This window comes from Methylocella sp. (assembly GCF_041905455.1).
Lineage (GTDB): Bacteria > Pseudomonadota > Alphaproteobacteria > Rhizobiales > Beijerinckiaceae > Methylocapsa.
The window spans coordinates 1-55,640 of sequence record NZ_JAYRLA010000017.1 but is presented as its reverse complement, the minus strand read 5'-3'; the positions used below and the strand labels follow the sequence as shown (position 1 = coordinate 55,640).

Here is a 55,640-nt window from a genome sequence, read left to right as displayed (position 1 = left end):
GCGCAGGCCGGCGAGGCCGAGCAGCGCCGCCCGTCCGGCCGCGCTGGAGCCGGTCCCGGCGGCCGCGTCGAGCGCGTCGTCGATCGCCTCGAGCAGGTCCGCCGGCGGCGGCGTCGACGCGTCGGCGCGGAAGAAGCGGGCGACGCCGGCGAGCGCGGCGTTGACCGCTTCGCGCGCGCCCTCCGGAAGCTGGCGGCGGACGCGGCGCAGCTCGACGACGTTGACGCCGACGCGCACCTCCTCCAGCAGCTCGGTCGTCCGCTCGGCGTCCTCCTTCGGCAGGACGGCGAGGCGCGAGGCCATCAGCCCGAGCCGGTCGAGCATCAGCGCGGCGAGTTCGAGCCCGCTCTCGCCGCCGCGCCCCTGCGCCGCCGCGACGAGGCTCGCGCGGTTGATCCGCCGCAGGCGCCGCACGGCGTAGCCCGCGCCGACCGAGCGCATGAGGCGCGTCGTGAAGGCGGCGATCCAGGCGCCGGCGAGGAGCGCCGCGTTGGAATGGACGAAGCTGACGAAATCCCCGCCGTAGGCGTTCTGGATGGCGAGCGAGCTCGCGCCCGTCACGCCGGCGCCGGCGCCGAAGGCGGCGGTCTGCGGCGAGGCCATGAGCAGCCCGACGAGGATCAGCCCCGGCGCGAGCGCCATCGCGACCATCTCGAAGCTCGTCGCGTAGGGCAGCAGGCCGAACACGGTGACGCCCGCGCCGAGGACGCCGAAGAAGGAGGCGAGCGCGAAGTTGCGGATGCCGGGCGCCGGATCGTCCTGCGTCGCGAAAAGGCACGAGCCGACGGCGGCGAACATCGGCGCGGCGGAGCCGGCCGGCCAGGCGAGCGCGATCCACAGCGCGCAGGCGATCAGGATGGCGACGAGCGCGCTGAAGGCGGAAAGCGCCGCCATGCCGTAGTCGCGGTGGCGCACGGCGTGCGCCTTCGCCGTGTAGGAGAAGGCGAGCGGCGGCGCCTCGCCCGGGGCGCGCCCGGCGATATGGCGCAGGAGCAGCCGCGAATCCTCGCGCAGGTCGATGAACTCGCGCAGCCGCTCGACGAGGCCGGCCCGCATGAGGTCGCGCCAGCCCGTCTCCGGCGACAGCGCGCCGAGGTCGAGCTCGAGAGCGGCGAGTTTTTGGCGCAAGGCCTCGGCTTGCGCCGGATCGGTCGTCTGCGAGGCGAGCCAGTCGGACATCTCGACCATGGCGGGTCCGCCCCGGCCGAGTTCGCCCATGCGCTCGAGCTCGCCGGCGCGCGCCGAGATCGAGGCGGCGATCGGCAGGAACATCAGCATGTGCTGGCGCAAGAGCGACAGCGCGCGGGCGAGGCCGCGTCCGCCGGACGGCTCGTAGCGCAGGGTCGCGGCGAAGGCGTCGAGCGCGAGCGCGTCGCCGGCGAGGCGCAGACGCTCGGCGCGCGCGTCGAGCGGCGTCGGAACCCCGCGCAGGGCGTCGAGCGCCCAGCGGCGCGCCCGTCCGATCCAGTCCTCGACGCGCGCGGCGACGACCGGCGCCGCCGACAGCGGCAGCACCGCCATCGAGATCACCGACGCGCAAAGCACGCCGACGCCGATCTCCTGCGCGCGCGCCAGAGCGACGTCGAAGATCGCCGCGGGCTCGTCGACCGCCGGAAAGCCGATGAGGGCGACCGTGTAGCCGGCGAGCATCGGCGCATAGGCCCGCGCCGAGCGGTCGAGCATCGACAGATAGAGGCAGGCGGCGACCCACAGGCCGACGGCGAGCGAGAGAAGCTCGGGAGAATTGACGAGGTTCGGGACGAGCGCCACGGCGGCCGCCGCGCCGACGAGCGTGCCGAGAAAGCGGTAGACCGCCTTCGAGCGCGTCGCCCCGGCGAGCGCGCCGCTTGATATATAGACCGTGGCGAGCGCCCAGTAGGGCCGCTCGAGCCCCGCCCACATCGACACATAGACAGCGAGGAGGCCGGCGGCGAAGGTCTTCAGCGCGAAGATCCACTCGCGCGCGCCGGGAAGCGTCATCGCCGGCCGGCCCCGGCCGCCGGGACGCGCGGGGTCGGGACGACGGCCAAGCACCGGATCATGACGGCCTTCCCTCGGATCGAGCGCGCCGCGACTTTAGGCTCCGCCGCGGCCGTCGCCAAGTCCGGCGTGATATTCGCATTTGCGAAGGACTTGTTTTGCGTCGCAAGCGCGCGCACCTTACGCCCGACGCGGCGGCCGAGGCGGATCATGAGCCAGAGAGAAGTCGACTACCTGCTCCTTGGCGGCGGCCCGGCGGCGGCGGCGGCGGCCGAAACGCTGCGCCTCGAAGGCGCGTCAGGCTCGATCCTGCTGGTCTCGTCGGACGACTCGCCGCCCTACTTCCGCCCGCCCCTCTCCAAGCAGCTGCTCGCCGGCGAGATCGCGCCCGCCCAGACGCTCATTCATCCTGAAAGCTTCTACGCCGAGCAGAAGATCGAGCTCGCCCTCAGGACCAGGGTCGTCGCCCTCGATCCGGCGAGGCGGGCGGCGCGCACCGCGGCCGGCGACGAGATCGTCTACAAGTCCGCGCTCATCGCCACCGGCGCGAGTCCCGCGCGGCTCGACCTGCCGGGGGCCGGGCTTGCCAACGCGCACCGCCTGCGCGACCTCGCCGACTGCGAGGCGGCGCGGCGGGACATCGCGGCCGGCGCGAAGGCCGCGGTCGTCGTCGGCGGAAGCTTCCTCGGCGCCGAGATCGCGGCGACGCTCGCCGGCCTCGGCCTTTCCGTCACGCTCGTCGAGCGTCACGAGCGCATCCTGCGGCAGCTCGCGGCGCCGTCGGCGTCGGACTTCATCGAACGCCGCATGGCCTCGCGCGGCGTCACGATCCTGCGCGACGAAAAGCTGACGAAGATCATCGGAGGGGAGCGCGTGGAGGCGGTCGAGACGCGGGGCGGGCTCCATCTGCCCTGCGACCTCCTGATGATCGCCATCGGCGTCGTTCCGGCGACGGACTTCCTCGCCGGCTCCGGCGTCGAGCTCGAGGACGGCCGCGTGGTCGTCGACGACCAGCTTCGCGCAAGCGTCCCTGCGATCTACGCCGCGGGCGACGTGACGAGCTTCTACGACCCGGTGTTCGCGCGCCGGCGCCATATCGAGCATTGGGACAACGCCGTGCGCCAGGGCCGGCTCGCCGCCCGCAATATGCTGGGGCGCAAGCTGCGCTACGACGAGGTCTCCTATTTCTTCTGCGACGTCGGCGACGTCAGCTTCAACGTGCTCGGAGCGCCGGAGGAGGCGAGCGAGCGCGTGGCGCGCGGCTCGCTCGAAGACAAGTCGATGGCTCTCTTCTACTTGCGGGACGACGTGCCGCGCGCGCTGTTCACCTCCGGGCGCCCGCCCGAGGAGACGCGCGAGGTCGAAGGGCTGATCCGCTATCGCGCGAACCTCTCCGGCGTGAAGGAGAAGCTCGCGGATCCTTCCTTCAGCCTCGGCGCCATCCCGAGCCAGACGGTGCTCGTGCTGCAGGGCGGCGGCGCGCTCGGGGCGTTCGAGTGCGGCGTCGTCAAGGGCCTCGAGGAAGCGAAGATCTTTCCCGACATCGTCGCCGGCGTCTCGATCGGCGCCCTCAACGGGGCGATCGTCGCCGGCAATCCGCGCGACGCGACGCAGGCGCTCGAATCCTTCTGGCGCGAGCTCGCCGTGAAGGCGCCGCCAGGGCTGCCGGAGCAGACGGCGCGGGCCCTCGCCTCGGCGCAGACGGTCGCCTTCGGCCTGCCGAACTTCTTCAGGCCGCGCTGGCTTCCCTCGCCCTTCGAGGCGCCGAGCCTGCCGACGAGCTGGACGAGCTTCTACGACGTCGCGCCGATGCGCGCGCTCATCGCCAAATACGTGGACTTCCCCAGGCTGAAGCAGAGCCCGGCGCGCCTCCTCGTCGGCGCGGTCAACGTGCGGACGGCGAAGCTCGAAATCTTCGACAGCTACGTCGACGACCTGACGCCCGACCATGTGCTGGCGAGCGGCAGCCTGCCGCCGGGCTTTCCGTGGACGATGATCGACGGCGAAGCCTACTGGGACGGCGGCGTCGTCAGCAATTCGCCGCTCGACCTCGTGGTCGACCGCTGCGGGCCGGACGGCAAGCGGGTGTTCATCGTCGACCTCTTCGCCGAGGAGCGTCCGCTCCCCGCCAACATGACGGAGGTGATGGCGCGGCGCGACGAGATCGTCTACTCGGAGCGCGTGCGCAGCGATTTGCGCATGCGCGAGCTCGTCGGCGCCTATCGCAGCCTCGTCAACGGCGTCCTGCGCCATGTCGACGCGGCGACCCGCGAGAAGATCATGCAACGCCCGCCGTTCATCCAGCTGATGGGCGATGGGGCGGCGACGACCATCACCCGCTTCGTGCGCAAGGGGCGGCCGGGCGAGCCGTCCGCGCGCGACTATGATTTCTCGGAAGGCTCCGTGCGCTTCAACATCGCGCAGGGCCACGCGCTCGTCCGGGAGACGCTGGCGAAGCCGGACGCGGCGGCGAACGGGGCCGGGACGGAGCCCGCGACGCGCGACCTGTCGCAATTCAGCGAAGGCGAGCTCGGCGGGCCGTTCGACGCCGCCCCCGACGAGCCTGCGCGGCGCTGACGCGCCGCGCTCCGCTCAGGCGAGCGTCAGGCCGACGTCGACGTTGCCGCGCGTCGCGTTGGAATAGGGGCAGATCTGATGCGCGGCGTCGACGAGCTTTTGCGCGTCGGCGCGATCGAGGCCCGGCAGGTCGACGACGAGGTCGGCGGTGATGCCGAAGCCGCCTTCCGAACGCGGTCCGATGCCGACGGTCGCGGTGACTTTCGTTTCGGCCGGAACCTTCAGCTTGAGCTGTTGGCCGGCGACGCCGAGCGCGCCGATGAAGCAGGCCGAGTAGCCGGCCGCGAACAGCTCCTCGGGATTGGTCCCCGGACCGCCGGCGCCGCCAAGCTCCTTCGGCCGCGACAGCTTGACGTCGAGCGCGCCGTCCGCGCTGCGGGCGGAGCCTTCCCTGCCGCCGACGGCGGTCGCGGAAGTGCGGTATTTGACGTCGACGGACATGGCGGTCTCCCTGAAAATCGTCGCGACAATAATTATCGCGATATCTATTTCTATCCGGCCCGGGCCGCCTTGTCCAGCGCCTTTGTTATCGCGATATCCATTTTTGTGATACGCTGCGCGCGCATTCAGGAGCTCCCCTTGCCCGCCGCCTCGCCTCTCGACAGCCAGCTGTGCTTCTCGCTCTATTCGGCCAGCATGGCGGTCACCCGCCTGTTCAAGCCGACGCTCGACCGGCTCGGGATCACCTATCCGCAATATCTCGTGCTGCACGCGCTTTGGGAGCAGGACGGACGCAGCGTCCGCGCGATCGCCGAACGCCTCGCGCTTGAATCAAGCACGGTGACCCCGCTCCTGAAGCGGCTCGAAGCCGCAGGCCTCGTCACCCGCGCGCGCAATCCCGACGACGAGCGCGAGGTCGAGGCGCGGCTCACCGCCGCCGGCCGCGCGCTGCGCGGGCGGTGCGGACGCCTCGCGCAGGAGCTGACGGAGCGTTCGGGCCTGTCCATGGACGAGCTCGGCGCGCTCAACCGACATGTGCAGGTTCTGCGCGACGCGCTGGCGCGCGAGCGGCCCTGACGCGCGAGGCAGGTGACGCCTCCGCCCGCCCCGCCTATCCTGCCGCGCCCGCCCACGACCACCCGGACGCCGCATGCCGCCAGCCGAAAGCTTCGAACTCGTCCTCGTCCTGATCGCCGTCGTCATCCCGCTCGAGCTGATAGCCCGGCGGCTGCGCTTCCCGCCCTCGGCGGCGCTCACGCTCGGCGGCGTCGCGCTCGCTCTCCTTCCGGGCATGCCGGAGATCAGCGTCGATCCCGACCTGATGCTGGTTCTGTTCCTGCCGCCGCTCTTGTTCTCGAGCGCCTATTTCACCGTCTGGCGCGATTTTCGCGCCAATCTGCGCGTCATCCTGCAACTCGCCGTCGGCGCCGTCGCCTTCACGACGCTGATCGTCGGCGTCGTCGCCCGCCTCCTCGTCCCCGACCTGCCCTGGGCCGCCTGCTTCGCCCTCGGGGCGGTCGTTTCGCCGCCCGACGCCGTCGCGGCGAAGGCGGCCCTCGCCGGGCTCCCGCTGCCGGCGCGCCTCGTCACGCTGCTTGAAGGGGAAAGCCTCATCAACGACGCCGCGGGGCTCGTGCTCTACCGGCTCGCCGTGACGGCCGGCCTCACCGGCGTCTTCAGCCTCGCCGGCGGCGCCGGCGAATTCGTCCTCCTCGCCGCCGGCGGCGTCGCCGTCGGCCTCGCCGCCGGCTTCCTCGTCTCGAGCGCGCTCGCGCGGCTCAAGGACGCCCATCTCGTCATCGCCGCCAGCTTTCTCGTCGCCTGGGCCTCCTACATCCTCGGCGAGCGCCTGCACGTCTCGGGCGTGCTGTCGACGGTCGTCTGCGGCCTCGTCCTCGGTCAGCGTCAGCATTCGCTGTTCTCGGCCGTGACGCGCGTGCAGGCCACGGCCGTGTGGGCCGTCGCCGTGTTCATCATGGAGTCGCTGATCTTCATCCTGATCGGCCTGTCGCTGCGCGGCGTCCTGCACAGGCTCTCCGAGTCGGGCTTCGAGATGTCCCGCTTCGCCCCGGCGATCGGCGCCATCCTGCTCGCGATGACGGCGGCGCGCTTCGTCTGGATCCTGACGACGGCCTATGTCGCGCGCTTCCTGTTTCCGAAGCTGCGCGCGAGCGACCCCTACCCGCCGCTCGCCGTGCCGATCGTCATGAGCTGGGCCGGCATGCGCGGCGTCGTCAGCCTCGCCGTCGCGCTCGCCGTGCCGGAGGAGTTTCCGGGCCGCGACTTCATCATGGCCGCGACCATGGCGGCGATCTTCGCCTCGATCCTCATCCAGGGAACGACGCTGCGGCCGCTCATCAAGGCGATGCCGCTCGGCGCTTTCGAGCTCGCGCAGGCGCAAACGCTCTCCCTCGCGCAGGCGCGCGCCCGCATGATCCGCGCCGAGGAGCGCGCGATCGCCGGGCTCTCGCGCCAGCCGGACGGCGGCGAACGCCATCCGCGTCTTTCCGAGCAATATGGCCGCAGAGCCGAGATCGCCCAGCGCTACGCGGAGTCGAACGGCGAGTTCGACGCCGCCCGCCGCGAACATTACGACGCGATCCTGGCGGCGAACCGCGCTGGCCGGGCCGAGCTTTTGCGGCTGCATCGCGCGGGAGAAGTTCACGACGCCGTCGTGCAGGCGCTCGAGTCGGAGCTCGACCTCGAAGAAATCGGCGCGCGACGCGTCGCGGACTACTCCGAAGGCGCGGCGCACGGCGCCAATCCCGGCCACGCGTGAGCGGCGCCTACGCCCTCACGCGCGACTTGTCGGGATCGTACTGGCACACGGGAGCGACGAGCGCGCCGATGCGCTTCTGGCGCCCGTCGAGCTTGCCGATCTCGAGCGCCGTCCCGAGCTGGCCGCAGGCGACGTCGACGCGCGCCAGCGCGATCGTGCGGCGCAGGACCGGCGAGCGGGTCGCGCTCGTGACGACGCCGACTTTCGCGCGGCCGGAGAACACCGGATCGCCATGGCCGACCGGCTCGTTCCCCTCGACCGCAAGGCCGACGAGCTGGCGCAGCGGATGCGCGCGCCGGCGCGCCAGCGCCTCCGATCCAATATAAGCGTCCTCCTTCTTCGCCGGAACGGCGAAGCCGACGCCGGCCTCGAACGGGTCCGTCTCGTCGCAGAATTCATGGTTGGCGAAGATGAGCCCGGCCTCGATGCGCACCATGTCGAGCGCGCCGAAGCCGAACGGCGCGAGCCCGTGCGGGCGCCCCGCCTCCATCAGCGCGTCCCACACGGCGGGCGCGGCGTCCGGATGCGTCCAGATCTCGTAGCCGAGCTCGCCGGTGTAGCCGGTGCGCGAGACGAGCACGGGCCGCCCGCCGATCTTGCCGACGGTGAAGCGGAACCATTTCAGCTCGTCGGCCGTGGCGCGGAGCGGCGGCGTGACGAGCGCCTCGCGCAGGATGTCGCGCGACTTCGGGCCCTGCAGCGCGACGTTGTGGAGCTGGTCCGTCGAGGAGCGCACGAAGGCCCGCAGGCCCTGGCGCTGGGCGAGCTCGCGCAGATGGACGCCGCAATAGTCGTCGCCGCACACGAGGCGGAAATTGGCCTCGCCAAGGCGGAACACCGTGCCGTCGTCCATCATGCCGCCGTGCTCGTGGCAGATCGCCGTGTAGACGATCTGGCCGACGGCGAGCTTGCGGATGTCGCGCGTCACCGCGCCCTGCAGCAGCGCCTCGGCGTCCGGGCCGGTGACCTCGAACTTGCGCAGCGCCGACAGGTCCATGATCGCGGCGCGCTCGCGGCACGCCCAATATTCGGCGATCGGGCCTTCCGAGGCGTAGCATTGCGGCGTCCAGAAGCCGCGATAGTCGGCGAAGGAGCGCGTCAGCGCGCAGGTGCGCGGATGGAAGCCCGATTCGCGCGTGAGCGTTGCAGGTGAGTCGACGGTCATGCGGTGGGCTCCGCCCTTCGAGAAGTTTTCCCTGGCGTCGTAGACGCGCACATGGATGTCGGTCGGCCGCCAGCCGTTCGCCGGATCGATGTCGTCGGCGCAGGAGGACGAGGCGCACACGAGGTCGGTCAGCGCGCGCAGGAGCACATAGTCGCCGGGCCGCGACCACGGCTCGTCGAAGCCGATCATGTCGTCTTCGCCGACGAAGGTGTTGTAGAAGAAGTTGACCGCCGGCCAGCCGCGCCGCGGCGCGACGCCGTAAGGGGCGAGGGCTGCGTTGAAATTGTCGGTGCAGTTCCCGTGTCCGGGGTAGCCCATGTCGTCGTAATATTTCGCGCTGCAGGCGAGCATGAAGGTGTCGTGCCGCCCGACGGTGTCGCGCACGATCTCGAACAGCGGGTTCTGGTCCTGGTCGAAATATTTCGAGTGGAGGCCGGGCTCCGGCGTCGCCGCGCCCATCAGCGTGCGCGTCGTCGTCGGATCGACGCCGAGCTCGCGCCCCTGCTCCAGAGCCCTCGCGTCGAAGGCGAGCAGGTCGGAGCACTGGCGCCCGTCGACGTCGATGATCTGGAAATAGTCCCCGGCCGCGACGCGATAGGCGCGCGCGCTCGCGGCGTCGATGCGCAGGTCGAGCTTGACGGGGGCGAGCGGAGGCGGCGCGACGCCCGCCGCCCGCGCCGAGAAGATCTCGACGCGCAGGTCCGTCGGCGGATTCTGCGCGTCGGGCTCCATCGCCTCGCCCGGAACGACGAGCAGGCAGCGCATGTCGGCGGGAGCCGGGAAAAAGAAAGTCTCGCCCGCCGCGCCGTCGTCGCTGAAAAGCGTGATCGCCTCGGCGGCTTCGCCTTCGCGAAGCGCCGCGAGGAAGGCGCGCGCGGGGTCGCCCGCGCCCGCCCCAAGGTCGGAAAGACCGCCGAGCCGCCGCGACGCCGGGCCGAGCGCCGCGGGGGCGTTCGCCCCGGAAGCCGTCGAGGCGACGAGGAGGTCGCCTCTCTGTCCGCCCTCGGGGCTGAAGACCGCCGCTTCGTCGCCCGCGGCGAGCTCGAACAGGATCGAGCCGCCGCCCGGCGCGCGCAGGATGCGCGAGGGAGCGCGCGCGGCAAGGCCCGCGCCGCCTTTGAGGCCTGTCGCCGTCACGTTCATGTGCGTTGCTCCTTGCGTTACGCGGGCGCGGGGCCTGCGGCCGCTATTCGGCCGCCTCCGGCTGCGCGATGAAGGCCTCGAAGGAGTCGTCGAGCGCCTCCATCCATTTCGTGTGGTGCGCCGGCGCCTTGTTGCCGGTCATGATCGAAACATAGGAATTGTTGCGATAGCCCATGATGCTCTTGACCTTGTCCTCCTCCCATTCCTTGAACAGGGCCGCGACCCGGTCGAGGTCGAACATCGGGTAGTCCGTGGCGGGGATGAGGTCGCGCACATATTCCGTCTGGAAGTCGATGCCGTCATAGGCGGTCTCGATCTTCTCCTCAAGCGCGCGCCAGTGCTCGATGTCGGCCTGGCGCTCCTCTTTGCTCGGCAGCTTGATGCGCCCCAGGATGACGTCGCGCGCGTACCAGGCCTGCGCGTCGAACATGTTGAAGGTGAAGTACTGGTCCTGCATGCCGAGGTAGATCAACTTCGGGTTCTCCTGCCAGAAGATTCCCTTGTAGAGATTGGCCGGATAGAGCCTGTTGCTGGTCTTGAGGCGCAGGTCGTCGGCGATAAACGGGAAGTGATGCAGATAGCCCGTGCACAGGATCACAGCGTCGACCTCGGTCGTGCTGCCGTCCTTGAAATGGGCGGTCTTGCCGGTGAGCTTGGTCAGCAGCGGCTTCACGGTGAAGCAGTCTGGCCAGGCGAAGTTCAGCGGCTTTGAGCGATAGCTGAAGGTGATCGACTTCGCGCCGTACTTGTAGCACTGGCTGGCGATGTCCTCGGCGGAGTAGCTGCTGCCGACGACGAGCAGGTTCTTGCCGACGAACTCGTTCGCGTCGCGGAAGTCGTGGGCGTGCAGCACGCGGCCGGGGAAGACTTCGATGCCGGGGAAATGCGGCACGTTCGGCGTCGAGAAGTGGCCGCTGGCGACGACGACGTAGTCGAAGGCCTCGGTGTAGAGCTCGTCCTTCTTGAGGTCCTTGACGGTCACGGAGAATTTCTGGGTCTTCTCGTCGTAGTCGACCCAGCGGGCGACGGTGTTGAAGCGCACGAACTTGCGCACGTCGCTCTTGGCCACGCGGCCCATGATGTAGTCATGCAGCACGGCGCGCGGCGGATAGGACGGGATCGGGCGCCCGAAATGCTCCTCGAAGGAGTAGTCTGCGAATTCGAGGCACTCCTTCGGGCCGTTCGACCACAGGTAGCGGTACATGCTGCCATGGACCGGCTCGCCGTATTCGTCGACGCCGGTGCGCCAGGTGTAGTTCCACAGCCCGCCCCAGTCCGACTGCTTCTCGAAGCAGACGAGCTCGGGAATTTCAGCGCCCTTCCTGGCGGCGGACTGGAAGGCGCGAAGCTGCGCGAGGCCGCTCGGGCCGGCGCCGATGATGGCGATGCGAGTCATGTCGAAAACCTCGTTTAGCTTAACAGACGCATGTCGGAGGCGCCGGGCGCGGCCACCGCCGCTCTCGCATTTCTTCCCCCGGCGCGTCCTCGAACGCAGGCGAGCCGGACGGATTTGGGCGTCGGTCTTACATGCCGACGAGAAAATAGCGACCCTGCCGCCTCTGTGAAATATCTTTCACTTGAGGAAAGCTAAACGGGGTCGACGTTCCACGGCAATAATGACAGGTGTCACTATGTCGCGCGCCAAGGCGTGGGGCGGGCTGGACAAAGGCGGCTTTTTCGCTCCGCGGCAAAGCCCGGAGGTCGGCGCGCGCCCTCACCAGGGTCATTGCATACCGCTCATACTCATGATTTCGCTAGGTTTTCATGGAAGGCCGCTTACGCCTCCCAATCGCCGCGGCGGCGCGCTATCCTCCTGTTGGGATCGACGTCAGGGGGGCGGCGGCGGACGGCATGAACGAAGAGGTTAAGCGCCGCGCGGCGCTGCGTTTCGGCAATGCGGAGTGGTTTCGGCGCTTCGGCGACATAGCCAAATCCATCGGCACCGACCGCTTCCATGAGGCGCTGGTGGATCTCTTCGGCGCGAGCGTTCCCCATAACGCCGGCTGGATCATCCGCTACTCGCGCGCCGCGCCGCCAGACGTCATCTACAGCTGGAACGTGCCGGCCGAAACGCTGCGAATCTATAATTCGAAGTGCCTGGAGATCGATCCCTTCTCGCGTCACTGGAAACGGAGCCAGAGCTCGGGCGTTTTGACCCTCGCGCAGCTCGAGACGTCAGATCTCGACTTCCTTTTGTACAAAAGCCTCTATCTCGGCCCCGCCGGCGTCTCCGATGAAATGGGGATGTTCTTTTCGACGATCGGCCACTGCTGCCTCGGGCTTTTCCTCGACCGCCGCGCCGGCCGGTTCGAAGCGTCCGACGTGCGGCGCGCGAGCCGGATGTTTCCCGCCCTTGAGGGCTTCCATCGCGCTCATCTGGAGCGGCTTTTCGACAATTTGCGGCGCAAGGACGTTTTCGGCGCGCAGGATTTCATCAATCGTCCGGTGTTCATTCAGGACCGCTTCGGAATCGAGGTCTATTCCAACGCGTCCTGGAGCTGCGCCGCGCGCTCCGAGCCGGCGATCATGGAGGCGGTCGCCGAGCTGTTTCCCGAGACGAGCCCGCAGACGCGCCTCGCCGGAAATTTCGTCGTGCGGTCCGAGACCTTCGACAAGGACTTTTCGCTGGCGCCGCGCGGACGAATGTTCGTGCTCGAGCCGAGGCCGCTCATCGGCGAGGGCGGCGCCGAGCGGCGCCAGGACGTGCTTCAGCTCTTTACGCCGCGCGAAGGCGAAGTGCTTCTGATGATCATGCAGGGCTGGAGCACCGGCCAGATCGCTCAGCGTCTGGAGATGAGCAAAGGCACGATCAGAAATCTGCGGCTTCGCATCCACCGCAAGGCGGAGGTCGCGTCCGAGCGCGAGCTCATCAAGAAATTCATGCCGATCTTCGATCTGGCGTAAACGGGCGGCGGCAGCCGCCCGTTCGTCGCCCTGGCCGGCGTCAGCGCGGCTTGCGCTCCTCGAGCGGATGGGTGCGAAGGCGCAGCGGATCGTAGAACGGCGTCTTGACGACGCGCGCCTTGAGGGCGCCGGCCTCGCCGCGCACCTCGACCTCCGTCCCGTAGGCCTTGAACTGCGGCTTGACGTGGCCAAGCGCGAGCGAGCGCATCAGGCGGCGGCTGTAGGTCGTCGAATTGACGACGCCGATCTCCTGGCCGTCCTTGAAGATTTTCGCGCCCGGCTCGACCGCCTCGTTATGGTCGACCTCGAGTCCGACCTGCGCGAAGCGCTCCTGCCCGCGCCGGCGCGCCAGCGCCTCCTTGCCGTGGAAGGCGGGCTTCGACAGGTCGACGGTCCAGTCGACGCCGACCTCCCAGGGGGTCACGTCGCCTTCCGGCATGTCGTAGGGGAAGAACAGCAGCGCGCCCTCGACGCGCACAATGTCGAGGCACGCCCAGGATACGGCGGTCGCGCCGAACGGCTTGCCGGCCTCGAGGATCTTGTCCCACAGGTAGACGGCGTCGGCGGCCTTGCAGAACACCTCGTAACCCCGCTCGGCGGAATAGCCGCCGCGCGCGATCGAGACGTCGCGGCCGAACAGGGTCGTGCGCTGGTGCTCGAAGTAGCGCAGGTCGGCGAGGTTCATCGGCGTGTGCGGCGCGAGAATGTCGAGCGCCTTCGGCCCCTGCAGCGACAGGATGTGCGTGTCGTCGTCCTTGCGGAACTGCACGTCGCGCCCTTGCGCGAACTGCGGCAGCACGTCCTCGAGCGAGCCGCCGCCATGCGAGATGCGATAGGCGTTCGGGCCGTCGCAGTAGATGAGCACGTCGTCGATCAGCGAGCCCGCGTCGTCGACGATGTTGCTGATCGCCGACTTGCCGGGCTTGATCTTGGCGATGTCGGAGGTGAGCATCGCGTTCAGCGCGGCGAGCGCGTCGGGGCCGGAGACGTCGATCAGCCGCAGCGCGGTGACGTCGAAGAGGCCGGCGGCCTCGCGCACGGTCTCCGTCTCGACATAAGGATCGCTCGCGTAGTTCTGCGGGATCGGCATGTCGTTCCAGGAGGCTTCGAAATTCGTCCCCAGCGCGCGATGGCGCTCGTTCAGGGCGTTCTTGCGGGGATGGGCGTGAGTGTTCATTGCAGCACCTTCTTTTGACGTTCCGTCCGCTCCAGGAGCGGCCGTCCGCGCCGCCCGCTTTTCGGTGGAAGACGCGGTCTTACAGAGTTTACGTCAAGAAATTTTCTTCCTGGGAAGATTCGCCGGCGACGGCGCCCGGAGGAGCGTTCCCGGGCGCGTCTGCGTCAGAGCTGGAAGATCCAGTTCGCGGCCAGCAGGACGACGAGGCCGGCGATCAGGACCAGATAAGGCAGCGCCCCGGCCTTTTTCTCCGTGTGGCGGCCGTCGCCGATCTCAAGGTCCTCGAACGTCTCGTGCGGGAACTTGCCGCCGTCCTGGATGTAATGGCGATAGCAGAACACCGGGATGATCATCGAGGCGGTGATGAGGCCGGCCCACAGCGCGATCGGGTTCCACACCTTGGCGCCGGCGCCCATGAACACGACGTTGACGAAGGCGAAGACCGCGCCGAGGCCGATGATCCAGGACGGCGCCTTGTAGGGGCGCGGCACATGGGAGGAGTCGATGCGGTGGATCCAGCCCGAGTTGAGGTTCAGGAAGTTGAAGATGATGTAGCCGCAGTTCGACACCGCCAGCACGAAGAAGAAGCTGGTGGCGTCGGCGCAGGCGATGGCGAGCAGGATGAGGTTGAAGCCGAGGTCGGTCCACATCGCCCGCGTCGGCGCGCCGTGATCGTTGACGTGGCTGAGATAGCGCGGCAGCCAGCCGTCGACCGAGCCCTGGTAGAGCGTGCGCGAGGAGCCGGCCATCGCCGTCATGATCGAGAGGATCAGGGCGAGGATCATCAGCATCACGAGGACGCTCTCGACGATCTTGCCGCCGCCGACCATATGCGCCATGGCCTGCGCCACGCCCGAGCCGTCGACGATCGTCGGATCGAGCATGCCGGTGAGGCCGAGCACGCCCTGGAAGGTGAACGGCACCAGGATGAACAGCGCCATGCACAGCAGGCCGGAGTAGAAGATGGCCTTGAAGGTGTCCTTGGCGGGATCGCGGAACTCGCTGGTGTAGCAGACGGCGGTCTCGAAGCCGTAGGTCGACCAGGCGGCGATGAACATGCCGCCGAGGACCAGCGTCCAGCCGCCGATGTTCCAGCTGCCGGGCTCGGGCGCGGAGGCGGCGGCGAGCGGCACGAGCGGCGAGAAGTTGCTCCAGTCGACCTTGCCGGTGAGCAGCGGCACGAGGCCGACGACGACCATCGGGATGATGACGGCGAGGCCGATCCACTTCTGCACGCTCGCAGTGCCGAGGATGCCGCGGTGCTGGATCGCGAAGACCATCAGCATCAGGGCGAAGCCGACGAAGAAGGCGGCGTTGAGCGAGAAGCTGACCGGGCCGATCGAATGCGTGAAGAGCGCCCAGTTGCGGATCGCCGGGCTCAGCGCGGCGACGGCGGCGGCCGTCTTGTCGGCCTCGGAGCCGACGATCTCGGCGCCGTGGGCCGCGAGCCACTGCGCGACCTCGGGCGAGCCGGCGAGCGGCACGGGAGCGATCGCGTTGAGGATGTAGGCGGCGGCGATGGAGCAGCCGAGCGAGAGCACCGGACTCCAGGCGAACCAGTTGCACCACACCGAGAGCGGCGCGACCAGCTTGACGTAGCGCACCCAGGCGGCCGCGCCGTAGATCGAGGCGCCGCCCGACTTGTTGGGGAACAGGCCGGCGATCTCGGCGTAGACGAAGGATTGCAGGAAGCCGAGGACGATCGAGACCGTCCAGATCAGGAAGGCGAGCTTCCCCGTGGTGCCGGCGATGCCGCCGATCGAGAACAGGACGAGGGCGGGGACGCCGCTCGCCACCCAGAAGGCGCCGGTCCAGTCGATGCTTCGGTGAAGCCGCCCATCCAGCTCTGTCGAGGCGGCATCTGTTACGCTGCTCATATAGCACTCCTTGTTTCGCTCTTCGCGCGCCTGCAATCGGCGCTCTTGCGAGAGCTTTCCTTCCCCAGTGATTGATATTTTTCTATGGCGACAGCGAATTTCCCATGAAGAAAGCGCCTGTCAATGGTGTCCATTGGCATCATAGACCCGGGCTATGATCGACGTTAACGTCAGCGGCCCGCGCTTTCGTCGGCGTTGTGCGCGCAGAAGGCGGAGCCGGTTTGTTCGCTGAAGCGTTCCGTGTTTGAGGCGGCTGGCGCCCCCCTGATTCTGGCCATCGACAAAGCTGGATCCATCGCGCAGGAGATGGACCATGCGGCGTGACCGTCCCAGCAAAGATCAGGCCATCGCAGCGCCGCCGTGATGGCCTGATCTCTTGGGAAATGCTGATCTCGCCCGCAGCCCGGTTCGCGAGGGCGACGCGGGATCGGCGATCACGCCGCCTCGGAGCGCGCCGCTTGCGGACGGATCGCAGGGGATCGGTCGAGCTTCCGCATCATCGCAAAGCGGATGCTGCTTCCGCCGCACGTTGATCCGTCATGTTCCACGATCGTCCGATTAGAGCCTTTTTCCAGAGAGAGTTGGCGGCCGCTTAATCTGTAGCCGCCCATCGTAACGCGCCATGATCGAGATCGTGAACCGGAACACAGACCGGGGCAAGCCTGCGAGGAGGCCGGATCGGCGCAGAGATAGCGAGGACGCGACAGGCTTTCGGCCCGGCGGACCGGATCGCTCGACTCCGGCCCGGATCAAGCCAGAGCGAGGCCGGGCGTGACGTGCGGCCGACAGGAAGACGGGGAGCGCGTCAGGCGCCATCGCCATTGAAAAGCTTTTAAAATAGCTATTTTCTGAGATCGATAAAATTCCAGTTCTTCAGAGCTGGAGCCATGTCGAAAACGACAGGCGTGATTGAGGGAGAATCGCCCCATGCTTCGCCTGGACGACAAACGATGGTTCGATAAGCTCGGCCAAGTGGCCAAGTCGATCGGCTCTCGGGATTTTCATCCCGAGCTGGTCAGCCTCTTCGGCGCGAGCATTCGCCACGACTCCTGCTGGATTATCCGTTTCTCCCGCAACGAGTCGCCGGAGGTCCTGTACACTAACAACGTGAAGTCGCACGTCGTCGGAGCCTATCTTGGCGAATACAGCGGAGTCGATCCTTTCTCCGACTATTGGAACAATCATGGCCACGCTGGCGTCATCATGCTGGCCAAAGTCAAGGCGGAATATAAGGGTATCGAGGCCTATAGCCGCGTCTTCCTGCCGAACGCCCGGATTTCGGATGAAATGAGCGTATTTCTGCCAACCGTCGGCAACGATTGTTACGGTCTATTCCTTGAGCGCGAAGAAGGCGTTTTTTCGCGCGCCGACGTCGAGCGCGCGCGTCGCGTCTTTCCCGCCCTCGAAGGCTGTCATCGCGCGCATATCAGCAATCTGTTCGCCAACGCGCATAAAGCCTGCGAGCTGGAATTTAACAGGCTCGCCGATAAACCAATGTTGATCCAGGACCGGTTCGGCGCAAGCGTCTATTCGAACGACGCATGGAATGAAGCGGTCGCCGGGGATCGCGCAATCAATTCTGAGGTGGTTCGGCTTTCAGCCCGAGGCGAAAAGACCAGCGCCTTGGACGGATGGATCATAAAATTCGAAAAGATGACGGGGGATTTTCCGCTTGCCCCGCATGGTCGAATGTTTGTGCTTGAGCGTTGCAATTCGGCGCCCGCGCCGGGCGATTTCGACACGCCGTCGCTTGAGGAGTTGACGCCGCGCGAACGCGACATCCTCTCTTTCATGCTGCGTGGTTGCACGACCGGCCATATCGCTCAAGCTTTGACGATCAGCAAGGGAGTGGTCAAGAATTATAAACATCGCATCTACCGTAAGATGAATGTCGACTCGGAGCGCGCCCTCGTAAGGAGATTTGCTCCATTTTTTTCCAGAATTGATATCTGAACATCGATATCTGGACACAAGGAGCGGCTTTCGCGGGCGTCGGCCACAGTCGACGTCTTTGAATTATCCTATCGGCTTAAGATCAGCGCGAATGAATGACTGAAGCCGTCTAAATCAACTCCGCAGATAATGATCGCCGGCCCGAAGGCGACGCGGGCCCATGAGCCGGAAACGGCCGCGCCTGAGCCGCCAGGGCCTGCAATCCTCGCGCGTCGCCAAATTCGCCCGGCCCACTTGTCGTCGACCATCCAGCCGGCAATCGCCCGCTCGCACGGCAGTTTCCACGCTCCTGAGAGGATTTCCGCCTAAGACGCAAGCTTTCTTCTGAAGAAAAAGAATGTCAATGATATCCATTGGCATCATGGACCCGGCCCACCGCCGATACTATTTCTAGTCGCTCAGCATCCCATTAGGGGCGCCGAACATGCATGTCATGCGGCTCGCGCCAGCGTCATGATCGGCGTTCGGACGCCCGGTCACAGAGTCGAGGGAATATGTCCGCTCCCCCAATGTTCAGCCGTCCGACATATGAGGCGCTCGCGGTTGATCCCGCCGGGCGCCGGCATCTTTTCGTCGCCGACCATCGCTTCGAGCCCTCCCCGGAGACGTTCGCAGGCCTGCCGGCGGATGCTCCCGTCGAAATCTGGCGCACGCTCGCCGAGGCGCGCGTCGCCGCCGCGCCGCACGAGGGCGGCGGCGCGGTTCTGCGCGACTTCCGTTCGCGCGCGCAGATTCTCGACGCGCTCGACCACCGTCTGTCGCGGGAGCGCGTCGGCCTGCGCCTTTACGCCGTCGGGCTCGAATCCTTCATCTGGGACGTCGCCAAGATCGCCGCGGACAAGGGGCTCGACCGCGACGAATATCGTCTTTTCCACGTCGGCTCGCAGAGCCGGCGGGTCTACTGCGTGCATTGCCGCGCCGTCACCGAAAATGTGTCGACCAACATCGCGACCTGCTCGGGCTGCGGCGCGCATCTGTTCGTGCGCGACCACTTCTCGCGCCGCCTCGCGGCCTTCGCGGGCGTGCAGGTCGACGCCGAAGTTCCTGGCGAAATCCCCGCGATCGAAGAGGTCTATCCATGAGCGGCGCCGACCATCTCCTTTTGCGCGTGCGCGACACCGAGCGGGTGTCCCCGCTGCTGAAGCGTTTCGTCTTCGAGGCGGCCGACGGCGGCGAGCTTCCTCCCGCCGGACCCGGCGCCCATCTGCGCCTGACGCTCGAGGGCAAGGGCAAGCGCTGGAAGAACGCCTATTCGGTCGTCTCCGCCCCCGCCGACCGCAGCCGGCTCGAGATCATCGTGCGCAAGGTCGAGAATTCGCGCGGCGGCTCGGCCTTCCTGCATGAGAAGATCGAGCGCGGCGCGATCATCGCCGCGCATGAGCCGGGCAACCTGTTCCCGATCTCCCATCTGGCGCGCAAGCATCTCATGGTCAGCGGCGGCGTCGGGATCACGCCGTTCCTGTCCTATATCGCCGCGTTCCGGGAGAGCGGCGCGGACTACGAGCTGCGCCATTTCTGCCGCGACGCCGAGCTTTCCGTCTTCGAGCGGCTGCTCGCCGATTTCGACGACGGACGCGTCATCCTGCATCCGGAGTCCTCGCCCTGCGACCTTCCGCAGGTGCTGAGCTCGCAACCGCTCGGAACGCACCTTTACACCTGCGGCCCGGAAGGGCTGATGAACCTCGTGCTCGACAGCGGCCGGGCTCAGGGCTGGCCCGCCTCCAAGCTGCATTCGGAATCCTTCGGCGGATCGCACGCAGGCGGCGCGCCCTTCGTCGCCATCTTGAAGAAATCCGGCCTCGAGGTCGCCGTGCGCGACGACCAGACGCTTCTGGAGGCGATCGAGGAGGCCGGGCTCGAGCCCGAATGCCTGTGCCGCGGGGGCGCCTGCGGCGTCTGCCAGACGGGCCTCATCGAAGGCGAGCCGGATCATCGCGACCACTTTCTCAGCGAAGCCGACCGCGCCGCCAAGCGCTCCATCATGATTTGCGTTTCGCGCGCGAAGACGCCGAGCCTCGTGCTCGATCTCTGAAACGAAGCAAGAGCGTCGCAGACGCCAGGCCGAAACGGCCTGATGGGAGGATTGACATGAACCAGCGTTTCAAGCCGTCGGAGACGTTCCGTCAGGACTTCACCTACCGGAACAGCGACGAGGCGGTGCTGCGCTTTCCGTTTCCGTTCGCCGAAGATTCCTACATGTACTCGGTTAATATGGAGCCGCATGTGAAGGGCGGGCCGACGCCGGCCTTCCAGGCGACTTTCGACGTCGACGAGCATTACGTCGCCGAATGCGCCGAGCGCGCCATCGTCCTCGAGGGCGATCCCAGCCGCTGCAAGGTGCTGCCGCACATGATGACGGCGCAATGGGACACGCTCGAGCTCATCATGGAGAGCCTCGCGCGCGATTATCCGGCGGACTTCACGCTCACGAAGGACGGCGAGCGCTGGACCTGGGAGAACAGGCCGCTCGGCATCCGGCAGGAGTTCACCTTCGGGGACGCCTCCACCCTGCCCTACGAGCCCTTCGAATATGTCACCCGCCAGGCCCAGGGCGACTTCACCCTGCAGGATCAGCGCGAGGACAATCTGTTCGTCGACGGCGGAATGGTCACGACCCAGGCCGACTGGTCGCTCGAGTTCAACATCGGCATGTCGTTCCATGAATGGCATGCGCCGGTGCCGCTCGCCGGTCAGCTCGGCGTCTTCGACCGCGCTCTCAAGTTCCTGACGCGGCTGCAATACGGCCAGCCCGTGCGTCGCCTCAACTGGACGATGACGATCAATCCGCGCCTCGACACGAGCCCGGAGAATTATCCGCTCTGGGGCGCCGACCGCACCACCGTCACCCCGGAGAACGTCGGCGAGAAGGTCCACCTGCGCGTCGAGCTGCAGACGCTATTCCGCCTGCCGCGCTCCAACGGCATCCTGTTCGGCATCCGCTGCTACCTCATCCGCGTCGGCGACATCGCGCGCGTCGCGAAATGGCGCAAGCGGCTGCATCGCGTGCTGCGCGACCTGCCGCCGGAGCTCGCCGAGTACAAGGGCCTCACCCGCTACCGGGAGATGGTCGTCGACTATCTCGCGCCCTTCGACGACGGCGCCCCGCTCTCTGTCGGAACCGCCCCTGAGCAGACGACGCTCTAAGCGCGTCGATCCGAAAGGCGCGGAGAACTTTCGGACCGGACGTATGCGCCGGATCAATGACGCGGGGCGAAGGCCGGGAGGCTTCCGCTCCGCCGCGCAGCCGCCGGTTCGCCGCGCTCTTGTCCGGCTCGCGCCCACCCCCGCGACATAATGGGAGATTCGGCCATGAACATTCCCGTCAGGCGCCAGTCGCTTTATGAGGACCTTGGCGGAGAAGAAGGCGTCCGCGAGCTCGTCAAGATCTTTTACGACATCATCGAAACCGACCCCGAGGCGGAGGCTCTTCGCCTCCTGCATCTGCGCGGACACGGCGTCGCGCACTCGCGCATCGAGCAGTTCAACTTCCTTTCGGGTTTTCTGGGCGGCCCGCAATATTACGTGCAGAAATATGGCCACGCGCGCCTGCGCGAGATGCATGAGCACATCCCGATCGGTCCGAGCGACCGCGATCTCTGGCTCGCCTGCATGGTGAAGGCGATCGCGCAGGTCGGCCTCGACCGGAGCGTCGCCGACAAGCTCATGCGCCATCTGACGCGCGCTGCGGAAACCTGCCGAAACCTCGACTGAAGCCGCGTCATTCGGGCGGCGTGGAGGCTTTCAGCGTTCGCCTTCGGCGGTGGATATTTTTGCGACGCGGGGAATCACAGGCGCCGCATTCGGCGAAATTACGTCGCGCCTGGACAAGCGACGGCGATCCGTCCAGACCGCCGTCGCGAAACCTTACCAGCGCCGCTTCGCCTGAGCATCTGGCTTGTCAACATAGGGCGGCGCTCGCCGCGCCGTCGCTTCCGCGTTGCATCTTCCTGAAGATCCGGCGTTGAAAGCCTCAGCGCGGCGGCTCGATCTCGAGGCCGAAGCGCTCGCAGGTGCTGGTCAGGGCGTGCAGCAGGCTGCCGCCGAAGCTGCGCGCCACGGCGCATTCATAGGCCGCGCCGTCAGGCGTGCGGCGGATCTGAACGCTCATCATATGCGCCATGGTCATGGCGCAGGCTCCGGGCGGGAAGCTCGCCTCGTCGAGGTCGACCGGAACGAAGGAGGCGAGCGCCTCGCGGGCGTTCGGCCCCGAGAGGCGGAACGCGGCGAAGCCATGCGAGAGGTCGACGACGGTCGCCGCGTCGCGAGCCGCGGCTGTGAGCGCGGCGCGACGCTCCTCGGCGCCCGGCCCGCGCGAGATCGCGTGCCAGCGCATCGGACCGATGCCGACAAAGTCGAAGCCGCCGGCCGAGACCGTGCGCGGGGCGTCGACGGGCGCGCGCCCGAACGCTGCGGCGAGCGCGGCCAGAAGCTCCTGGCCGCGGCCGCGCCGCGCCTCGACGTTGAAGCGATCCTCCTGCGACACGAAGGACAGCGTCACGCCGGGCGCCCCGACCTGCGGACCTCTGCGTCCGGCGTGATAGTAATGCGGCGCAACCTCCCGCGCGAGCGGACGGGAAAGGGTCGAAACGTCAGCCACGGGTGCGCTCCCCATTGGGATCATAGAAGCAGGACGAGACGATCTTCGCACGGTAGTCGTCGCCGCGCACCGGATCGAAGATGCGGACTTCCTCGCCGATGCGCTCGGGGCCGCGGGAAACCATGGCGAGGCCGATCCAGGATTCGACCGTCGGCGAATAGCAGGCCGAGCTCAGCCAGCCGTGGTCGTTCTCCGCCGACAGCGCCGCGTCGACCGGCACGACATGGGCGCCGGCGCGCACCCGATGCGTCGGATCGAGCGGCGCGACGCCGACGAGGCGCGGCCGCGCCGGATCGACGAGCGCCGGACGCTGCGACAGCACGCGGCCGACATGGTCCTTGTTCTTGGCCAGCGCGCGCGCGAAGCCGAGATCGTACGGGCTCGTCTGGCCGTTGATCTCGCCGCCGGCGGGATGGCCCTTCTCGATGCGCATGACGCCCATCGCCTCGCTGCCGTAGGGCGTGACGCCATAGCCGGCGCCGAGCTCGAGGATGCGCTCGAACAGCGCCGCGCCATAGCCCGCCGGAACGGCGAGCTCGAAGGCCCGCTCGCCCGAGAAGGACAATGCGCACAGACGCGCCGGCACGCCGTCGCAGATCGTCAGCTCTGCCGCCGTCATGGGCGGGAAGGTCGTGCGGGTGATCGTCGCCGGAGCGTCGACGAGCGCCTGCATGAGCAGCGGCGACTTCGGACCGGCGACCGCGAACTGGGCCCAGACGTCGGTCACGGCGGTCAGATTCGCGTCGAGCTCCGGCCACAGCGCCTGCCGGCAGTACTGCATGTGGCGGTACGCCTGGGCGGCGTGCGCCGTCGAGGTGTAGACGACGTAGCGGTCCTGCGCGTAACGCGCGATCATGCCGTCGTCCATGAGGAAGCCGTCCTCGCGCAGCATGATGAGATAGCTGCAGCGCCCGACCTTGATGGCCGAGGGACGCACGGCGCACACCCTGTCGAGGAAGGCGCCGGCGTCAGGGCCCTCGACCTCGATCTTGCCGAGCGTCGACACGTCGGTGACGCCGACGTGCGAGCGCACGGCCGTCACCTCGCGGATCGCGGCTTCGGCGAGCGTTTCTTCCTTGCTCGCCGGGAAATATTGCGGCCGCTTCCATTGCCCGGCGTCGAGAAAGCTCGAGCCGGCCTTGAGCGCGATCGCGTGGATGGGCGTCTCGCGCGTCGGACGGAAGGCCTTGCGGCGATGGTCGCCGCCGACCGCGCCGAGCGCCACCGGCGCCACCGGCGGGCGGGCGAGCGTGACGCCGGTTTCCGGAATCGACTTGCCGGTCAGTTGCGCCATGACTGCGAGCGCGTCGAGATTGGAGGTGCGCCCCTGGTCCGTCGCCATGCCGAGCGTGGTGTAGCGCTTCAGGTGCTCGACCGAGCGATAGCCCTCCCGGTAGGAGAGCGTGACGTCGGAGGCCGCCACGTCGTGCTGGAAGTCGAGGAACACTTTCGCGTCCTTGGCCGGCGTCGGGCGCCACCAGGCCGGCGCGAGGCCGGTCGCCGTCGGCGCGGCGGAGGCGATCGCGCCGGTCTTGCCCGAAAAGCCGAGATCCTGCGCGACGCTTGCGCCCGCCTTGGCGCCCTGCTCCAGAATTTCCCCGAGCGCAAAGGTTCCGGCGGCGGCGCCGACCGGCTCGAGGCCGGCCTTCACGGCGCCCGCGACGAAGGAATGGATTTCCTGCGACCAGGCGGGGCGGCCGCCGAAATGGCTCGCGAGCTGGATCGCCGGATTGAAGCCGCCCGACATGGCGAGGGCGTCGACCTCGAGGCGCCGGCTTCCCGCGGCGCTCTCGACCGTGATCGCCTTGAGGCCCTTCGCGCCTTCCGTCGCGACCACCGCGCCGCCAAGGATCGTCGGAACGGCCTTGGCGACGTCCGCGAAGGCGGCCGGCGCCTCGCGACGGGCGTCGATCACGGCCACGGGCGCCAGGCCGGCGCCGATCAGGGCGCGCGCGGTCAGCCAGCCGTCGTCGGTCGTCGTGTAGACCGCGACGGACTTTCCGGCGGCGACGGCGAAGCGGTTGAGATACGTCCGCAGCGCCGAGGACAGCATGATTCCCGGGCGGTCGTTGTCGGGGAACGGCAGCGGCCGCTCGATCGCGCCGGCCGCCAGGATGGCGCGCTTCGCCACGATGCGCCAGAAGCGCTGGCGCGGCGTGAACGGCCGCGGCTCGGGCAGATGATCGCAAACTCGCTCGAGCGCGGCGAAGCTGCCGCCGTCGAACGAGGCGACGACGTTGGTCCTCGTCAGGACACGGACGTTGCGCAGCGAGGCGAGCTCGGCCGCCGCGGCGCTCGCCCAGCGCGCGCCGGGCGCGCCGTCGATCGTGTCCTGGTCGCTCAGAAGGCGCCCGCCGAGCGTCGGCTCGTCCTCGCACAGGATGACCTTGGCGCCGGCGCGGCCGGCGGCGAGGGCGGCGGAAAGCCCCGCGGGGCCGCCGCCGACGACGAGAAGGTCGCAGAAGGCGTTCGAGCGCTCGTAGCTGTCCGGGTCCTCGACGCCGCTGGCGCGGCCAAGGCCCGCGGCGCGGCGGATCGCCGGCTCGTAAACCTTCTCCCAGAAGGAGGCCGGCCACATGAAGGTCTTGTAGTAAAAGCCGGCGGAAAAGAACGGCTTCATCAGGCCGTTGACCGCCAACGCGTCGAAGGCGAGCGAGGGCCAGCGGTTCTGGCTCGACGCGACGAGGCCGTCGTAGAGCTCGATGGTCGTCGCCTTGACGTTCGGCTCGCGGCGCGCGCCCTCCCGCAGCTCGACGAGCGCGTTCGGTTCGTCGTGGCCCGCCGACAGGACGCCGCGCGGCCGATGGTATTTGAACGAGCGGCCGAACAGACGCACGCCCGAGGCGAGCAGCGCCGAGGCGAGGGTGTCGCCGGCGTAGCCGGAATAGGACTTGCCGTCGAACCTGAATTTCAGCGGACGCGAACGATCGACGACGCCGCCGTCCCGCAGCCTGAAGCCGCTCATGGCGCGTTCTCCTTTTGCGAGGCGAGCGTCACGGAGAAGATTTCATGAGTGCGCGTGTCGCGCCGCAGCGTCAGCCAGCTCTGGCAGCCCGACGCGTGAAACCAATGCTCGACATGCGAGCCGGCGGGATCCTCGCGCAGGTAGAGCGCCTCGGCGCAGGCGGCGCGCGTGGCCTCCGCGTCGAGGTCCTCCACGTTCGCCTGCGGCCGCGGCCGCGCCTCGCCGGCGACGAAGAACTCGCCAAGGTCGCGCGGCCCGCAATAGGGACAGTTGATGAGCATTCTTGAAGCCTTCCCGGCGTGCGCCCGCGGGGGGATCAGTGCAGATTGGGCGAAGGGCCCATGCCCTTTTCGTCGATGACGCGCCCGGTCGCGAAGCGGTCGAGGCGATAGGCGGCGGCGGCCGGGTGAGGCTCGCCCTTGGCGATGAGATGGGCGAAGCAGAAGCCCGCCGCCGGCGTCGCCTTGAAGCCGCCGTAGCACCAGCCGCCGTTGAAGAACAGGCCGTCGACCGGCGTGCGGTCGATGATCGGCGAGCCGTCCATCGACATGTCCATGAGGCCGCCCCATGAGCGCAGGATGCGCAGGCGCCCGAGCATCGGCATGACCGCCATCGCGTTCTCGGCGACGTCGCAGAAGACCGAAAGGCTGCCGCGCTGCGCGCAGGACGGGAATGGATCAAGGTCGCCGCCGAAGACGAGGCTGCCCTTGTCCGATTGTGAAATATAGAAATGCCCGGCGCCGAAGGTGACGACGCAGTCGATCACCGGCTTCAGGCTTTCGGTGACGAAGGCCTGAAGCACGTGGGTCTCGATCGGCAGCCGCATGCCGGCGAGCGCCGCGACGCGCGACGAATTGCCGGCGACCGAAAGGGCGACCTTGCCGGCCTTGACGAAGCCCTTGGTCGTCTCGACGCCGACGATGCGGCCGTTCTCCTGGCGCAGGCCGACGACCTCGCAATTCTCGATGACGTCGACGCCGCGCCTGTCGGCCGCGCGGGCGTAGCCCCAGGCGACCGCGTCATGGCGCGCCGTGCCGCCGCGTCGTTGCAGGAGGCCGCCGACGACGGGGAAGCGGGCGTTGTCGAAATCGAGGTAGGGCGTCATCGCCTTGACCGCATCAAGGTCGAGAAGCTCGGCGTCGACCCCGTGCAGGCGCATCGCGTTGCCGCGCCGCGCGAAGGCGTCGCGCTGGGCGTCGGTGTGGCACAGATTGAGGACGCCGCGCTGCGACACCATCGCGTTGTAGTTGAGGTCCTGCTCGAGCCCTTCCCAGAGCTTCATGCCAAGCTCGTAAAAGGGGATGTTGCCCGGCAGCAGGTAGTTGGAGCGGATGATGGTGGTGTTGCGGCCCATGTTGCCGCCGCCGATCCACCCCTTCTCGATCACGGCGACGTTGGCGACGCCGTGCTCCTTGGCGAGGTAGTGCGCGGTGGCGAGGCCGTGGCCGCCGCCGCCGACGATGACGACGTCATAGGCGGCCTTGGGCTCCGCCTTGCGCCAGTGCGGACCCCATCCCGTTCCGCCGCCCAGCGTCTTCTTGAAGATCTCGAAGCCGGAGAAAGTCATGAGTCATCCTTCGCGAGGAGCCGCGCGACGCGCGGCCCCTGCGCCGGTTTGGATCCTGGGAAACGCGCCGGAGGCGCGCAGGGACCGGAGCGGGCGCCCCGGCCGCGTCAGGCCCGGAGTCCGCCCCAGCTTGTCGTCGCGGCTCGCGCGCAAGGTCTCGCGAGCCCCAGGATCGGCGTCCTAGCAGTCGAGCGTGCGCTCGCGCTCCCACTCCGTGAGGTGGCGGGTGTACTCCTGCCACTCCTGATGCTTCAGCTTGACGTAGGAGGATACGAAGGCTTCGCCCAGGCCCTGCTTGACGACTTCGGAGCCCTCGAGCAGGCGCAGCGCGTCGAGCAGGTTCTGCGGCAGCTTCTTCGCGGAGCCGTTGCACTTGTGCGGCTCGGCGTACATGTCGAAGTCCGAACGCTCGCCGGGGTGCCTGTTGGTCTTCAGCCCGTCGAGGCCGGCGACGAGGACGGCCGCCTGCAGCAGGTAGGGGTTGGCCGCGCCGTCGGCGAGGCGGAACTCGAACCGCCCGCCGTCGGGGATGCGGATCATGTGCGTCCGGTTGTTGCCGGTGTAGGTGATCGAGGCCGGCGCCCAGGTCGCGCCGGACGTGGTGCGCGGCGCGCTGAGACGCTTGTAGGAGTTGACCGTCGGGTTGGTCAGCGCGCACAGGGCGTCGGAATGGGCCATGAGCCCGCCGAGGAAGCGGTAGCCGAGCTCCGACACGCCGAGCTCGCCCTTCTCGTCCTCGAACACATTGTCGTCGCCGCGCCAGAGCGAGACGTGGGAGTGGCAGCCGGAGCCGGTCAGCGAAAGGAAGGGCTTCGGCATGAACGTCGCGCGCATGCCGTACTTTTCGGCGAGCGACTTCACCATGTACTTGAAGAAGGCGTGACGGTCGGCGGTCTTCAGCGCCTCGTCATACTCCCAGTTCATCTCGAACTGGCCGTTGGCGTCCTCATGGTCGCTCTGGTAGGGCTTCCAGCCGAGCTCGTCCATCGCCTCGGAGATCTCGGTGATGACGTCGTAGCGGCGCATCAGCGCGAGCTGGTCGTAGCAGGACTTGGTCTGGGTGTCGTTGCCGTCGGCGATGGCGGAGCCGTCGGGATTGAGCAGGAAGAACTCGCACTCCACGCCGGCCCGCATCTCGTAGCCGAGCTCGCCAAGTTCGGCGATCAGCTTCTTCAGGAGATTGCGCGGCCCCTGCTCGACCGGCTTGCCGTCCATGTAGAGGTCGGCGGCGAGCCAGCCGACCTCCCGCTTCCATGGCAGCTGGATCAGGCTGTCAGGGTCCGGCACCGCGAACAGATCCGGCATGGCCGGCGTCATGTCGAGCCAGGTGGCGAAGCCGGCGAAGCCGGCTCCGTCCCTGGCCATCTTGTCGATCGCGCGCGCCGGCACGAGCTTGGCGCGCATGTTGCCGAACAGGTCCGTGTAGGACACCAGGAAGTTCTTGATGCCGCGCTCCTTGGCGACTTCAGAAAGTTTGGTAGACATATGTATTCCGCCCTTTTCCAATCGCCGTCGCTTCGCGGCGCCTTTTTTATGTCCTTAGATCGGCCTGCTTATTTTTTCTCGGAACCCGGAACCCAGCTCGTCCCGGCGAGCGGCACGCCGGCCATCGCGGCGGACTCCACCGTCAGGGCGACGAGATCTTCCGGCTCGAGGTTGTGGACGTGGCTCTTGCCGCAGGCGCGCGCGATGGTCTGGGCCTCGAGCGTCAGCACCGACAGATAGTTGGCGAGACGCCGTCCGGCGGCGACGGGATCGAGCCGCTTGGCGAGCTCGGGATTTTGCGTCGTGATGCCGGCCGGATCAAGCCCCTCGTGCCAGTCGTCATAAGCGCCGGCGGTGGTGCCGAGCTTCTGATATTCGGCTTCGAGATGCGGGTCGTTGTCGCCGAGCGCGACGAGCGCCGCGGTTCCGATCGCCACCGCGTCGGCGCCGAGCGCCAGCGCCTTGGCGACGTCCGCGCCGTTGCGGATGCCGCCCGAGACGATGAGCTGGACCTTGCGGTGCATGCCGAGGTCCTGCAGCGCCCGAACCGCCGGCCTGATCGCCGCGAGGATCGGAATGCCGACGTGCTCGATGAACACTTCCTGCGTCGCGGCGGTGCCGCCCTGCATGCCGTCGAGCACGATGACGTCGGCGCCGGCCTTCACCGCCAGAGCGGCGTCGTAATAGGGCCGCGTCGCGCCGATCTTCACATAGATCGGCTTCTGCCAATCCGTGAGCTCGCGCAGCTCCTCGATCTTGATCTCGAGGTCGTCGGGCCCGGTCCAGTCGGGGTGGCGGCAGGCCGAACGTTGGTCGATGCCTTCCGGCAGCGTCCGCATCTTGGCGACGCGCGGAGAGATCTTCTGGCCGAGCAGCATGCCGCCGCCGCCGGGCTTGGCGCCCTGCCCGACCACGACCTCGATGGCGTCGGCCTTGCGCAGATCGTCCGGGTTCATGCCGTAGCGCGAGGGCAGGTACTGATAGACGAGGATCGACGAATGGCCGCGCTCCTCCGGCGTCATGCCGCCGTCGCCGGTCGTCGTCGAGGTGCCGACGGCGGAAGCGCCGCGGCCGAGCGACTCCTTGGCCTGCGCCGACAGCGAGCCGAAGCTCATGCCGGCGATGGTGATCGGAATCTTCAGCTCGATCGGCTTCTTCGCGAAGCGCGTGCCGAGCGTGACGTTGGTGCCGCAGCGCTCGCGGTAGCCCTCGAGCGGATAGCGCGAGATCGAGGCGCCGAGGAACAGGAGGTCGTCGAAATGCGGCACCTTGCGCTTGGCGCCGCCGCCGCGGATGTCGTAGATGCCCGTCGCGGCCGCGCGGCGGATCTCCGACATGGTCTGCGGATCGAAGGTCGCCGAGAAGCGCGGCAGCGTGCGCGGGATGCGGACTTGGTCGTTCATCAATAGGCTCCCGCGTTGTCGACGTGGAAATGATAGAGGGTGCGGCCGGAGCCGTAGCGCTTGAACTCCTTGACGTCGACTTCGTCGGCGACGCCGGCCTGCTTCAGCTTGGCGGCGAGTTCGGCGCGCTCGGCGTCGTCCATCGGCTTCTCGACGCAGTCCGCGCCGAGGCTCTTCACCTTGCCGCGCACGTAGATCTTGGTCTCGTAGATCGAGTCGCCGAGCGCGTCGCCCGCGTCGCCGAACACGATCAGCGAGCCAGCCTGGGCCATGAAGGCGGACATCGGCCCGATCGAGCCCTTGACGATGATGTCGACGCCCTTCATCGAGATGCCGCAGCGCCCGGAGGCGTTGCCCTCGATGACGATCGTCCCGCCATGCGCCGTGGCGCCGACGGCCTCGCTGGCGTCGCCCTTCACGTAGATGCGGCCCGACATCATATTCTCGCCGAGGCCGATGCCGGCGCTGCCGTTGACGACGACGGTGGCGCGCTTGTTCATGCCGGCGCAGTAGTAGCCGACGTCGCCGTCGATCTCGATGGTCACGTCGGCGTCGACGCCGGCGGCGATGTTGTGGATGCCGCGCGGATTGACCACACGCCACGAGTTGGCGGCGAGCGTCGGGGCGTGGAGGGCCTCGTTGAGCTCACGCACGGAGCCCTTGGCGAGGTCTACGGTCTTGGCTGAAATGGCGGTGGTCATGCGGCGCGGTCCCAGAAATAGACTGTGGCGGGCTCGGGTTCGAAAATGCGCGCTTTCTCGATGTCGGGCAGGGCGCTGAGCGCGCGGTACTCGGTGCCGAAGGCGACGTAGCGGTCGGTTTCCGCCATCACCGCGTGCTTGCAGCCGATCGGATCGCGCAGCACGCCGAAGCCGGCCTCGGTGCCGACCACGAAGGTGAAGAAGCCGTCGAGGTCCTGCAGCGAGGCTTCGAGCGCATGGCCAAGGTTGTCGCCCTTGGCGAGCCGCCAGGACAGATAGCCCGCGGCGACCTCGCTGTCGTTCTCGCTGGCGAAGGTCATGCCCTCGCGGATCAGCTGGCGGCGAACCGCGTTGTGGTTCGACAGCGAGCCGTTGTGCACCAGGCACTGGTCCTTGCCGGTCGAGAAGGGATGCGCGCCGGCGACCGTGACGGTCGACTCCGTCGCCATGCGGGTGTGGCCGATGCCGTGGCTTCCGGCGAGCCCGGGGAGCCCGAAGCGCTCGGACACGTCCGCCGGCAGCCCGACCTCCTTGTAAAGCTCCATGTGCGAGCCGATCGAGCTCACGGCCAGCTCCGGCGCGACGCGCTTGACGGCGGCGATCGCCGCCTCCTGCTCGACGTTGGGAACGGTCACGATGAAGTGAGTGCCGCGGGCGACGACGTCAATCTTCGAGCCGAGGTCCTTGGAGAGGGCCTTCTTGAACGCTTCCCCGTCGAAGCCTTCCGGCCCGCGGAGGGTGATCTTGACCTTGTCCGGGGCGCCCGCGCCGTAGATCGCGAAGCCGGCGCTGTCGGGGCCGCGCGCCGTCATGGTCTCGAGCATCACGGAAAGATGCTTGCCAAGCTCGGGCTCGAGCGCCGGATCCTTCAGGAACAGTCCCACTATGCCGCACATGGGCGGGTGTCTCCTCGGTTGCTGCGTTTCTTCAAAGGAAAATATACGTCTTAATAGGAAACATCAAGCCGAATTTGACGTATCCTCGAAAAATTTTTCCGCCGCGCCGGACGCCAAAAAATAAACCCTGGTCAACCTGCCGCGGATTCGAGCTTGACAAATTGTCGCATAACGGCGAGCTTTCGTCCAACGAAAAAACTATTCCTAAAGGGAAGTGGAGAGGAAAATGTCCCATTCCGACCCCCGGGTCGACCGCATGTTCCGACGCGACGTCATCGGCGCGCTCGGCGCCGTCACCGCAGTGTGGCTGCTCTACGCCTTCGTGTACTACTCGATGTCCGGCGTCTTCTCCGACCTCGGCATACAGTGGCTCACGGGCGCGCTCGCGCTGTGCGTGCTCCTGCTCAACCTCGCCGCCATCATCGCGATGATCACGCACTACAGCGAAGACCGGGCGGCGATCTATAGCCGCGACCTCTATTACCTCGATCTGCTGCGCGCTCAACGCAAGGGAGCCAAGTGATGGCTTACGAACCCCCCAAGCAATCGGCCGCCGGCCAGATCTTCGACGCGCTGCTCATGATGGCGCTCGTCATCGTCACGCTCTATCTGCCCCTGCTGCTCGGGCTCGCCGGCGGCGGCGTCGTGCAGGAGAAAGTCGACGCCTCGAGCTGGTCGACCCTCGGCCAGAACGCGGTGACCGCGGGCCAGTGGGAGAAGCTCGGCTTCACGCCTGAAACCGCCGCCCCGATCATCGCGGCGCGATTCGACTACGTCATCAACTGGGGCACGCTCGCCTTCTCGTTCGCCGTCGTCATCGCCTATTTCGTGGCTCTGATCGCGATCTCGAACCGTCAGTACAAGGACGTGATCGCCGAACGTTTCGGCCCGAAACGCGGCTGAAGCCGGCGCGCGACGAAAGAGCAAGCCAATAAGAATTGGGAGAATCGCCAGTGATTCAAGTGTTCAACATCGCGGCGTGGGCGGCGGCTGCGCTGCTCGCCGCGTGGATGCTGTTCGACCTGATCAAGGTCAACCGCAGCTACAGCGAGGACTATCTGCTTTCCTCGCATGAAGGCGACATCATCGACACCGAAGATGCCGAGAAGGCGGAGGGGCTCCTGTGAACAGTCCCGTCTCATCCACCAGCGCGCCGGCCGTCGCGCCGAAGGAGCAGGGCGCGAAAGTCGCCCTGTCGCGCGTGCTCGGCCCCGGCCACGTCTGGGCGCTCGGCGTCGGCATCGTCCTCGTCGGCGAGTTCATGGGCTGGAATTTCGCCGTCGGCAAGGGCGGCGCCGTGGCCGCGCTCACCGCCTGCTGGCTCGCCGGAATTCTCTACACCTGCGTCGCGATGATCGATTCGGAGATCACCTCGACCGTCGCCGCCGCCGGCGGTCAATATGCGCAGGCCAAGCACATCATCGGTCCGTTGATGGCCTTCAACGTCGGCCTCTATCTGGTCATGGCCTACACCATGCTGGAGGTGTCCAACGCGATCGTCGCGGGCGATCTGCTGCAGTCCTTCGCGACCGACCTCGGGGTGGCCGGATCGGTCGACAAGCAGGCGGTGATCGTGCTGACCATCGTCGTCCTCGCCTGGTTCAACTACCGCGGCGTGCTCGCGACCTTGACCCTCAACCTCGTCATCACCGCGATCGCCTTCATATCGATCGTCACGCTGTTCTTCTATCTGCAGCCCTGGTCGCCGGCCTTCGCCGAGCGCCAGCATTCGCTCCTCAGCGGCCTGCCCTACGGCACCCTCGGCATCCTCGCCGCGCTGCATTTCGGTCTCTGGTTCTATCTCGGCATCGAGGGCACCACCCAGGCGGCCGAAGAGGTCCGCTCCCCGGCGCGCTCGCTGCCGCTCGGAACCATGACCGGAATGATGACGCTGCTCATCGCCGCGACCATGACCTGGTACATCGGCGCGGGGCTGATGCCGTGGGAATATCTCGGCCAGTCGATCACCCCGCTCTATGACGCGGCCAAGCTGACCCAGAACAGGTCGCTCGAGATCTTCCTGTTCTTCGGCACGCTGTTCGCGACCTTCGCTTCGGCCAACGGCTGCATCAACGACGCCTCCCGCGCGTGGTTCGCGATGGGCCGCGACCGCTACATGCCGATCTGGTTCGGCGCGGTCCACCCGAGGTACCGCACGCCCTACCGCTCCATCGTCTTCTTCGTGCCGATCGCGATCCTGTTCGCCGTGTCGACCCCGCTCGACCAGACGATCACCTTCTCGATCCTGTCGGGCCTGCTCGGCTACACGCTGATGGCGATCAGCATCTTCCTGTTCCGGAAAAAATGGCCGCTGAAGACCATCGACCGCGGCTATGTGCATCCTCTGCACCCGTTGCCGGCGCTGATCCTGATGACCCTGTGCTGCGTCGCCTATTTCGCAGTCTACCTCGGCTACGGCACGCAGCTGCTGGCGATGATGAGCTTCTACATCGTCGTCTCGGCCTGGTTCGTCCTGCATCGCTACAAATATGTGCGCAGAGGCGACCAGTTCACGATGCCGTGGCCGCGTCCCCAAGGCTACTGACCTCTCCGGCCCGCGCCTTCCGCGCGGGCCGTTTCGCATCGGAGGCGCGAGCAATGAATCTGCCTTCCGTCCTCGCCGGGTTCAGGCGACGCCTCAAAGCCGATTCGAACGCCCGACGGGCGCTCCTCTGCCGATGCCTGCCGCTGGTCGAGGACGGCGCGATCCACGTCGAGCCGGACGGCTGGAGCGCCTTGCGCGGACGCAGAGGCGGCCGCGCCGTTCGCGTCGTCCCGTTTTGCGACAATCTCGCCTTCCGGCGTCTTCCCCAGCTCTGGCTCTCCATCGACGTCGAGGCCGATCTCTCCGCGCTCGGCGCCCTCGACGTCGTGCGGCGCGCCGCCAACGTCGAATTCTACGCCGCGGCCGACGATTTTCCGCTCCGCCTCGACGTTCCGCCGCAATGGCCGCAGGACACGCTTGTGAAGGGCCGCAGCGCGCGCGCGCGGGAAACGCTCGCGCGCCTCGCCGCGCCGGGCGAGGAGATGCTGGCCGACGCGCGCGTCAAGGAAATTCTCGTCGCGCCAAAAGGGCTGCGCGTCACGAGACAGTTGCGGCAGGGCGAACGCGGCGCCTATCTCCTGCTGCGGCAAAACCGGTTCGAGCTCTCTCCGCTGGCTCCGGCCGAACTCGAGCCGTTCATCGCGAGCGTCGAACGCCTCGTCGACGCCCTCGCGCCCTCCTCTTCCGGACATCGCCATGCCGCTGCGCTTTGATCTCGCAAACCCCCGCGTCGTTCTGGCCGCGGCGATTCTCCTGCCCGGCGTCGGCCATGTGCTGGCGGGGCGGCCCGGACGCGGCTTCGGTTTCGCCTGCTTCACGGTTCTTTTCGCCTGGCTGACCTCGAAGTTCGCAGCGCCAGACGCCAGCGTGATCGGGCGTTGCGCCGGCGGCCTGTTCGTCTGGGCGCTGTCGATTCCCGACGCCTATCGCATCGCGCGCCTGCGCGAAGCGCGCGATGCGGCGGCCTCGACCACGCGCCGGGGCTAACTGGACGGATCGCGAGACGATCAACTCGCCAGAGCCGTCCTTGATTTTTGCGCCGTCCGAAGCGTAGCCTGCCGGCACCGAGACACGGAGGCCAGCGATGCTCCTGCGACTTGAACGGTTGACGTCGCCGATCGGGCCCCTCTCGCTCGTCACCGACGAGGACGGCGCCGTGCGCGCGCTTGATTTCTCCGACGGCGACGCCTCTCTTCGTGACGGCTTGCGCAAGCGCTTCGGCGCGTATGAGCTCGAGCCGGGGACCGCCCCGTCCAAAGCCTCGAGCGCGATCGCGGCCTATTTCGACGGCGAGATCGGCGCGCTCGACGCGCTGACGGTGGTCGCCGGCGGCGCTCCGTTCCAGCGGAAGGTCTGGGCCGCGCTGCGCAAAATTCCGGCCGGCCGGACGACAAGCTACGGCCGGCTCGCCGCCGACGTCGGCCATCCGAAAGCGGCGCGCGCCGTCGGCTTCGCCAATCACGTCAATCCGGTCGCGATCATCGTCCCGTGCCATCGCGTGTTGGGGGCGAACGGCGCCCTGACCGGCTATGCGAGCGGCATAGAGCGCAAGCGCTGGCTGCTGGAGCATGAGGGCGCGCACGCCGGCGCCGATCCGTCCGCCGAAGCCTCCCGCCGCGCGACGTCGCGAAGCGCGCGCAAGCGAACGGCGGCCGGCGAGCAAGCGCGTCGCGATTTTTCGTAGCGCGGCGCCCCTTGCGCCAGGCGCCGCCGGCCCCCATATCAAGCTCTGTCGGCTATGGCGCGCCCGCGAGCGGCGCCGGTGGATCGACGTCATCGTCTTCGCCTCGCGACCACGGATGTACTGGCGCGGGAAGCTTGGAGACGATGGAGGAGGTCGGGCTTTCGCCCGGCCTTTTTCGTTTGCGCGAGCCTTTCGGCGGGACGAGGCGCCGCGAAGCCGTCTTGCTCCGCGACCGCGACCTCCGTTAAGTCTGCGCGAACCCCTCTAACGAAGGCCCGCGCCCATGGACGCCGAAGCGACGCGCCGCGAATCGATGCCCTTCGACGTCGTCGTGGTCGGCGCCGGACCTTCTGGCCTTTCCGCCGCGATCCGGCTGAAGCAGCTTTCTCCCGCCCTCGAGGTCTGCGTCGTCGAGAAAGGCTCGGAAGTCGGCGCGCATATCCTGTCCGGCGCCGTCGTCGAGACGCGCGCGCTCGACGAGCTGATCCCCGACTGGAAGGCGAAGGGCGCCCCGTTGCGCACGCCGGCGAAGGACGACCATTTCGTCTTCCTGACGAGGACGCGGGCGCTCGAATTGCCGACGCCGCCGTCCATGAACAACCATGGCAATTACATCATAAGCCTCGGCGAGCTGTGCCGCTGGCTGGCGGCGCAGGCCGAGGAGCTCGGCGTCTCGATCTTTCCGGGCTTTCCGGCAGCCGAGGTCCTTTACGATGAAAACGGCGCCGTGCGGGGCGTCGCCACCGGCGACATGGGCGTTGGAAAGGACGGCGCGCGCACGGCGAACTTCACGCCGGGCGTCGAGCTCCTCGCCCGCCAGACGATCTTCGCCGAAGGCTGCCGCGGCTCGCTGACCAAGACGCTGTTCGAGCGCTTCGACCTGCGCCGCGACTGCGGCCCGCAGGTTTACGGGATCGGCCTCAAGGAGCTCTGGCGCGTCGCGCGCGACAAGCACAGTCCCGGCCGCGTCGTCCACACCATCGGCTGGCCGCTCGACGCCTCGACCTACGGCGGCTCGTTTCTCTACCACCTCGACGAGGATCTCGTCGCCGTCGGCTTCGTCGTCGGGCTCGGCTACCAGAACCCGCATCTTTCGCCGTTCGAGGAGTTCCAGCGCTTCAAGACGCATCCTTCCGTGCGGCCGTTGTTCGAGGACGGCGCGCGGCTCTGCTACGGCGCGCGCGCGATCTCGGCCGGCGGGCTGCAGGCGATCCCGAAGCTCACCTTTCCCGGCGGCCTTCTCGTCGGCGACGCGGCGGGCTTCCTCAACGTGCCGAAGATCAAGGGCACGCACACGGCGATGAAGTCGGCGATGCTGGCGGCCGAGGCCGTCGCCGCGCTGCTGGAAGGCGACGCGGGCGACGAGGCGTCGGACTATCCGGCCGCGCTGAAGGCGAGCTGGGTGTTCGAGGAGCTGTCGGCCGCGCGCAACATCAAGCCGGCGTTCAAATGGGGGCTTTATCCGGCGCTCGCCTATGGCGCGCTCGACGCATATGTCCTGCGCGGCAAGGCGCCGTGGACGCTGCGGAACGAGCCCGATCATCTGAGCCTGAAGACGGCGCGGGACGCGAAGCCGATCGCCTACCCCAGGCCCGACGGCGTCGTCTCCTTCGACCGGCTCTCCTCGGTGTTCGCGTCGAACACCAACCATGAAGAGAACCAGCCCTGCCACCTGAAGCTCAAGGATCCGCGCGTCCCGGTCGAGATCAACCTGCCGCTCTACGACGCCCCCGAGCAGCGCTATTGCCCGGCCGGCGTCTACGAGATCGTCGAGGAAGCGGGCGCGCCGGCGCTGCGCATCAACGCGCAGAACTGCGTCCACTGCAAGACCTGCGACATCAAGGACCCGACCCAGAACATCGACTGGACGACGCCCGAAGGCGGCGGCGGCCCGAACTACCCCAACATGTGACTCAGATATCGAGGCAGATCTTGCCGAAATGCCTGTTCGACTCCTGATGGCGGAAGGCGGCGACGATCTCCTCCAGCGGGAAATGGCTGTCGATCACCGGCTTCAGCCCGTTGGCGTCGATCGCCTTCACCATGTCGAGCTGATGGCGGCGCGAGCCGACGAGCACACCTTGCAGGCGCAGCTGCCGGACCAGCGCGGGGACCAGCGGGATCGGACCGGCGACGCCGGTTAGGATGCCGATGACCGAGACATGGCCGCCGACCTTCGCCGCGGCCATAGACTGCTCGAGCGTCGCCGGGCCGCCGACCTCGACGACATGATCGACGCCGCGCCCGCCGGTAAGCTTCAGCGCGGCTTCGCCCCAGTTCGGGGTCGCGCGGTAATTGACGAGATGGTCGGCGCCGAGCGCTTTCAGCCGCTCGAGCTTTTCGTCGGACGAGGAGGTGGCGATCACGGTCGCGCCCGCCGCCTTGGCGAATTGCAGCGCGAAGATCGAGACGCCGCCCGTCCCCTGCGTCAGCACCACGTCGCCAGGCTTCACATGGTCGTCGGAAAACAGCGCGCGCCAGGCGGTGAGCGCCGCGGTGGGGAGCGTCGCCGCCTCGGCGTGGGTCCAGCCCTTCGGCGCGCGCGTGAAGGCCGCGGCCGGCGCCGTGACCTCCTCCCGCGCGTAGCCGTCGACGCCGTCGCCCGGAACCGTGGCGAAGCCGACCACCTCCGGCGCGCCGTCGGCCCAGGTCGGGAAGAACAGGCTGACCACATGGTCGCCGACGGCGAGCTCCTCGACGCCCTCGCCGACCGCGACGACCTCGCCGGCGCCGTCGGCCATCGGGATGCGCGGAACCGCCGGCCCCCACATGCCGCTGACGACGGCGTAGTCGTGATAGTTGAGCGAGTTCGCACGCAGGCGCACGGTGATCTCGCCGGCGCGCGGCGGCGGCGTCTCGCGCTCCTCGACCTTGACGCGGTCGAAGCCGCCGCCCGGCTGCACGACGATGGCCCTGGACATGCTGGCGTCTCCCGATTCGGGCTCGCCGCCCGGTTCGCGCCTTTATAGGCGCCGAATGCGGCCACGTCCAAGACGCGCGACGCGCCCGCGCGCTCAGGCGAGCCCTTCCTCCTTCAGCGCCTGGGCGAAGGCCGGGCGCTTCTTGAGCCGTTCATGATAGGCGCGCAGCGACGGCGGAACGTCGATTCCGCCCTTGGCGAGCGCCCAGCTCAGCATGACGAACAGATAGCAGTCGGCGACGCTCAGGTCCGCGCCGAGGACGAAGGGATTCCCGCCCATCGCGTCAGCCAGAAAAGCCAGCCTCGAGCCGATCCGCGCCTGCGCGGCCTTGCGCGCCGCCTCGTCTGCCGAAGGGTCGAAGATCGGCTTGAAGCTCTTGTGCACCTCGGTCGAGATGAAGGCGAGCATCTCCAGCGCGCGCCAGTGCGCGAGCCCTTCCGCCGGCATGAGCTTCGGCGCCTTGGCGCCGATGTAGGACAAAATCGCGACGTTCTCGGTGAGCACGGCGCCGTCGTCGAGGACGAGCGCCGGCACATAGCCCTTCGGATTGACCGACAGGAAGTTCGCGCCGGTCTCAGTCTTCTTGGTCTTGAGGTCGATCTTTTCAAGCTTGAAGGGCAGCCCGGCCTCGATCAGGGCGATATGGCTCGCGAGGCTGCAGGCGCCGGGCGCGTAATAAAGCTTCATGGAGCGTCTCCTCGATGCGGCCTGAATTCGCGCCCGCTTCGCGCGTTCGCGCGACGCCGCGCATTCGGCAAAACGCAGCAAAGCCGCGCGGGACGCAAGGGCTCGAACGCTTTATCCACCCCGCCGCGGGCCGCCGGCGGCGGCACGCCCGGCCGCGCCTTGCCGCGCCCGGAGCGCCGGCTAAGATCGCCCCGCCGCGAGGCGGCCCGGAGCGGCGTCGGCGTCGCCCCGTGTCAGGCGCCGACGCGACGCTGGCCTGTCTTCAGGGCGCGGCGGACGCGCGATGGACGAGCCGGGCGGCTCCGGCGGAATCGGACCGAACGCGCGGAGAAGCTCATGCGGAACGCGAAGCTGACGCTGTGGGGATTTCTCGCGCTCCTGACGCTGGCCTGGCTGCTGGCCGAGGCGGCGGCGCTTCCGCCGCAGACCCTCTTCGCCTGGCGCGCGGCGATGCTTCAGCTCACCGGCCTCCTCGCCATCGGCTGCATGGCGGCGGCGACGATGCTGGCGCTGCGCCCGCGCTGGCCGGAGAAATGGTTCGGCGGCCTCGACAAGATGTATCGCCTGCATAAATGGCTCGGCGTCGCGACGCTCGCCGTCGGCGTCGTCCATTGGCTCTGGGCGAAGGCGCCGCCGTGGGCCGTCGAACTCGGCTGGATCGAGCGCGGCGCGCGCGGCGGGCGTCCGCCGCCGGGCGGCCCGGTCGAGGCCTTTCTCGCCGGCCTGCGCGGACCCGCCGCAAGCGCCGGCGAATGGGCGTTCTACGGCCTTGCGGCGCTGATCGCGCTGGCGCTCTCCCCCGCTTTCCCCTATCGGCCGTTCGCCCGCACCCACCGCCTGATCGCGCTCGCCTTTCTGGCGCTCGCCTTCCACGCCCTCGCGCTGACGCGCTTCCGCTACTGGAGCCAGCCGATCGGCTGGCTGACCGCGCCGCTGCTGGCGGGCGGCGCCGCGGCGGTCGCGATCGCCCTTCTGGGGCTCGTCGGGGCGCGGCGCAGGGTCAAGGGCGAGATCGTCGCCCTCCAGTATTATCCCGGCGTGCGCGCGCTGGAGACGACGATCGCGCTGGAAAAGGGCTGGCCCGGCCATGCGGCCGGACAGTTCGCCTTCAAGATCGCCGACGCGGCCGAAGGCGGGCATCCCTACACCATCGCCTCCGCCTGGCGCCCAGACGAGCGAACCGTGACCTTCGTCATCAAGGAGCTCGGCGACTACACGCGCCGGCTGCACGAGAAGCTTCGCGTCGGCATGCCGACGATCGTGGAGGGCCCCTACGGCTGCTTCACCTTCGACGACGACCGTCCGCGGCAGATCTGGATCGGCGCCGGCGCCGGCGTCACGCCCTTTCTCGCCCGGCTCAAGCACATGGCGCTGCAAAGGGACGCGCCCGACTGGCCGTCCTGCCAGCGCGCCTATCTCTATCACACCACCGCCGAGATCGACGAAGCGGCGCTCGAAAGCCTCGCCGCCGACGCCGCCGAGGCCGACGTGCGCCTGCATATCCTCGTCGACGCGCGCGACGGACGCCTGACGGGCGAGCGGATTCGGGAACACGTCCCGGACTGGGCCGAGGCGAGCATCTGGTTTTGCGGCCCAGCCGCGTTCGGCGCCGCGCTGCGGCGCGATTTCGCCGCGAAGGGATTTCCCGTGCAGCGGCGCTTCCACCAGGAGCTTTTCGCGATGCGTTAAGCTGCGCTGCGCCCCGTCAGGCGATCGTCCCAACGATGTCGAGCGCCGCATGCGTCGTGCGGCTCGCCAGAATCTTCACCTTGCGGTTGGGACTGACGGCGACCGTGATCTCGGCCGCCGAGGTGACGCCGGCGCCGTAGTAGACGTTCGGCGACGACGGCGGCGACGACGAGCCGAACACCTTCAGATTGCCCGCGGCCGACGCCCCGCTCGTCGTAACATCTAGAATGACGGCGGTCGTTCCCGGAGGAAGATAGGACGCCGGCAGGGTCACGGAGCGGGTCTCTCCCGTCGCGATCGCGCCGCCGCCGGCTGTCGTGTCATAGACGCGGACCTGCTTGGGCTGCGCCGCGAGTTGGCCGCCGCCGAGCAGGAGCCCGACGCGCGCGCCGTTGATCTGGATCGTGCCGTCGGCAGGCGTGCCGATGCTGACATAAAGCTTGGCGCCGAGGGGATACGGCCCCTGCATGGAGACGGCGGCGCGATAGGCGCCTATGCTCGAGCCCCCGCCGGGAACGAGGGCTGACGCGCCGACGCTGGAGATCGTCCCCAGGCCCGGAACATAGAGGTAGGAATCGCATACGGTCTGGTTCGCCGAAGAGTTGTAGACGTAATATTCGACGTCGGCGACGAGCGCGCCCGAAGGAATGTCGACGCACGCCCGCATGGATGTTCCAACATTGGCGGAATAGACGCCCTGCCCTCCCCATGTCTTGGCCGCGGCCGGATTGAACGGCAGAAATTCATACATGCCGACTGCGCGGTAGACATAGCCGTTGAGCGGCGCGCTGCCGATTCCAGTAACGATCGGCGAGGTCAGCGGCTGCGCCGAAACGCCCATGCCGGCGAGCCCCGCCGGCGCCGCGCCAGCCGGCCGGCCTCCGGCCGCCGCCAACCCCGCCAGAACCCCGCCGCCAAGCAGCAGGCCGCGCCGCCCGAGCGCGGGAAGGCCTTGCTCTTCATCGCTCATCGCGCATCCTCCCGTAGGGCGGCGCCGATCATAGCATTTGGGCGTTCATATCGCGAAAGAATTGAAATCGTGGGCGTTGCAATGGCCGCGACGCCGACTTTATGCGAAAGCGTCGTCGTCGCGCGGCGCCTTGGCGTCATGGAGAAGAGTCGAATGAAAATCCTGATGGTCCTCACCTCGCACGACCAGCTTGGCGACACCGGCCGCAAGACCGGCTTCTGGCTCGAGGAGTTCGCCGCGCCCTATTACGCGTTCAAGGACGCGGGCGCCCGGATCACGCTGGCCTCGCCGAAGGGCGGACAGCCGCCGCTCGACCCGAAAAGCTCGGAGCCCGGCTCGCAGACGGACGCGACGCGCCGGTTCGACGCCGATCCCGCGGCGAAGGCGGCGCTCGCCGCGACGCGTCGACTTGCGGACGTCAAGCCGGAGGACTTCGACGCCGTCTTCTATCCCGGCGGCCATGGCCCATTGTGGGACCTCGCCGAGGACGCCGACTCGATCGGCCTGATCGAGTCCTTCGCCGGCGCGGGCAAGCCGGCCGCCTTCGTCTGTCACGCCCCGGGCGCGCTCCGGCGCGTGAAAGGCGCCGACGGCGGGCCGCTGGTGAAGGGCCGCAACGTCACCGGCTTCTCGGATGCGGAGGAGGAGGCCGTCGGGCTGACCGGCGTCGTGCCCTTCCTCGTCGAGGACGAGCTGAAGGCGAAGGGCGGGATCTACTCGAAGGCCGCCGACTGGGCGCCGCACGTCGTGCGCGACGGCCTGCTTGTGACGGGGCAGAATCCGGCCTCGTCCACGCCCGCCGCCGAAGCGCTCGTCGCGCTCCTGCGCGAGCTCCGCCCCGGCGCCTGAGACGCGCCGGACCTCATGGCGGGGCGCGCCTTCAGCGGCAGGTCAGCGCGTCCACCACGCCCGACGGAACATAATGCGGGCCGTCGAACAGAAATTGCCGATAGGCCTGCGTCGCGGCGATCTGCGGCTTCAGCTCGTTCGCCGTGGTCGGCCTGAAGCCGCCCCCGACCGCCGGACGGAAGGCTTCGACGATGACGGCGAGGCGGGAAGGCCCAAGCCGTTTGGCGAGCGCCGCGGCGTAGGCGGCCGCTTCGGCGGAGGTGCGGCCATGCGCGCCGACGCCGTCCTGGAAGAACAGGCCGACGTCGCGCGGCAGCCAGCCCGCGACCCACTCGGCGAATTGCGCCGGCTCGAGGTCGCCCGCCGTATAGGCGCTGACCCACAGCGGGCGCGGCAGGGAGTCGAGAAGCCGCCCGAACTCCTGCGTCTTCGTCCAGGTCGGATCGGCTTCGACCGGGAAATAATAGCCCGCGACGTTGAGCGGCGTCGGCAGCGCGGCGATCCGCTCCGAAAGCGCGACGAGCTTTCTCACGCTGGCGCGGGCGAGCGGCTCCGAATAGACGCCGGCGAGTCCGAGAATGACCCGCTTGGCCCAGGGCTCGCCGGCGACGCGCCGCCAGTCCGGCTTTTTCGGAATGCCCGGCAGGCCGGCGCCCGGGACGAACGCCATGCCGTCGACGACGGTCCATTGCACCAGCAGCGTGTCGGCGCCGAGCTTGTCCCATTGTCCTTTTGGGTCGATCGTCGCATTGTCCGGCTGCCAGACGACCCCCTCGACGCAGGAGCTCTTGCCGGCGTCGGGCTGGAGCGTCTCCCGGCCGCCGTCGTCCGGAGCGCCAAGCGCCGGCGGCGTCGCGAACGCCAGCGCCGCGGCGAGACTGAACGAAAATGCGCGCGCCATCGTCTTTATCCTGTGAATGCGGCCTGCGCCGGCTTTATGCCGCGACAACCGATAGGATAGCGTTAGCGGGACCGCCGGCAATTGAGCTTTGGCGGCCCGCGGCCGACGCGAGATGCGCTCGGGCGGGATCAATAGGAGACGCTCAGCTGGGCGAACAGCCCGCGGGCGCGCTCGCCGCCGGCGAGCGGGACGCGATATTGCACGCTGGCCTCGACGAAGGAGCGCGGCGCGTGATAGGCGTCGCCGCGGAACCATAGCCGCGCCGAAAGCCCCGGCCCCGTGCCGATCGCCGTCGGTTCGCTGAAGACGTTGTCATAGCCGCCGCCGAGCACCCAATAGGGCGTGAGCACGAGGCCGTCGCCGATCCCGTCGACGCGGAAGCTCTGGCCGATCCTTCCCTCGGCGTTGACGATCGTCTCCTCGCTCTCGAAATAATGCACCGCCTCCGCATTGACGTTCCACATCAGCCACGAGGGCTCGTCGACGCGCAGGTCGAGCCCTTCTCCCTGCGAAAAAGCCGCGCGCAGCATCCAGTTGGAGGAGGCCGCGTCGCCGAGGCCGAACACCCGCGCCGCCTCGAACACGACATTATAGTCTCCGAACGGCTTCCACCTCGCGCCCGCCGCGGTCTGGTTGGTCCTCCAGCCGGTCGGGCCGTTGTTCTCGTCGTAGAGCGTCTGGAATGAACGCACGAACAGCTCGAAGGTCGCGCGGTCGCGATAGCCGATTACGGGCGGGCGCCAGTAGAGCTCGGCGCCGACCTGGGCGACCGCGCCGGCCGCGGTGATCGGCGCGAGCGCCGAGCCCGGCGTCACTCCGACCTTGCCGTAGCTCGCCATGGCGTTGACGCCCCATGTGCGGTCGAGATCGGCGATCTGGCGGCGGATCTGGAAGATCTCCTGCTCGGTCGCCGGAAATTCGCCGGCGCGCGCGGCGTCGACGCCGGCCTCAAAGAAGGAGACGGCGGCGTCGTTGTCGAAGGCGCGCATGGCGGCGTAGCCGGCGTCGAGATTGGCGCGCGGCGGCAGCGCGCCGGCCGCGCGCGCCTCGCCGAAGGCCCGCGCCGCGCGGGCGTTGTCGCCGGCCCGCGCCGCGAGATAGGCGAAGTCGACCCTGGACAGATCCGCGAGAGCGCCTTGCGCGAGCGCCTCGTCGAACAGCGCGCGCGCCTCGTCCGCGCGTTTAAGCGCGGCGAGGACGTCTATGCGCCCGCGCAACGCGTCGAGGCGTTCGTTCTTCGTCCGCGCCGCCGCCTGCGCCTGCGCGAAGGCGGCGAGCGCCTCCTCGTCGCGGCGCAACGCCTTCAGCGCCGCGGCGCGCGCGAGCAGCGTTCGCGCCGTGGGCGGAAGCGGCGCCAGCGCGTCGAGCGCCTCCTGCGGCCGGCCGGCTGCGGTCAGCGCTCCGGCCAGAGCCAGGCGCCAGCCCTCACGCTCCGCGGGCGAGCCCGCGCGCAGCGCGAGCGCGTCCGAAAAATCCTGCGCCGCCCCGCCGAAGCGCCCGAGCTTCTGACGGATATAGCCGCGCGCGGCGAAGAGATGGGCCTCGCGCCCGAACGCCCTGAGCGCGGCGTCGGCCGCGGCCTCGGCGCCGGCGAGATCGCCGCTCGCGCTCAAGGCGTCGACGAGCAGCGCGCGGTAGGCGCGGTTCGTCGGCTCGAACCGAACGGCTTGCGCCGCGCCGCGCGCGGCGGCCCGATACTCATGCGCGGCGAAGGCCTTGTAGGCGGCCGCGGCGGCGCGATAGGCGGGCGACGGCGGCGGCGAAGCCGGCGCGCGCGCCGCCGCCTCGATGCGGGCCAGAAGGGCGCGGTAGGCGGGGTCGAGCCGGGCGGCCTCGGCGGCCGCCGCCCGCGCGCCGGAAAAATCGCGCCGCGCGAACGCTGCGTAGGCGGCGGCGGCGGCCTGATAGGCCGGCTGCTCGGTCGCCGGCGTCGTCGCGTCGATCGCCGCCTTCATGTCGTCGCGCAGCGTCCCGAAAGCATCGGGGGCGAGACTTCGCGCCGCCTCCGCCGCCGCCAGCGCCGCGGGATAATCGCCGCGCGCGAAGGCCGCGCCCGCGCTCTGCGCCGCGTCCGCGGCGGATGAGAATTCAATCGCCCCTTGCGCCGCCGGCGGCGGCTTCGGCGCGGCGGCCCCGCGGCGCGCCTGATCAAGCGCCCGGCGCGCCGCCGCCAGCTGGCTCAGCATCGCGCGGCTGCGGTCGCCCGCGGCGACGAAGCCGGCGCCGGCCTCGACGGCTTCGTCGGCTCTGCCCGCCGCTTCGAGCGCCTGCACCAGCAGCAGGCGCAGCTCGGCCGAGTCAGGGCGCTGGCGCAGCCCTTCGCGCGCGTCGTCGACCGCTTCGGCGTAGTCGCCCCGCGCGAGCGCCTCCTGCGCCGCCCTGGCGCGGACATAGGCCGGCCCGCTGAGCGGCAGCGGCGCGGCGTCGTCCTGCGCCGCCGCGGGCGCAGCGCCAAGGGCGATGGGGCCGAAAGCCGCGCAGGCGCAAAGGAGCGCCCCGGCGAGGCCGCGCAGCGTCGGGCGCGCGCTCATGTCGGCTCCGCAGGGGCGGCCGCCGCGCGGCGCTCCAGCGCGGCGCGCAGCACGGCGGACGAGAGCGCGCCGCAACGCATCAGATGGGCGCCCATGGAGCCGTCCCGCTCCGGCTCATAGTCCTCGAAGGCCTCGTCGAGCTTCGCCAGCTCGACGAGCCCCGCCTGGATCAGAACGTCGCCGATCAGCGGCTCGCGCGCGAAGGCGATGTCGGCGAAGGCGTCGGCGTCGCCGCCGATGAGGCGGAGCGCGGCGGCGACCTCGCTTTCGCGCGCGACGCGAAGGCGCGGCTCCTCGCCGAGCAGGGCGAGAAGCTCGGACTGCGCGTCGTCCGACAACGGGAAGGCGATCGCGAAGGAGACGGCGCCGTCCTCCTGCGGCCGGAACGGCGCGGCGCCATAGCGCGCGAAGGCCGGCGCGTCGATTTCGGCGATCGCCGCGCGGACCTCCTCGGCCCGAAGCTCGACGCGCGGGAAACCGGTCTCGAAGGCGACGGCCTCGGCGATGGTCTCGTCGTCGAGGCCGTGATGGCGGCCCTCGGTCGTCGGGAAGTCGTGCATCGTCTTGTCCCAGCCGATCGGCTTGCCGGTGAAGACGTTGCCGAGGAACAGCTTCCACGCCCGCAAGGTCGCGGCGAAATTGACCAGATTGGCGACGAAGATACGCGGGATCGACAGAAGGCCGTGCCGGCGGCCGTAGAGGATGCTGGTGAAATAATAGCGCTGCGCGGCGCGCAGGATCAGAAAGGCGCCGTCCGCCGCGAGGATCGCGCCAAGCCAGGGATGGGTGGCGAAAATCGAGGGAAACCGGTCCGGCCAGTAGCCCGCCTCTGCGGAGAAGAAAAGGAAAAGGATCTGGGCGGTGAGCACATAGGCCGCGCCGATGACGAGGAAGGCGACCGTCCCCTTGCGGTCGCGATAGAGGAAATAGCGGTCGGCGAGGGAGCCTCGCCAGCCGAGCTGGCGCCAGCCCTGGAAGGCGATGCCGAGCGTCCAGCGCGCCTTCTGGCGGTAGGCCGTGCGAAACGTGTCGGGGAAGAACTCGCGCACGCTGAGCGGCGCCGTGAACGTCACGGTCTTCGACCGGGAGGGGTCGATCCAGCCGCGCCGGTTCACCTCGTACGTGACCGGAAAGCGGCAAAAGGTCGAGGTCATGCCCTGCGAGCCGAGCCGCAGCGAAATGTCGTAGTCCTCCGTCAGGACGGAGGTGTTGAACGGCTGGCCGCCGGTCTTCTCCGACAGCGTGGCGAGGGCGCGGCGCGAGAAGCAGGTGCCGACGCCGGCCGACAGCACCGCGCCGGTGAGCGCCTCGCGCACCAGCATGTCCTTGCCGTGCCATTCGGCGAAATCGTCCATGTAGGTCGCGCCGATCAGCTCGTACCACTCGCGCTCGAGCGACATGACCGGAAGCTGGATCATGTCTTTCTCGGGCAGCAGATAGTTGAACAGCCGCAGCTCGAGCGGATGCAGCACGTCCTCGCTGTCGTGCAGGATCGCGCCGGCGAAGGCGAGGCCGTGGGCCTTCTCATGCGCGAGGATCGCCTCGACGATGAAGTTGAGGCAATCCGACTTGCAGGTCGGGCCGGGATGAGGGACCGTCACCTGCACGACATGGCGGAAGCGCCGGCGCACGCGCTCGACCTCGGCGATGGTGCGCGCGTCGTTGACGTAGACGCCGACGAAGACCGTGTAGCGGGCGTAGTCGAGCGTCGCCGCGGCGTTCTCGATCATCGCCGCGATGACGTCATATTCGAGCCAGGCCGGCACCATGACGGCGAGCGGCTGCTCGGGCTTGGCGGCGACCGCCGCGGCGTCGGGATGCGGCTCCGCGCGCCCGCGCAGTTTTTGCGCCGCCTTGCGCCACCAGTAGACCGCGTCGACGAAAAGATCGTCGACGCTCGAGGCGAAGATGAACAGCGCGCAGGCGACGACGCCGATCTCGAGCCAGCCGTAGTAGCGCGCGATCAGAAAAGGCGCGTAAAGCGTTCCGCCGAGAATCTCCGTGAGCCAGTCCCGCATCGGGTTCTCAATCGCGCGAGCGCCGACGCGCCGCGCGGGCGAGAAGGAACAGAACCCCGAAGAAGACGATCACGCCGACGACGGCGGCCGTCTCCCAGTTGGCGAAGACCTTGAGGCCGCGCGTGAGGCCTTCCGGCGACTGCGCGTCCGCCGCCTTCACGGCGCCCGGGTTGGCGCTGTCAAAATGGGCGGCGACGCCCGCGTCGGTCAACACCGCGACGTCGCCCTCGGCCAGCAGGAACGGCTCCTCGAACCGCGGCGGCTCGGCCCCGACCTGCTGAACGCTCACGCCGGCGACTGAACCGACCTGCGCGACTTCGGCGACGGCGAGCCGCCCGACGCCGGATATGTCGAGGAGAGTCTCGCCGGGACGCGCGGACAGCTTCAGCCGGTCGCCGTCGACCATGACATGCGGCGACGAGGCGCCTTGCGGCAGCGCGACGTCGATCGCGAGGAAAGGCTTCGACGGCGGGGCGGCGGTCGGCGGGGCGGCGCCGGGCTGCGCCGGCGCGACGACCAGCGTCGCGTTCTGCGGCGAAAGGCCGGCGGCGGCGGCGAGCCGCTCGACATTGGCGAGCGTCGCCGGCGCGTCGGAAAGGAAGGTCGAGGGGATGATCAGGTCGGCGCCGCCGCCAAGGCGCGCGCGCACGCCGAGGAAGCCGCTGTCGTCGGGCAGCGGCCCCAGCCTCGCCGCGCTCGACGGCAGCACGGCGACGGGAAAGGGCTGCGGCGTGTCGCGGCAGCGGTCGCTGACCGGCTGGCGCTGGAAGCTCACCTTCAGCGTGTTGACGGCGCGCAGCGCGAAGGAAGGCACCGTCGCCGTGATCCGTTCGGGCTGGCCGTTCGCCGTGAGGCGGCGGGCGGCGAGGAGGAAATCGTTGAGGAACACGGAGGCGACCGGATCGGACGTCGAGGCGCCCGGCGCCGCGGCCACGTCGATCAGCAGCTCGCGCGGCGCTCCGCCATAGGTCGCGACCGCGCCAAGATCGAAATTCGCCGTCCAGTCCGCGCTCGACACGGCGTCGAGCGACTTCGGAACGCCGCCGAGCGCGGCGAGCGAGACGACGCGCTCCTCGCGGCCCGGCAGCTCGGCGGCGCGGATCGCGAGCTTGCGGGAGATCAGGACGTCGCGCCAGTAGGCGCTGAAAAGATCCGCGGCCTTCGGCGCCGCGTCGACGCCGACCGCCCCTATCGGCGCTCCGGCGAAAGTCGCCAGCGCGATGGCGTCGCGCGGCTGCGGGACGGCGAGCGTCATCGCCTTTTCGCGCCAGCGGCCGAAAGCGTCCTGCGCGCCGGCGGCGGCGGCCTCGGCGGCGAGCGCGTCGAGGGCGGCGCCGAGCGAGGCGATCATCGCCGCGTCGGAGACGGCGACCTGGGCCGTCGCGCCGCCGAGCGCGACGAAGGCGCCGACCTCGCCCGGCGAGGCGAGGCGATGACGCCCCTCGCCCTTCAGCGCGGCGAAGGAGGGCAGGCCGGCGAGGCCGTCGGGAATCTTGAGCCCCGCGAGCTCGACCTCGTCGCCGACGGCGGGCAGCGCGATGATCGTCGGCCGTTTGCCGGCGCGCTCCAGCGCCAGCGCGAGCCGCCAGGCGGCGTCGTAGGATTCGGCCGAAAGGGTCCGTCCCGGCACCAGAAGGACGGGCGTGACCGACATGGCCGACCACGCCGTCACGAGGCTGTCGATCTTCGAGGCGTCGAAGGAGAAGGTGAGGCTCGTGTCCGCGTCGATCTGGAAGACGTTGCCGATGCTGCGCTGGTCGCCGCAAAGCTCCGTGTCGATCGCCGAGGCCCAGGCGGCGCCGAGCCGCACGAAGCCGCTGGGACGCGGCGTCCCGTCGACGCCGAGGAGGATGTCGACGCCGCCGGCGTCGAGGTTGGGCGCGCGCGCGGCGACGGGATAGCCGTCGATGGACAGGACGAAGGTGGTGCGGCCGCCGTCGGCGCGCAGATAGCGGCCCTTGAACTGGAGCGTCGGCTCGATCAGCGGCAGGCCGGCCGGCGTCGGAATATAGATCTCGCGCCGCGAATCGAAGGAACGAAGCACGATCGGGTCGGTGAGGCCGAGCTCGCGCAGCGTCAAGGTGCGCTCGACGATGGTCTTTTCGGCCAGCGCCCGGAAAGCGGCCGTCGCGTCGTCCGCCGCGAACGCCGTGGACGAGGCGGCGGCCGACGCGAGCCCGGCGAGGAGAAGCGCGAGGCGGGACGGCGAATATGCGGTCATGGTGAAAGCTTTCGCTGCGTTGCGCCGGCCGTCCGCGTCGGGTCGAAGGGCTCGAACGGACGGCCTGCGAGGGCGGCGGCGATGCGCGCCGACGCGGCCCCGTCGCCATAAGGATTGACGCTGCGCGCGAAGCGCGCGTAGGCGCCGGAGTCGTCCCACAGCTCGGCGACCGATGCGACGATCGCCTCCCGCCGCGCGCCGACGAGCCTCACCGTTCCCGCGGCGACGGCCTCGGGGCGCTCGGTCACGTCGCGCATCACCAGCACCGGCTTGCCGAGCGAGGGCGCCTCCTCCTGCACGCCGCCCGAATCGGTCAGGACGACATGGGCGCGGCGCATCAGCTCGACGAAGGGTTGATAGGAGAGCGGCTCGATCAGGTGGATGTTGTCCCTGCCCGAGAGCTGCGAGAGCACGGAGTCCTGCACGTTGGGGTTGCGGTGCACCGGATACACGATCTCGAGATCGGGGCGCAGCGAGAGCTCGGCGAGGGCGGCGCACACCTCGTCGAAGCCCGGGCCGAAGTTCTCGCGCCGGTGGCCGGTGACAAGCAACAGCCGGCGGCCCTTGCCGAGGAAAGCGAACCGGGCGTCGAGGCGCGCCCTCGCCGCCGGGTCGGCGTCGACGCGCGCGACCGTCTCCTTGAGCGCGTCGATCACTGTATTGCCGGTGACGACGACGCGGCCCTCGAGCCGTTCGCCGGCCAGATTTTCGGCCGAGAGCGCGGTCGGCGCGAACAGGAGGTCGCAGACGACGTCGACGCCGCGACGGTTCATCTCCTCCGGCCAGGGCTGGGCGAGGTCGTAGGTGCGAAGGCCCGCCTCGACATGGCCGACCGGGACGCGGCGGTGGAAGGCGGCGAGGGCGGCGGCGAGGGCGGTCGTCGTGTCGCCGTGGACGAGCACGCGGTCGGCGCCAAGACGCTCGAGCGCGGCGTCGACGCCGGTCATCACCCGCGAAAACAGTCCGTTCAGCGTCTGGTTCGGACGCATCACGTCGAGGTCGACGTCGGGCTTGAGATCGAACAGGTCAAGCACCTGCTGCAGCATCTCGCGATGCTGGCCGGTGACGCAGACGAGCGTCTCAAGCGAAGGCTCGCGGCGCAGCGCCTCCACCACGGGAGCCATCTTGATGGCCTCCGGCCGCGTGCCGAAAATGCAGATGATTTTCATGGCAGGGCCCGCTCGGGCGGGCGGCCCGCGCCATGGCGCGGCGGCGAGTCGAACGCGCTCCGCCCCGTTGTGCCCGAATCGGGCGAACGGGCCCCGGCCTGGCGGATGTCGAGGGAAAGGCGGCCGTCCGTCGGACGAGGACGCATGTCGCTTGGGCTCCCGGTGGGCGCAGCCAGTTGAGCCCACGCCGTCGCGCGTCGGCTCCTGGCGGAGCCTTGGCCGCTGTTCGACACATTGAATATGTAGTTTCCGGCCGCCTTCAAGCGTTTTGGCGGGAGCGCGCGCCGATGCCCGGCGGGTGAGGCGCCAAAGCCACGACGCGCTTCGTTCCCGCGCCGGCGCCCGTCGGCGGGGCGCGAAAACCGACGACCCGCCGGCTTGTGAGCTGCGCGCCGAGGCGTTGCGCGCGCAGAACGGCCGCGCCGCCGCCTATTTCCTCGGAATGCCCCTGCTTGCCGACTATCTCGAAGAGGGGCTCGCGCAGTTCGGCCGCTCCTGCGGCGATTTCGAGGCCGAGAACCTCTCGGGCTGAACCTCCGGGACGTTCTATCGCCTGAAGCTGACGATATAGGCCGTCAGGTCGGCGATCTCGGCGCGCGTCAGGCTCATGTCCGGCATGAGCGGATGCGGGTCGGCGAGAAAGGCCTTGAGCGAATCGGGCGAGCCCACCCTGGCTGCGACGGCCATGAAGCTCGGCGCGGCGGCCGCCGCCCGCGTCTGGTCGGCGGCGACGACATGGCAGGCGGCGCACCAGCGCCTTGCGATCGTCTCGCCCCGGCCGGCGTCGCCCGGCGGCTCGGCGCTCCCCTGCGCAAGCGCGGACGTCGCCGCGATCATCGCGATCGCCCCGAAGACCCGGGCCCCGAAATCTCGCCAGCCTGCGCGCATGAACCCTCTCCCAAGCCCGGGCGCAGCATAGGGCGGCGTGCGGCGCTGGCAAGGCCGCGCTTCAGCCGGCCGCGCTCAATGGCCGCCGGGCGCGGGCCTGGCGTCGACGCGCATCTTGCAGATCCACACGGGACAGGAGACCGCGCTCGGCGCGCCGCCCGCGACGCCCATGAGCGCGCCGGCGAGAAGGAGAGCGAAGCTTGTTTGCGGAAAGCGCATGGCGGAAAGTCCTTGGCGAGCGGCGCGGCCGCAAGCTGGAACGGCGTCGACCGCGGAGGGTTTCGCACCCCGCCGACGGCGGCGCGCCATTGAGGAGAAAGCCATGACGCCGGCGCTCGCAGATCCCGCCCTTCTCCGCGACAAGGCTTATGTCGGCGGCCGCTGGATCGGCGCGGACTCAGGCGCCCGCTTCCCCGTCGTCAATCCGGCGAACGGCGAAACGCTCGCCGAGGTCGCCGACCTCGGCGCCGCCGAAACGGCCCGCGCAGTGGAGGCGGCGCAGGCCGCCCTGCCCGCCTGGCGCGCGCAAACGGCGAAGGCGCGGGCCGCGATCCTGCGCCGCTGGTTCGACCTCGTCATGGCGGCGCAGGATGACCTCGCCACGCTCATGACGCTCGAGCAGGGCAAGCCGCTCACAGAGTCGCGCGGCGAGGTCGCCTATGGCGCGAGCTTCATCGAATGGTGCGCCGAGGAGGGCAAGCGCGTCTATGGCGATATCGTCCCGGCGCCGCGCGCGGACCAGCGCATCCTCGTCCTGCGCCAGCCGATCGGCGTCGTCGCGGCGATCACGCCGTGGAACTTCCCCATCGCCATGATCACGCGCAAAGTCGCGCCGGCGCTCGCCGTCGGCTGCGCGGCGGTGGTCAAGCCCGCCGAGGACACGCCGCTGTGCGCGCTGGCGCTGGCCGTCCTCGCCGAGCAGGCGGGCCTGCCGCCGGGCCTCGTCAACGTCGTGACGTCGAGCGAGGCCGCCGCCGTCGGCGCCGAGTTGACCGCAAACCCGATCGTACGAAAACTCTCGTTCACAGGCTCGACGCAGGTCGGGCACCTGCTGATGCGCCAATGCGCCGGCACGGTGAAGAAAGTGAGCCTGGAGCTCGGCGGCGACGCGCCCTTCCTCGTCTTCGACGACGCCGACCTCGACGCCGCCGCCGAGGGCGCGCTCGCCGCGAAATTCCGCAACTCCGGCCAGACCTGCGTCTGCGTCAACCGCTTCCTCGTTCAGGACGACGTTCACGACGCCTTCGTCGAGAAGCTGAAGGCGAGAATGGCGACCTTGACGCTCGGCGACGGCCTCGAGCCCGGCGTGACGCAAGGCCCGCTCATCAACGAAGCCGCGCTCGAGAAGGTCGAGCGGCTCGTCGCCGACGCGCTGGCGAAGGGCGCGAGGCTCATCGCCGGCGGACGGCGCGCGGCGCTCGGCCGAACCTTCTACGAGCCGACGCTGCTCACCGGCGCGCAGCCGGACATGGCGCTGGCGCATGAGGAGATATTCGGTCCCGTCGCGGCGACGTTCCGCTTCCGCGACGAGGCGGAGGCGATCGCGCTGGCCAACGCCACGCAGTTCGGCCTTTCCGCCTATTTCTACACGCGCGACGTCGCGCGGGCCTGGCGCGTCGCCGAAGCGCTGGAGGCCGGCATGATCGGGATCAACGAGGGGCTGATCTCGAACGAGGTCGCCCCCTTCGGCGGGGTCAAGCAGTCGGGGCTGGGACGCGAGGGCGGGCGCTACGGCGTCGAGGAATACCTTGAGACGAAATATCTGTGCTTCGGCGGGATCGGCTGAGGCGGCGCGGCGGCGGCTGGCCTCCCGGAAGGGAATCGAACCCCTGACCCCAGGTTTAGGAAATGCGCGAACCTAGGGTGACCGGCAGCGCACTATCGGAGATTATTGGTTCGCGGACAAGGTCTTACGCGACATCGTAGGCGACGTGCGGTGATCCTCGGCGATCACCGTGCGGTGCTCAACACGGTGCTCGGAGAAGACCCAAATGGCTGTCGTGAACTTGACCGAGGCTCGCATCCGCGACCTCAAACCTGGCTCTGGAATTTGGCGGGACGAACAGGTGAAAGGCCTGATGGTCGTCTGCCACGCAACCACCAAGACCTATGCCGTCCAGGGCGACGTGCGCCGGAACGGCAGGCACGTCCGGACAGTGCGTATGAAGATCGACCGGACAGACCGGATCGGCCTTCGCGAGGCTCGAAATCGGGCCAAGGCGATCATGAGCCAGATACAATCCGGCATCGATCCGACCGCAGGACCGGAGGAGACCGGCATCACCGTCTTGCAGGCGCTTGAGGCGCACCTCGGAGAGAAGCCTTTCCGCGAGGCGACGGTCGAGAGCTATAGGTACAACTGCACTCATTATTTGAGCCGCATCAAGAACAGGGCCGTGGCCGACCTCTCGCGCTCGGAGGTCCGGGACATCTACGACCGCCTTCGTACTTCAAACGGACAGACCGTCGCCATCTGCGTGATGCGGACCTTGCGGGCGGTCATCAATACGGCGCGGCGGCTGGATGAAACCATTCCATCCAATCCGGTTGCGGCGATCCGCATCCCTGTTCCGAAGCGGCGTGAGGTCGACGCGATCGACCTTGCGGCCTGGTGGGAGGCGACCGAAACCTTGAACCCGATCCGACGCGACCTGCACCGGGCGTTCATGTTGACCGGCGCGAGGCGATCCTCGCTTTTGCAGGTGCGCCGCGACGATGTGGATTTTGAGCGGGGCGTGATCGTCTTCCGGCACATGAAGACCAGCGACCAGGCGATGATGTTTCCGATGGGGAATTTCCTGCGGGACATGCTGAAGGCCCGGCTTGAGACGGATGCGCCGTTGAACAGCGAATGGCTTTGGCCGTCGCCGACGAGCGAAAGCGGCAAAGTCGAGGAGCCGAAGGAGCCCCGCAAGAAGCTGCCGAGCCCGCACGAGTACCGGCACCTCGCCCGCACTATGTTCATCGCGGCCGGCGCTCCCTATGCCGAGAGCGCCTTGCTGCTCGGGCAGAAGCTGCCCGGCGCTTCCGGCGGCTACGTCCATGCCGAGCACTTGGTCGAGCACCTGCGCCCTCATGCCCAGGCGCTTGAAACGAAAGTTCTGTCGGCTCGAAAATGAGTATTGCAACCGGGGCGGTTTTCCGCCTTGGTTGTCGTGCGCGCGACGGGAATGCTCTGATTGGGCTTCGCGCATCGGCAGGTGATCGGGCCGACCCCATCCAGTGAGCAAGCAAGCGAGAGAGCCGGTCACACCTTCCCATCAATCTCGCCGGCGTCTTTGCGCGCCGATGCTTACTGGAGGTGTGTCCCATGACGGACATCACGATCGACCTAGGACCAATCGACATTCGGGATTCATTTTTGCGTTTGGCGCGGAATCAATGGGCTGCGGATTTTTTTGATTCGGAGCGCATCGATGGGCGTGCGACGCTATGAGCTGAACGAGGCTCAGTGGAGC

The 55,640-nt window shown here is 68.7% G+C and carries 47 protein-coding genes and 1 tRNA gene (1 of these 48 running past the window's edge); 23 read left to right on the top strand and 25 right to left on the bottom strand.

The window, feature by feature from the left end:
- On the bottom strand, positions 1-1,980 hold the 5' portion of the coding sequence (locus ACE3OG_RS13655; RefSeq protein WP_374309553.1) for an FUSC family protein. It extends 57 nt beyond the left edge of the window; the window shows 1,980 of its 2,037 coding nt (coding positions 1-1,980); it begins with the start codon at positions 1,978-1,980; its stop codon lies off the left edge, out of view.
- A gap of 210 nt (positions 1,981-2,190) precedes the next feature.
- Between ACE3OG_RS13655 and ACE3OG_RS13650 the strand changes: the two genes are divergently transcribed.
- On the top strand, positions 2,191-4,557 hold the full coding sequence (locus ACE3OG_RS13650) for an FAD-dependent oxidoreductase (protein ID WP_374309551.1): 2,367 nt from the start codon (positions 2,191-2,193) through the stop codon (positions 4,555-4,557).
- Between the two features lie 15 nt (positions 4,558-4,572).
- Here ACE3OG_RS13650 and ACE3OG_RS13645 read toward each other — a convergent pair whose 3' ends face one another.
- Positions 4,573-4,998 (bottom strand): organic hydroperoxide resistance protein, encoded by a 426-nt coding sequence (locus ACE3OG_RS13645; RefSeq protein WP_374309549.1) that lies wholly within the window; start codon positions 4,996-4,998, stop codon positions 4,573-4,575.
- A gap of 195 nt (positions 4,999-5,193) precedes the next feature.
- Between ACE3OG_RS13645 and ACE3OG_RS13640 the strand changes: the two genes are divergently transcribed.
- Both ACE3OG_RS13640 and ACE3OG_RS13635 read left to right on the top strand, forming a co-directional pair.
- Positions 5,194-5,574, top strand: a complete 381-nt coding sequence (locus ACE3OG_RS13640) for a MarR family winged helix-turn-helix transcriptional regulator (protein WP_374309559.1) — start codon at positions 5,194-5,196, stop codon at positions 5,572-5,574.
- Between the two features lie 73 nt (positions 5,575-5,647).
- Positions 5,648-7,276: a Na+/H+ antiporter gene (locus ACE3OG_RS13635; RefSeq protein ID WP_374309547.1), complete on the top strand. Its 1,629-nt coding sequence runs from the start codon at positions 5,648-5,650 to the stop codon at positions 7,274-7,276.
- Between the two features lie 7 nt (positions 7,277-7,283).
- Here the strand turns inward: ACE3OG_RS13635 and ACE3OG_RS13630 are convergent, their stop codons facing one another.
- The gene (locus ACE3OG_RS13630) at positions 7,284-9,584 is read right to left on the bottom strand and encodes a DUF1989 domain-containing protein (RefSeq protein WP_374309545.1); all 2,301 of its coding nucleotides are present in this window, start codon (positions 9,582-9,584) and stop codon (positions 7,284-7,286) included.
- 43 nt (positions 9,585-9,627) lie between these two features.
- Entirely contained in the window at positions 9,628-10,980 is a 1,353-nt protein-coding gene (locus ACE3OG_RS13625; RefSeq protein ID WP_374309543.1) for an NAD(P)-binding domain-containing protein, read from the bottom strand.
- Positions 10,981-11,435: 455 nt separating this feature from the next.
- On the opposite strand from ACE3OG_RS13625, the gene ACE3OG_RS13620 reads away from it, so the two are divergent.
- Positions 11,436-12,488 (top strand): response regulator transcription factor, encoded by a 1,053-nt coding sequence (locus ACE3OG_RS13620; protein WP_374309541.1) that lies wholly within the window; start codon positions 11,436-11,438, stop codon positions 12,486-12,488.
- Positions 12,489-12,528: 40 nt separating this feature from the next.
- Here ACE3OG_RS13620 and ACE3OG_RS13615 read toward each other — a convergent pair whose 3' ends face one another.
- Both ACE3OG_RS13615 and ACE3OG_RS13610 read right to left on the bottom strand, forming a co-directional pair.
- Entirely contained in the window at positions 12,529-13,665 is a 1,137-nt protein-coding gene (locus ACE3OG_RS13615) for an aminomethyltransferase family protein (RefSeq protein WP_374309539.1), read from the bottom strand.
- Between the two features lie 164 nt (positions 13,666-13,829).
- On the bottom strand, positions 13,830-15,542 hold the full coding sequence (locus ACE3OG_RS13610; protein ID WP_374309537.1) for an APC family permease: 1,713 nt from the start codon (positions 15,540-15,542) through the stop codon (positions 13,830-13,832).
- Positions 15,543-16,469: 927 nt separating this feature from the next.
- On the opposite strand from ACE3OG_RS13610, the gene ACE3OG_RS13605 reads away from it, so the two are divergent.
- The 5 genes from ACE3OG_RS13605 (at position 16,470) to ACE3OG_RS13585 (ending at position 21,206) form a co-directional block, all read left to right on the top strand.
- Entirely contained in the window at positions 16,470-17,495 is a 1,026-nt protein-coding gene (locus ACE3OG_RS13605) for a LuxR C-terminal-related transcriptional regulator (protein WP_374309535.1), read from the top strand.
- A 494-nt stretch (positions 17,496-17,989) separates the two neighbouring features.
- Positions 17,990-18,577, top strand: coding sequence for a dimethylamine monooxygenase subunit DmmA family protein (locus ACE3OG_RS13600; RefSeq protein ID WP_374309533.1), 588 nt, complete (start codon positions 17,990-17,992; stop codon positions 18,575-18,577).
- Entirely contained in the window at positions 18,574-19,527 is a 954-nt protein-coding gene (locus ACE3OG_RS13595; RefSeq protein WP_374309531.1) for a 2Fe-2S iron-sulfur cluster-binding protein, read from the top strand. The genes ACE3OG_RS13600 and ACE3OG_RS13595 overlap by 4 nt, the downstream gene beginning before the upstream one ends.
- 56 nt (positions 19,528-19,583) lie before the next feature.
- Complete coding sequence (locus ACE3OG_RS13590; protein ID WP_374309529.1) at positions 19,584-20,639, top strand: DUF3445 domain-containing protein; 1,056 nt, start codon at positions 19,584-19,586, stop codon at positions 20,637-20,639.
- 165 nt (positions 20,640-20,804) lie between these two features.
- Positions 20,805-21,206, top strand: a complete 402-nt coding sequence (locus ACE3OG_RS13585) for a group II truncated hemoglobin (RefSeq protein ID WP_374309527.1) — start codon at positions 20,805-20,807, stop codon at positions 21,204-21,206.
- A gap of 259 nt (positions 21,207-21,465) precedes the next feature.
- On the opposite strand, the gene ACE3OG_RS13580 is transcribed toward ACE3OG_RS13585, so the two are convergent.
- The 8 genes from ACE3OG_RS13580 to ACE3OG_RS13545 form a co-directional block, all read right to left on the bottom strand.
- The gene (locus ACE3OG_RS13580; protein WP_374309525.1) at positions 21,466-22,092 is read right to left on the bottom strand and encodes a sarcosine oxidase subunit gamma; all 627 of its coding nucleotides are present in this window, start codon (positions 22,090-22,092) and stop codon (positions 21,466-21,468) included.
- Entirely contained in the window at positions 22,085-25,057 is a 2,973-nt protein-coding gene (locus tag ACE3OG_RS13575; protein WP_374309523.1) for a sarcosine oxidase subunit alpha family protein, read from the bottom strand. The genes ACE3OG_RS13580 and ACE3OG_RS13575 overlap by 8 nt, the downstream gene beginning before the upstream one ends.
- On the bottom strand, positions 25,054-25,338 hold the full coding sequence (locus ACE3OG_RS13570) for a sarcosine oxidase subunit delta (protein WP_374309521.1): 285 nt from the start codon (positions 25,336-25,338) through the stop codon (positions 25,054-25,056). The genes ACE3OG_RS13575 and ACE3OG_RS13570 overlap by 4 nt, the downstream gene beginning before the upstream one ends.
- A gap of 35 nt (positions 25,339-25,373) precedes the next feature.
- Complete coding sequence (locus ACE3OG_RS13565) at positions 25,374-26,624, bottom strand: sarcosine oxidase subunit beta family protein (RefSeq protein ID WP_374309519.1); 1,251 nt, start codon at positions 26,622-26,624, stop codon at positions 25,374-25,376.
- A 180-nt stretch (positions 26,625-26,804) separates the two neighbouring features.
- Positions 26,805-28,109: a type III glutamate--ammonia ligase gene (gene glnT / locus ACE3OG_RS13560; RefSeq protein ID WP_374309517.1), complete on the bottom strand. Its 1,305-nt coding sequence runs from the start codon at positions 28,107-28,109 to the stop codon at positions 26,805-26,807.
- A gap of 68 nt (positions 28,110-28,177) precedes the next feature.
- Complete coding sequence (locus tag ACE3OG_RS13555; RefSeq protein ID WP_374309515.1) at positions 28,178-29,512, bottom strand: FMN-binding glutamate synthase family protein; 1,335 nt, start codon at positions 29,510-29,512, stop codon at positions 28,178-28,180.
- The gene (locus tag ACE3OG_RS13550; protein WP_374309513.1) at positions 29,512-30,213 is read right to left on the bottom strand and encodes a protein glxC; all 702 of its coding nucleotides are present in this window, start codon (positions 30,211-30,213) and stop codon (positions 29,512-29,514) included. The genes ACE3OG_RS13555 and ACE3OG_RS13550 overlap by 1 nt, the downstream gene beginning before the upstream one ends.
- Entirely contained in the window at positions 30,210-31,109 is a 900-nt protein-coding gene (locus tag ACE3OG_RS13545; protein WP_374309511.1) for a glutamine amidotransferase, read from the bottom strand. The genes ACE3OG_RS13550 and ACE3OG_RS13545 overlap by 4 nt, the downstream gene beginning before the upstream one ends.
- A gap of 226 nt (positions 31,110-31,335) precedes the next feature.
- On the opposite strand from ACE3OG_RS13545, the gene ACE3OG_RS13540 reads away from it, so the two are divergent.
- The 8 genes from ACE3OG_RS13540 to ACE3OG_RS13505 all read left to right on the top strand — a co-directional run bounded on the left by ACE3OG_RS13540 (position 31,336) and on the right by ACE3OG_RS13505 (position 37,250).
- Entirely contained in the window at positions 31,336-31,632 is a 297-nt protein-coding gene (locus tag ACE3OG_RS13540) for a hypothetical protein (protein ID WP_374309509.1), read from the top strand.
- Positions 31,632-32,012, top strand: a complete 381-nt coding sequence (locus ACE3OG_RS13535; protein ID WP_374309507.1) for a hypothetical protein — start codon at positions 31,632-31,634, stop codon at positions 32,010-32,012. The genes ACE3OG_RS13540 and ACE3OG_RS13535 overlap by 1 nt, the downstream gene beginning before the upstream one ends.
- Positions 32,013-32,062: 50 nt before the next feature.
- Positions 32,063-32,236: a hypothetical protein gene (locus ACE3OG_RS13530; protein WP_374309505.1), complete on the top strand. Its 174-nt coding sequence runs from the start codon at positions 32,063-32,065 to the stop codon at positions 32,234-32,236.
- Complete coding sequence (locus ACE3OG_RS13525; RefSeq protein WP_374309503.1) at positions 32,233-33,654, top strand: APC family permease; 1,422 nt, start codon at positions 32,233-32,235, stop codon at positions 33,652-33,654. Before ACE3OG_RS13530 ends, ACE3OG_RS13525 begins: the two co-directional genes overlap by 4 nt.
- Positions 33,655-33,707: 53 nt before the next feature.
- Positions 33,708-34,367, top strand: a complete 660-nt coding sequence (locus tag ACE3OG_RS13520; RefSeq protein WP_374309501.1) for a hypothetical protein — start codon at positions 33,708-33,710, stop codon at positions 34,365-34,367.
- A complete protein-coding gene (locus ACE3OG_RS13515) occupies positions 34,351-34,641 on the top strand; it encodes a hypothetical protein (RefSeq protein WP_374309499.1) in 291 nt (96 codons plus the stop codon). The genes ACE3OG_RS13520 and ACE3OG_RS13515 overlap by 17 nt, the downstream gene beginning before the upstream one ends.
- Positions 34,642-34,738: 97 nt before the next feature.
- Positions 34,739-35,338 carry a methylated-DNA--[protein]-cysteine S-methyltransferase gene (locus ACE3OG_RS13510; protein WP_374309497.1) on the top strand — a complete coding sequence of 200 codons (600 nt, stop codon included), beginning with the start codon at positions 34,739-34,741 and terminating at the stop codon, positions 35,336-35,338.
- Between the two features lie 283 nt (positions 35,339-35,621).
- Positions 35,622-37,250, top strand: a complete 1,629-nt coding sequence (locus ACE3OG_RS13505) for an electron transfer flavoprotein-ubiquinone oxidoreductase (protein ID WP_374309495.1) — start codon at positions 35,622-35,624, stop codon at positions 37,248-37,250.
- Between the two features lies 1 nt (position 37,251).
- Here the strand turns inward: ACE3OG_RS13505 and ACE3OG_RS13500 are convergent, their stop codons facing one another.
- Positions 37,252-38,259, bottom strand: coding sequence for an NAD(P)-dependent alcohol dehydrogenase (locus ACE3OG_RS13500; RefSeq protein WP_374309493.1), 1,008 nt, complete (start codon positions 38,257-38,259; stop codon positions 37,252-37,254).
- A gap of 93 nt (positions 38,260-38,352) precedes the next feature.
- Complete coding sequence (gene gstA / locus ACE3OG_RS13495) at positions 38,353-38,946, bottom strand: glutathione transferase GstA (protein WP_374309491.1); 594 nt, start codon at positions 38,944-38,946, stop codon at positions 38,353-38,355.
- Between the two features lie 336 nt (positions 38,947-39,282).
- Between gstA and ACE3OG_RS13490 the strand changes: the two genes are divergently transcribed.
- Positions 39,283-40,635: a ferric reductase-like transmembrane domain-containing protein gene (locus ACE3OG_RS13490; RefSeq protein WP_374309489.1), complete on the top strand. Its 1,353-nt coding sequence runs from the start codon at positions 39,283-39,285 to the stop codon at positions 40,633-40,635.
- 16 nt (positions 40,636-40,651) lie between these two features.
- Here the strand turns inward: ACE3OG_RS13490 and ACE3OG_RS13485 are convergent, their stop codons facing one another.
- Positions 40,652-41,605, bottom strand: coding sequence for a hypothetical protein (locus ACE3OG_RS13485; RefSeq protein WP_374309487.1), 954 nt, complete (start codon positions 41,603-41,605; stop codon positions 40,652-40,654).
- A 153-nt stretch (positions 41,606-41,758) separates the two neighbouring features.
- Here ACE3OG_RS13485 and ACE3OG_RS13480 point away from each other — a divergent pair, with 153 nt between their 5' ends.
- A complete protein-coding gene (locus ACE3OG_RS13480; RefSeq protein ID WP_374309485.1) occupies positions 41,759-42,454 on the top strand; it encodes a type 1 glutamine amidotransferase domain-containing protein in 696 nt (231 codons plus the stop codon).
- 31 nt (positions 42,455-42,485) lie between these two features.
- Here the strand turns inward: ACE3OG_RS13480 and ACE3OG_RS13475 are convergent, their stop codons facing one another.
- The 5 genes from ACE3OG_RS13475 to wecB form a co-directional block, all read right to left on the bottom strand.
- Positions 42,486-43,355: a hypothetical protein gene (locus tag ACE3OG_RS13475; RefSeq protein WP_374309483.1), complete on the bottom strand. Its 870-nt coding sequence runs from the start codon at positions 43,353-43,355 to the stop codon at positions 42,486-42,488.
- 128 nt (positions 43,356-43,483) lie between these two features.
- A complete protein-coding gene (locus ACE3OG_RS13470; protein WP_374309481.1) occupies positions 43,484-45,886 on the bottom strand; it encodes a tetratricopeptide repeat protein in 2,403 nt (800 codons plus the stop codon).
- Positions 45,883-47,904, bottom strand: a complete 2,022-nt coding sequence (locus tag ACE3OG_RS13465; protein ID WP_374309479.1) for a glycosyl transferase family protein — start codon at positions 47,902-47,904, stop codon at positions 45,883-45,885. Before ACE3OG_RS13465 ends, ACE3OG_RS13470 begins: the two co-directional genes overlap by 4 nt.
- A gap of 7 nt (positions 47,905-47,911) precedes the next feature.
- A complete protein-coding gene (locus tag ACE3OG_RS13460; protein WP_374309477.1) occupies positions 47,912-50,125 on the bottom strand; it encodes a hypothetical protein in 2,214 nt (737 codons plus the stop codon).
- Positions 50,122-51,294, bottom strand: a complete 1,173-nt coding sequence (gene wecB, locus ACE3OG_RS13455) for a non-hydrolyzing UDP-N-acetylglucosamine 2-epimerase (protein ID WP_374309475.1) — start codon at positions 51,292-51,294, stop codon at positions 50,122-50,124. Before wecB ends, ACE3OG_RS13460 begins: the two co-directional genes overlap by 4 nt.
- Before the next feature lie 298 nt (positions 51,295-51,592).
- Between wecB and ACE3OG_RS13450 the strand changes: the two genes are divergently transcribed.
- Positions 51,593-51,826 (top strand): DUF3775 domain-containing protein, encoded by a 234-nt coding sequence (locus ACE3OG_RS13450; protein WP_374309473.1) that lies wholly within the window; start codon positions 51,593-51,595, stop codon positions 51,824-51,826.
- Between the two features lie 14 nt (positions 51,827-51,840).
- Here ACE3OG_RS13450 and ACE3OG_RS13445 read toward each other — a convergent pair whose 3' ends face one another.
- Together ACE3OG_RS13445 and ACE3OG_RS13440 are read right to left on the bottom strand one after the other, a co-directional pair.
- Positions 51,841-52,182: a c-type cytochrome gene (locus ACE3OG_RS13445; protein ID WP_374309471.1), complete on the bottom strand. Its 342-nt coding sequence runs from the start codon at positions 52,180-52,182 to the stop codon at positions 51,841-51,843.
- A gap of 75 nt (positions 52,183-52,257) precedes the next feature.
- Complete coding sequence (locus tag ACE3OG_RS13440) at positions 52,258-52,401, bottom strand: hypothetical protein (protein ID WP_374309469.1); 144 nt, start codon at positions 52,399-52,401, stop codon at positions 52,258-52,260.
- Between the two features lie 103 nt (positions 52,402-52,504).
- Between ACE3OG_RS13440 and ACE3OG_RS13435 the strand changes: the two genes are divergently transcribed.
- On the top strand, positions 52,505-53,968 hold the full coding sequence (locus ACE3OG_RS13435; protein ID WP_374309467.1) for an NAD-dependent succinate-semialdehyde dehydrogenase: 1,464 nt from the start codon (positions 52,505-52,507) through the stop codon (positions 53,966-53,968).
- Positions 53,969-53,985: 17 nt separating this feature from the next.
- On the opposite strand, the gene ACE3OG_RS13430 is transcribed toward ACE3OG_RS13435, so the two are convergent.
- Positions 53,986-54,069: transfer RNA gene (locus ACE3OG_RS13430), tRNA-OTHER, on the bottom strand.
- Between the two features lie 104 nt (positions 54,070-54,173).
- Between ACE3OG_RS13430 and ACE3OG_RS13425 the strand changes: the two genes are divergently transcribed.
- Positions 54,174-55,301 (top strand): integrase arm-type DNA-binding domain-containing protein, encoded by a 1,128-nt coding sequence (locus ACE3OG_RS13425; RefSeq protein WP_374309465.1) that lies wholly within the window; start codon positions 54,174-54,176, stop codon positions 55,299-55,301.
- A gap of 191 nt (positions 55,302-55,492) precedes the next feature.
- Complete coding sequence (locus tag ACE3OG_RS13420) at positions 55,493-55,618, top strand: hypothetical protein (protein ID WP_374309463.1); 126 nt, start codon at positions 55,493-55,495, stop codon at positions 55,616-55,618.
- Positions 55,619-55,640: the final 22 nt, after the last annotated feature.

Coding starts and splice junctions, on each gene's coding strand:
- ACE3OG_RS13650 (WP_374309551.1), top strand. CDS start 2,191: ATGAGCCAGAGAGAAGTCGACTACCTGCTCCTTGGCGGCGGCCCGGCG.
- ACE3OG_RS13645 (WP_374309549.1), bottom strand. CDS start 4,998: ATGTCCGTCGACGTCAAATACCGCACTTCCGCGACCGCCGTCGGCGGC.
- ACE3OG_RS13640 (WP_374309559.1), top strand. CDS start 5,194: ATGGCGGTCACCCGCCTGTTCAAGCCGACGCTCGACCGGCTCGGGATC.
- ACE3OG_RS13635 (WP_374309547.1), top strand. CDS start 5,648: ATGCCGCCAGCCGAAAGCTTCGAACTCGTCCTCGTCCTGATCGCCGTC.
- ACE3OG_RS13630 (WP_374309545.1), bottom strand. CDS start 9,584: ATGAACGTGACGGCGACAGGCCTCAAAGGCGGCGCGGGCCTTGCCGCG.
- ACE3OG_RS13625 (WP_374309543.1), bottom strand. CDS start 10,980: ATGACTCGCATCGCCATCATCGGCGCCGGCCCGAGCGGCCTCGCGCAG.
- ACE3OG_RS13620 (WP_374309541.1), top strand. CDS start 11,436: ATGAACGAAGAGGTTAAGCGCCGCGCGGCGCTGCGTTTCGGCAATGCG.
- ACE3OG_RS13615 (WP_374309539.1), bottom strand. CDS start 13,665: ATGAACACTCACGCCCATCCCCGCAAGAACGCCCTGAACGAGCGCCAT.
- ACE3OG_RS13610 (WP_374309537.1), bottom strand. CDS start 15,542: ATGAGCAGCGTAACAGATGCCGCCTCGACAGAGCTGGATGGGCGGCTT.
- ACE3OG_RS13605 (WP_374309535.1), top strand. CDS start 16,470: ATGCTTCGCCTGGACGACAAACGATGGTTCGATAAGCTCGGCCAAGTG.
- ACE3OG_RS13600 (WP_374309533.1), top strand. CDS start 17,990: ATGTCCGCTCCCCCAATGTTCAGCCGTCCGACATATGAGGCGCTCGCG.
- ACE3OG_RS13595 (WP_374309531.1), top strand. CDS start 18,574: ATGAGCGGCGCCGACCATCTCCTTTTGCGCGTGCGCGACACCGAGCGG.
- ACE3OG_RS13590 (WP_374309529.1), top strand. CDS start 19,584: ATGAACCAGCGTTTCAAGCCGTCGGAGACGTTCCGTCAGGACTTCACC.
- ACE3OG_RS13585 (WP_374309527.1), top strand. CDS start 20,805: ATGAACATTCCCGTCAGGCGCCAGTCGCTTTATGAGGACCTTGGCGGA.
- ACE3OG_RS13575 (WP_374309523.1), bottom strand. CDS start 25,057: ATGAGCGGCTTCAGGCTGCGGGACGGCGGCGTCGTCGATCGTTCGCGT.
- ACE3OG_RS13570 (WP_374309521.1), bottom strand. CDS start 25,338: ATGCTCATCAACTGTCCCTATTGCGGGCCGCGCGACCTTGGCGAGTTC.
- ACE3OG_RS13565 (WP_374309519.1), bottom strand. CDS start 26,624: ATGACTTTCTCCGGCTTCGAGATCTTCAAGAAGACGCTGGGCGGCGGA.
- glnT (WP_374309517.1), bottom strand. CDS start 28,109: ATGTCTACCAAACTTTCTGAAGTCGCCAAGGAGCGCGGCATCAAGAAC.
- ACE3OG_RS13555 (WP_374309515.1), bottom strand. CDS start 29,512: ATGAACGACCAAGTCCGCATCCCGCGCACGCTGCCGCGCTTCTCGGCG.
- ACE3OG_RS13550 (WP_374309513.1), bottom strand. CDS start 30,213: ATGACCACCGCCATTTCAGCCAAGACCGTAGACCTCGCCAAGGGCTCC.
- ACE3OG_RS13545 (WP_374309511.1), bottom strand. CDS start 31,109: ATGTGCGGCATAGTGGGACTGTTCCTGAAGGATCCGGCGCTCGAGCCC.
- ACE3OG_RS13540 (WP_374309509.1), top strand. CDS start 31,336: ATGTCCCATTCCGACCCCCGGGTCGACCGCATGTTCCGACGCGACGTC.
- ACE3OG_RS13535 (WP_374309507.1), top strand. CDS start 31,632: ATGGCTTACGAACCCCCCAAGCAATCGGCCGCCGGCCAGATCTTCGAC.
- ACE3OG_RS13520 (WP_374309501.1), top strand. CDS start 33,708: ATGAATCTGCCTTCCGTCCTCGCCGGGTTCAGGCGACGCCTCAAAGCC.
- ACE3OG_RS13515 (WP_374309499.1), top strand. CDS start 34,351: ATGCCGCTGCGCTTTGATCTCGCAAACCCCCGCGTCGTTCTGGCCGCG.
- ACE3OG_RS13510 (WP_374309497.1), top strand. CDS start 34,739: ATGCTCCTGCGACTTGAACGGTTGACGTCGCCGATCGGGCCCCTCTCG.
- ACE3OG_RS13505 (WP_374309495.1), top strand. CDS start 35,622: ATGGACGCCGAAGCGACGCGCCGCGAATCGATGCCCTTCGACGTCGTC.
- ACE3OG_RS13500 (WP_374309493.1), bottom strand. CDS start 38,259: ATGTCCAGGGCCATCGTCGTGCAGCCGGGCGGCGGCTTCGACCGCGTC.
- gstA (WP_374309491.1), bottom strand. CDS start 38,946: ATGAAGCTTTATTACGCGCCCGGCGCCTGCAGCCTCGCGAGCCATATC.
- ACE3OG_RS13490 (WP_374309489.1), top strand. CDS start 39,283: ATGCGGAACGCGAAGCTGACGCTGTGGGGATTTCTCGCGCTCCTGACG.
- ACE3OG_RS13485 (WP_374309487.1), bottom strand. CDS start 41,605: ATGAGCGATGAAGAGCAAGGCCTTCCCGCGCTCGGGCGGCGCGGCCTG.
- ACE3OG_RS13480 (WP_374309485.1), top strand. CDS start 41,759: ATGAAAATCCTGATGGTCCTCACCTCGCACGACCAGCTTGGCGACACC.
- ACE3OG_RS13475 (WP_374309483.1), bottom strand. CDS start 43,355: ATGGCGCGCGCATTTTCGTTCAGTCTCGCCGCGGCGCTGGCGTTCGCG.
- ACE3OG_RS13470 (WP_374309481.1), bottom strand. CDS start 45,886: ATGAGCGCGCGCCCGACGCTGCGCGGCCTCGCCGGGGCGCTCCTTTGC.
- ACE3OG_RS13465 (WP_374309479.1), bottom strand. CDS start 47,904: ATGCGGGACTGGCTCACGGAGATTCTCGGCGGAACGCTTTACGCGCCT.
- ACE3OG_RS13460 (WP_374309477.1), bottom strand. CDS start 50,125: ATGACCGCATATTCGCCGTCCCGCCTCGCGCTTCTCCTCGCCGGGCTC.
- wecB (WP_374309475.1), bottom strand. CDS start 51,294: ATGAAAATCATCTGCATTTTCGGCACGCGGCCGGAGGCCATCAAGATG.
- ACE3OG_RS13445 (WP_374309471.1), bottom strand. CDS start 52,182: ATGCGCGCAGGCTGGCGAGATTTCGGGGCCCGGGTCTTCGGGGCGATC.
- ACE3OG_RS13440 (WP_374309469.1), bottom strand. CDS start 52,401: ATGCGCTTTCCGCAAACAAGCTTCGCTCTCCTTCTCGCCGGCGCGCTC.
- ACE3OG_RS13435 (WP_374309467.1), top strand. CDS start 52,505: ATGACGCCGGCGCTCGCAGATCCCGCCCTTCTCCGCGACAAGGCTTAT.
- ACE3OG_RS13425 (WP_374309465.1), top strand. CDS start 54,174: ATGGCTGTCGTGAACTTGACCGAGGCTCGCATCCGCGACCTCAAACCT.
- ACE3OG_RS13420 (WP_374309463.1), top strand. CDS start 55,493: ATGACGGACATCACGATCGACCTAGGACCAATCGACATTCGGGATTCA.